The organism is Paraburkholderia sp. SOS3 (assembly GCF_001922345.1).
GTDB lineage: Bacteria > Pseudomonadota > Gammaproteobacteria > Burkholderiales > Burkholderiaceae > Paraburkholderia.
Map to the genome: position 1 here is coordinate 2,754,948 of NZ_CP018812.1, position 57,140 is coordinate 2,812,087.

The following is a 57,140-nucleotide window of genomic DNA, read 5'->3' on the forward strand; positions in this document are numbered from 1 at the left end:
AACAACAATTCGAATTCGGCGCGCAGATCAGCAAGCACGGACTCGTGCCGATTCTCGAACCGGAAGTATCGATCAAGACGCCGGACAAGGCGGGCGCGGAAAAGGTACTGCTCGCCGAACTGCACAAGGGCCTCAATGCGCTGCCGGAAACGAGCCAGGTCATGCTGAAGCTCACGCTGCCGGAAGTGCCCGACTTCTATCGGCCGCTCGTCGATCATCCGCGCGTCGTGCGCGTCGTCGCACTATCGGGCGGCTATACGCTCGACGATGCGTGCGAGCGCCTCGCGTCGAACCACGGCGTAATCGCGAGCTTCTCGCGCGCGCTCATCAACGACCTGAAGAAATCGATGAGCGACAGCGAGTTCAACAAGACGCTCTCGAAGGCCATCGATCAGATTTACCAGGCGTCGGTCGTCAAGAACTGAGCCGCACGCATCGGTCGCGGCGCGCAACGAGGCGGGGCCGGCTCATATGCCGGCCTCGAGATCAGACCCGAAACCCGCCCCGCCTTTCTGGTACGGCGCTTCCTGCAAACCAAGCACGCCGCCCATCAGCACGAAATCCACGAGCGACTTCGACTGCATCTTTTTCATCGCCTGATTGCGATGGAATTTCGTCGTGTTTTCGCTGAGGTTCATTTCCTCGGCGATCTGCCGATTGCGCAAGCCGTTGACGACGCGCGCCATCACCTGCCGTTCGCGCGGCGTCAGCAACGCATAGCGGCGCCGCAATTCCGCAAAAGAACGGTCGGCTTCGCGGCGTTCCTCGTCACCGGCGATAGCGAGCGTCACTGCATCGAGCAGATCCTGGTCGCGAAACGGCTTGGCCAGGAAATCGGCGGCCCCGGCCTTCATCGCCTTGACCGACATCGCAATATCGCCGTGCGCGGTCATGAAGACAATCGGAATCCTCATTTGTTGTGCGGCGATCTGCTCCTGCACGACGAGTCCGCTTTGCCCGCGCAATCGCACGTCGAGAATCAGACAGGCGGGCACATCCAGCCTCTCGTAGGCGAAAAATTCCTGCGCGGTCGAAAAGACTTCGACGCGCATGCCAACCGACGTCAACAATGCGCGTACCGCTTCGCGCACCGAATCGTCGTCGTCGATCACATAGACCATTGCGCCTTCCGCGATCGTCGCGGCCGGCGCTGCGAGCTCACTTTTGATCATGCTTGCGCTTCATCACCCGAATGAGCGCAATTCAACAATCAATGCGCCCGCATTAATGCACTAACCACGCGCTTGAATGCGCGATAGAACGGTTAATCAAGTGCTTTAGCGGATCTTGTCACGTTTTTTAAATGAATGTCGCATCCGAATACCAGTCATTACTGTACGGAATGGGATCCGTTAATCGAGTGCCCTGGATGTATGAAGAATCGTGCATGGAGCGGACCGGGCTGCGCTGCTTCTGGTGTATGCAAGCGATGAGGAATCCGACGCAGTCGCGTAGTCCTGCGTGATGACTGCGGGAGCGGACGCGTCGGCAGATTGCTGCTCGTCGTGTGCGCCGCGTTGCGCGGCCGCACGCCGGGTAGCCGGCCGTTCGACGACGACCTGCCGGCAAAACCACCTGACCCATCCGACCATCGCAAGCAGCACGAGCCCTGCGCCGCCGAGCACCGGTTCGCGAAGCGCGACAATCGCAAGAAACGCGAACGCACGCGCGCCTGCGAATAGCGCAAAGCCCGCGATGGCGGCAGACAACGCATCGACAACGCCAAGCGCGCGCGCGAATTTTGCGGCGGATGGCGCGGCAGCGGGCTCGTGCATTTAACGTGCTCCTTATCACTAACGAGGGGTGGCAATCAAACCGCGGACGGCGCCTCATCGAGAAAACCGGTCACGGCCTGCAGTCGTCCGTTCGCATCGACCTGACCGAAATCGGAGCCTTTGATAATCGAAACCCCTTCAGGCGTCGACAATTCCCACGAAAATCTGAGGCGGTCCGCGAAACCGTCGACCGCGGTCGTACGGCGCAACCTGTGTTGCGGGAAGCGCTCATGCACAGCGCGAATCATCGCGTCGATGCCTTCGTGGCTCTGAGCGGACAGCAGCGGGTCGGCATACGTCGCGTCGCTTGCCCAGGTCGCGACGATCAGTTCCATGCGGCGCGACGCGTCGGTTTCATTCCACGTGTCGAAATAGCGGTCGATCAAAGCGGTATGCGCACTCATTGCAAACTCCTTCAGAGAGGTTGATCGGTTGATCCAGAGCCTGGCTTGCGAAGTCAAACATTCGCTGCAAGCTCTGACTGAAGGTTCTGCGATACGCAGCCGCAAGTCGATTACGTGCGAGGTAATAGGTTCGCAACGCATCTTTCCGAACCCCACGCACTACGTAAGAACAGCAGATCGAAGCAGATCAAAACGGCCTACGAAAGACAAAACACGCGCGGCCCCCGGTGTATTCCGTGGAAAGCTCGCGGCGGCAGCGGCTTCGCCTTCGCATTCCGTTACCCTGGAGGTAATGGATTTCGTGCGTGCATTGGCTATCATCGCCGCCATGGACACGCACATCCTTTCCCCGAGCGAGCGCGCGACACCGCCGACAAGCAGGACAGTCGGCGAGCTGTTGCGCGAATGGCGCCAGCGGCGCCGCATGAGCCAGCTGCTGCTGGCGTCGGAGGCGGACGTCTCGACGCGTCACTTGAGCTTTGTCGAATCGGGGCGGGCCACGCCGAGCCGCGAAATGATCATGCATCTCGCCGAACGGCTCGACGTGCCGCTGCGCGCGCGCAATGCGCTGCTCGTCGCGGCCGGCTATGCGCCGCTCTTTCGCGAGCGGCCGCTATCCGATCCGCAACTGGGCGCTGCACGCGAAGCGGTCGAGCGGGTATTGAAGGGACACGAGCCCTATCCGGCCGTCGCTGTCGACCGGCACTGGACCATCGTCGCCGCAAACCGCGCGCTGGGGCCGCTCGTCGCGGCCGCTTCGCCCGCGCTGCTCGCGCCTCCGGTCAACGCGTTGCGCCTCTCGCTCCATCCGGACGGCATCGCGTCTTCGATCGTCAACTGGCACGCGTGGCGCGCGCACCTGCTCGCACGGCTGCAGCGCCAGGTCGAAGTGAGCGGCGACGCGACGCTCGCCGCCTTGCACGAAGAACTGGCCGGCTATGCGATCCCGTCCGGCGCAAGGGATGCACGGCCCGAAGAGGCTGCGCCGCTCGACCCGATCGCGGTGCCGTTGCGACTCGACACGCCGCACGGCGTGCTGTCGCTTTTTAGCACGACGACCGTGTTCGGCACGCCAGTCGACGTCACCTTGTCGGAACTCGCCATCGAAGCGTTCTTCCCGGCCGACCAGCAGACGGCCGACACGTTGCGCGCGCTGGCCGCCGCTCAGGCAGCCGGCACGGACAACGAGGCCGCTTGAGAGCCCGCGGATAGCCGCACGCCCCCACGGAAAGGCGGAATTTTTACTAGCGTTCAGAGAAAATCCGCCCCTCGCCGAGGCACCGCCGCTGTGGAGCGCGGTTCAAGTTACAAATGACACGAATACCGGGATCGATTGTTACATCCAATTCGCATATACGTTACACATTCTCATTTCGCATCCACGACGCGAATACCGCAGTTTTTACCGCGAACATCAATCCCTTGCTTTTCCCTTTCTCAAAAGAATTCGCCGCCCCAGCGGTCCCGAACACCTGCCGCGCGGTTTCGGCACTTTTTCCCAGACCCTTGCCTGGTAAGGCTTTCGGCGTGTTTGGCCATGATGGTTGCTCATTCATCCATGAGTATTACGCCTTTGTGAAAAACTTACCGGAACTGCGTCGAGTTTTCGCGACATATTTTTGAGAAAAGGATTGCTTTCTGCAAAACGTGTTCATACAATTCGGTCCGTGCTGTTACTAAATGTAACGACCTGTATCAAAGAGTCGCCAGTTGTTTCAGAGCGACCTCGAGCACCGGAGCAAACGTTTCCGGCGACTCAAAGACCATAACGGCATGGCAATGCCGACGAACAATCGGGGCTTCGGGAACGAAAAAATGGACCGTAGCAGCGAGACGCTGGAATCTATCCGCGAAATTAACCTGTCGTACATCATGCTCGCGCAACGCATGTTGCGCGAGGACAAGCCAGTCGGGATGTTCCGGCTGGGTCTGTCGTCGGAATTGGCCGATTTGCTGGCCGGTCTGTCGCTCGCGCAGATCGTCAAGCTGGCCTCTTCCGACCAGCTTTTATGCTTTTTCCGCTTCAACGATCACACGATGCTGTCGGCGTTGACGCAAACGTCGAAGCACGCGGAAGTCGCTTCGACGCATACGGCGATTCTGCTTGCCGGCCAGCCCGCAGAGCAGTTTGCCTGAACGAGAGGCCACCATGCTCAAGCGAAGCTTGACCGAAGACGCACAAGAAGTGTTTCGCGCCATCGCGCTGATCGAACTCGGCGCGCGCATGCAGGTGCTGGAAAGCGAACTGACGCTTTCCCGCGATCGCATGATCCGTCTGTACCGCGAAGTGAAAGGTGCATCGCCGCCAAAAGGCATGTTGCCGTTCTCAGCCGACTGGTACATGACCTGGCTCGCGAATATCCACGCGTCGCTGTTCTATAACACGTACCTGTTTCTGAAGAACGAGGCGCGCTGCTCGCACCTCGACGCGCTGACGAAGGGTTACCGCCTCTATCTCGAGCATTGCAAGCACGCGAATTCGGAGCCGGTGCTCGATCTGACGCGCGCATGGACGCTCGTGCGCTTTTTCGACGCGGACATCCTGCAACTCACGCGCTGCTGCCGCTGCACGGGCAAGTTCGTCGCGCACAAGCACGACCTGCAGAACAACGTGGTATGCGGCGCATGCCAGCCGCCGTCGCGCGCGGGCAAGACGAAGAAAGCCGCTGCCGCAAGACTCGAAACGCAAGCGCAGGTTGAATCGCTGCCGCGCGTGGTGCCTCAGGTCGCCGAGCCCGTCTTCGAAGTCGGGCAGGTTGCCGAAGTCTGCGGCGCCGCCGCAGCCGGTATCGAAGAATTCGAATCCGCTACGGCACTCGCCGCGGCCTGATCCGCCCGCCCGCCTTGCTGCCGTGACCGGTGCGCCATTGTTGGCGCGCCGGTTTTCAGCCCAGCCATCCCACCGTCTGCACGACGAGCCACGCATTCGCGGCACTGATCACCGCGAAGAGCGCCCACGCGAGCATGCGCGTCGGCAGCCGGTTCGCGAACTCGCCCATCAGCGCGCGGTCGTCCGTCATGCGGATCAGCGGATACAGCGCAAATGGCAATTGCAGGCTCAGCACGACCTGGCTTGCGACGAGCAGTTGGCCGACCGCGCCGTTACCGAGCAGCTGGATGCCGATCAGTGCGGGAATCAACGCGAGCGTGCGCGTGATCAGCCGGCGCTGCCAGCACGGGATATTGAGGTCGAGAAAGCCTTCCATGATGACCTGGCCCGCAACCGTACCTGTGAATGTCGAGCTTTGGCCGGACGCGAATAGCGTCACTGCGAACAGAATAGCTGCGAGACTCGTCCCGACGATCGGCGCGAGCAGCTTGTAGGCGTCTTCGATTTCGGTTACCTGATTGTGGCCGGTCGAATGAAACGCCGCGGCGGCGAGAATCAGGATCGCCGCGTTGATCAGCAGCGCGAGCAGCAGCGAGATGATCGTATCGATGCGCGACATGGCGATCGCCGAGCCGATGCCCTTCGAATTGCGCTTCACCGCACGCGTCTGCACGACCGACGAATGCAGATACAGGTTGTGCGGCATGACCGTTGCACCGAGGATGCCGATTGCGAGGTAGAGCGGTTCGCGGCTGTCGAGCGCCTGCCACGACGGCACGATGCCATGCGCGACGGCCGACCAGTCCGGCTTCACGAGCGCGAGTTCGATCACATAGCCGACGCCTATCGTCGCGATCAGTCCCAGCATGATCGCCTCGAGATCGCGGAAATTCTTGCCCTGCAAACCGAGCACGATCAGCGTATCGAGCGCGGTGAGCAGCACGCCGCCCGTCAATGAAATCTTGAACAGCAGATGAAATGCAAGCGCGCCGCCTAGCACTTCGGCGAGGTCGCACGCGATGATCGAGATTTCGGCGAGCAGCCACTGGATGCGCACGACGCCCGGCGAATAACGGGCGCGCGACAGTTGGGCGAGGTCCTTGCCTGTCGCGATGCCCAGGCGCATGCTCAGGCACTGCAGCACCATCGCCGCGAGGCTCGACAGTACGACGACGAAGAGCAGGTCATACCCGTAGCGCGAACCGGCCTCGATATCGGTCGCCCAGTTGCCGGGGTCCATATAGCCGATCGACACGAGCAGGCCGGGGCCCGCGAACTGCAAAATGCGCTTCCAGAACGGTGCGTTTGGATTGACCGCGACGGAACCCTGTACTTCCGCCGGGCAAAACGGCGCTGTCGCCGTAGTCGGTAGTTTGAACTGCAAGCCGGTGACCCTCGAGTTGATTGAAGCCGAGCTGCACCACGAGGCCGTGTGCCGTGCGCCGCCGACTCCCTCAAGTGTACAAAGAAACGTCCGGCAATGTCCCATCGAGCGCGTAGCGTCCGATATCGCGGACGCGGTAGTCGAGCGGGTCGTGCAGCGTGTGCACGCGCGCATTGCGCCAAAAACGGTCGAGCGCGAGCGGAGCACCGGACGCGCGTGCGCCGCACGCGTCGAACAGCGCCTCGCTCACATCGAGTGCGGCGCGATGCGCGAACACCTTCGCTTCCGAGGTGGCCAGCGCGACATGCGCACGCTGCTGCGCATCGAGCGCGAGGCCCCTGTTCCAGGCGTCGTCGAGCGCGCGGGCCGCGCGCTCGGCCATCGCCTCGGCGCCGATCGTCTTCAGGCGCATTTCGCCAAAGCGTTGCAATTGATACGGATCGTCGGCGGCACGCGCGACACCCGAGGTGATCCAGGGACGCGTGTACTGCGTGAAATAGCGGCGCGCTTCGTCGAGCGCCCCTTGGGCGATGCCGACGAACAGATTGGTCAGCACCAGTTGCGAAACCAGTGTGCGCAGCGTTGCGCGCGGCACGTCCGAACGTTGCATCACTTCATGGGGTTCGAGCCGGACATGGTCGAACGAGACCGTGCCGCTGTCGGTTTGCCGCTGGCCGATCGGGTCCCAGTCGTCGTGGACCGTGATGCCCTCGCGCGTGGTCGGCACGACACCGTATACCGATTTGCCGGCCGCGGCGTCGTGAGCGGAGACGGTCATCATCTGCGAGCCGCGCGTGCCGGAGCAGAAACCCTTCGCGCCGTTCAGGCGATAGCCGCCGCCGGCCGTTGCGGTCGCAACGAGTCGCGTATCGAGCGGGTTCACTGCATTGCCCCACCACCAGCGCTCCCGGACCGTGTCGCCAAGGTAACGCGCGCGCTGCTCGTCGTTGCCCCAGACGTCGACGCTGACGATCTGCAGACACTGAAACCCGAGCAGATGTGCAAGCGCGCTGTCGACGGTCGCGATCGCGCGAATTGTCTGGTAGACGTCAAACCAGTTCGCGCCCCCGCCACCGCCGAATTTGCCGCCGAATTCGTGCGGCACGGCAAGCGTCAGCAGACCGGCATCGGCGATCCATTGCTTTTCGCGCGCCGCATGACCGCCGGCGCGGTCGCGTTCGGCAGCCGTTTCATGCAATGCGGCAAGCAGGGAGGTCAGGTCTTGCGCCGGCGCGTGAGCGCGCGGTTGCGCTTCGCGTTCGGCCGGCTGGCGCGCGTCGTTCATGCGTTCTCCGTCGACAATCGTGCCGGGGTCGACACAGGTGCCGACAAGTCTACGGGATCGCATCGGAACGCGCATACACCGTGGCGCGACGGCCGCTGCCGTATCCGTACACCGCCTCGCAACGATCGGCGACCGGTAGCATCGGATTGCATGCAGCCCATCGACCGGCCTCGAACGCGCCCAACCGCCCCGGGTGGTTCCGGAGCCGAATCGCCCAACCGCAGTCCCTAGCGAAAGGAAATGCGACATGATCCGATTTCAGTTCTTTGGCCGCGCGTGGTCCGAGCCTTCGATACCTCATGAAACAGCGGGCCCATATTCGACGCCGTCGGTCCTGTCGCGGGCCGGATCCGCACCGAGCGTCCTGCAGAATTCGACGCCGCGGCACGCGGGCGCCGAATCGCCGCGGCTCTCTCACGAAGACCTCTTCGCGCAGCGCCAGGGCAGCCGTGCCGACGCACCGGGCGCCGGGCATGCGGGTACCGAAAACCGCAGTGACAGTCCCGCGCCTCATGCACCGGTCGAATACGGACACCCGGGCGAACGGCATGCGTGGCTGACGCAGCAAATAGCGAACTGGCAGGCTGATATCGACCGAGCCTCGTCGCCTGACTTCGGGCGGCAGAATCCGCACCTCGATCCATCGTTCGTGCAGGAGTGGCGCCGATCCCAGATCCGTCAGGCCAGTCGGACTCTCGAGGATCTCGCGCACGCGCCGGGTGCCACCGGAAATTCGTCGCAGCCGTATGCACCTGACCGGTGAACAGAACACCGCGGCCCGCGCGCACATCGCATGTCAAGCGTGCCGTGGCAGAAAAAGGCCATCGGCGTTATCCGTGGAGCCCAGTGGACAACGCCGATCGTGCTACTGCTTCGCGAGCTGCTGCCCGTCGTTGCGCGAGCCGACGGTCGTGCCGTCCTGCGCTTTCATGTCGCCCCATCCGCCGCCGAGCGCGCGAATCAGGTTGACCGTCGCGACCGCCTGGACACCGGTGAGCTGGCTCGCCTGCAACTGCGTCTGCAGCACCTGACGCTCCGCGTCGATCACGTCGAGGTAGGCGATCTGCCCTTCCTTATACTGCGTGGCCGACAGATGCGCCGAACGCTGCGACGCACTGACCGCGTCGTTCTCCTGCTCGATCTGATCGTCGAGCAGACGCAGGTCGGACAGGTTGTCTTCGACTTCGCGGAACGCCTGCAGCACCTGCTGACGATACTGCGCGACGTCTTCGTCGTATTTCGCCCGCGCCTGATCGACACCGGCGCGGCGCCGGCCGCCGTCGAACAGCGGCAGCGTCAGCGCGGTACCGGCGAACGGCCCGAGAATGAACGCGCGGCTCGACCAGTGGAACAGGTCGGCCAGCGTGCCTGCCTCGAACCCTCCGGCCGCCGTGATGTCGAGCCTCGGGAAATACGCGGACTTCGCAAGGCCGACGCGTGCATTCGCCGCGGCCATCGCACGCTCCGCCGCCGCGATGTCCGGACGGCGCTCGAGCAATGCGGACGGCAAGCCCGCCGGCACGCGCGCCGTGACCGGCACGAGCGGCGACGCGGCGAACGAGAAGTCGGCCGGCGCCTTGCCAAGCAGAATCGCAAGGCTGTGCTCGGACGCCGCGCGCTGCCGCGCCACGCCAACCGCATCGGCACGCGCGGTAGCAAGCTCGTTTTTCGCACGCGCGAGGTCGAGTTCGCTGATCTCGCCTTCGTCGAAGCGCTGCTGCACGAGCTTCAGGGAATCCTCGCGCAACTTCACCGTCTGCCGGAACAGGTCGACCTGCGTATCGAACTCGCGCAGCTGGAAGTAGTTCTGCGCGACGTCGGCCTGCAACGCGAGCTGCACCGAACGGAACAGCGCTTCGCTCTGCTGCGCGTCGGCCTGCGTTGCATGGACGTTCGAACTGATGCGGCCGAACAGATCCACTTCGTACGAAGCGGTCGCCTGGGCGCGCCACAGCGTCTGCGTCGGCACGTTCGCATTCGGCGGCAGGAACTGCGACGCCGGCGACAGACGCTGACGCGTCGGGCCGAAGCCCGCATCGATGGTCGGGAACCAGTCGGAACGCGCGTTCTGCACGAGCGCGCGCGATTGCTGCACGCGCGCGGCCGCGGCCTTCAGGTCCTGGTTTGCCGCGGCTGCCTGCTGCTCGAGGTCGTCGAGCACCGGGTCGCCGAAGATCGTCCACCATTCGCCGCGGTGCGCGGCGTCGGCCGGTTCCGCGGTTTTCCACGTACCCATGTCCTTCGCGTCGGTTGCCGGCGCTTCCTTGAACGCGGCCGGCGTCGGCGCGTCGGGCCGCTTATAGGTCGGCTCGACCGAGCACGCCGCCAGCAATACCAGCAGCAACGCGCTCGCTGCCGCGCGGCCGAAGCCGCGCATCGTTTGGTCTTTTTTCATGTTTCCGTCCTCAGTGCGCACCTTTACGCATCGGTTGTTTGCGCAACCCTATGCGGCGCATCTTTCTGTGCAACGTGAATCTTGCCGCCCGCCATCAGGCGCAGCACGACGTAGAACACCGGCGTCAGCATCAGGCCGAACAGCGTCACGCCGAGCATCCCGAAGAACACGGCGATACCCATCGCATGCCGCATCTCCGAACCCGCACCCGACGACAGAACGAGCGGCACGACACCCATGATGAACGCGATCGACGTCATCAGAATCGGGCGCAGACGCAGACGGCTTGCTTCGATGGCCGCGGCGATCGGCGAGCGCCCGTCGTGTTCGAGTTCGCGTGCGAACTCGACGATCAGGATCGCGTTCTTCGACGCTAGACCCACGAGCACCATCAGGCCGATCTGCGTGAAGATATTGTTGTCGCCGTCGGTGAGCCACACGCCCGTCAATGCGGACAACATGCTCATCGGCACGATCAGGATCACCGCGAGCGGCAGCGTCAGGCTCTCGTACAGCGCGGCCAGCACGAGGAACACGAGCAGCACGCTGATCGGGAACACCCAGAGACCCGCATTGCCCGCGAGAATCTGCTGATACGTGAGGTCGGTCCATTCGAGCTTCACGCCGCGCGGCAACACCTCGGCCGCAACGCGTTCGGCCGCCGCCTGCGCCTCGCCCGACGAATAGCCGGGCGCCGGCCCGCCGTTGATATCCGCTGCCGTGTAACCGTTGTAGCGGACCACCATCTCCGGACCGAAGGTCGGCGTCACCTTCACGAGCGACGACAGCGGCACCATGTCGCCGTTCGCATTGCGTGTTTTCAGCTGGCCGATGTCTTCCGCCGTCGCGCGGAACGGCGCGTCGGCCTGTACACGTACCTGATAAACGCGGCCGAAACGGTTGAAGTCGTTTACATACAGCGAACCCAGATAAATCTGCATGGTGTTGAACACGTCCGTCACCGCCACACCGAGCTGCTTCGCTTTCACGCGGTCCAGATCGACGTTCAGCTGAGGCACGTTGATCTGGTAGCTCGAGAACGTCGGGCCGAGTTCCGGCGTCTGCCGGGCTTTCTTGACGAAGGCCTCGGCCGCATCGTTCAGTGCCGCGTAGCCGACCGAACCGTGATCTTCGAGCTGCATCTTGAAGCCGCCGAGCGTGCCGAGACCGAGCACCGGCGGCGGCGGAAACACCGCGACGAACGAGCCTTTGATGCTGCTGTATTGCGCGTTCAGCGCACCGGCGATCGCACCGGCGGACAGCGCCCTGCCCTTGCGTTCATCGAACGGCTTGAGCGTAACGAATACGATGCCCGCGCTCGAGCTGTTCGTAAAACCGTTCACCGAGAGACCCGGGAACGCCACGGCGCTCTCGACGCCCGGCTGCTTCAGCGCGATCGCGCTCATATCGCGGATCACGTTTTCGGTGCGGTCGAGCGACGCGCCGTTCGGCAGCTGCGCGAACGCAATCAGATACTCCTTGTCCTGCGCAGGCACGAAACCGCCCGGCACCGCGCGATAGACAACAGCCGTCAAAGCAAGCAGCACCGCGTACACGACAAGCATCATGCCCTTGTGCCGCAGCACGCCCGTCACGCCCTTGCCGTATGCTTCCGAGCCGCGATGGAACACCTTGTTGAAGCGCCGGAAGAAGCCGCCAAGCACGCGATTCATGCCACGCGTAAGCCAGTCTTCCTTCTCGCCGTGGCCGCGCAGCAGCATGGCCGACAGCGCCGGCGACAGCGTCAGCGAGTTGAACGCCGAAATCACGGTCGAGATCGCGATGGTCATCGCGAACTGCTTGTAGAACTGGCCGGTCAGGCCCGTCATGAATGCGAGTGGCACGAACACGGCAACGAGCGTGAGCGCGATGGCGATAATCGGCCCGCTCACCTCCTGCATTGCCTTATAGGTCGCCTCGCGCGCAGTCAGCCCCCTTTCGATGTTGCGCTCGACGTTCTCCACCACCACGATCGCATCGTCGACGACGATACCGATCGCGAGCACCATCCCGAACAGCGACAGCGCATTGATCGAGAAGCCGAATGCGAGCAGCAGCGAGAACGTACCGACGATCGACACCGGCACGGCGATCAACGGAATGATCGACGCGCGCCACGTCTGCAGGAACACGATCACGACGATCACGACGAGCGCGATCGCTTCGAGCAGCGTATGAATCACTGCTTCGATACTCGAGCGCACGAACTGCGTCGGGTCGTAGACGATCTTGTACTGCACGCCCGTCGGCATATCGGCGGCGAGTTCCTTCATCGTCTTGCGCACTTCATCGGAAATCTGCAGCGAGTTCGCACCCGGCGACTGATTAATGGCGAGCGCCACGGCCGGCTTGTTGTCGAGCAACGAACGCAGGCCATATTCGGATGCGGCGAGTTCGATGCGCCCGATATCGTGCAGGTACGTGACCGCGCCGTCGGGCGCCGTCTTCACGACGATATCGCCGAATTCCTCCTCGGTTTTCAGGCGTCCGCGCGCATTCACGAGCAGTTGCAATTGCGTGCCCGGCATCGAGGGCGACGCGCCGATCACGCCGGCCGCGACCTGGATGTTCTGCTCGCGAATCGCGTTGACCACTTCGGTCGCCGTCAGATTGCGCTCGGCCACCTTGGTCGGATCGAGCCACACGCGCATCGCGTAGTCGCCCGCGCCCCACAGCTGCACTTCGCCGACGCCGCGAATCCGTTGCAGCCGGTCGCGCACGTTGAGCAACGCGTAGTTGCGCAGATACGTCATGTCGTAGCGGTCGTTCGGCGAGATCAGGTGCACGACCATCGTCAGCGTCGGCGAGCTTTTGATCGTCGTCACGCCAAGGCGCTGCACGTCTTCCGGCAGACGCGGCAACGCCTGGTTCACGCGGTTCTGCACGAGCTGCGTCGCGAGATCGGGGTTCGTGCCGAGCGCGAACGTCACGGTGAGCGTGAGATTGCCGTCGCTATTCGCCTGCGACTGCATGTACAGCATGTTCTCGACGCCGTTGATCTGCTCCTCGAGCGGCGAAGCCACCGCTTCGGCGATCACCTTCGGGTTCGCGCCCGGGTACTGCGCCTTCACGACCACCGACGGCGGCACGACTTCCGGGTACTCCGAGATCGGCAACTGAAACAGCGCGATGACGCCGGCCAGCAGAATCAGGACCGATAGCACGCCCGCGAAAATGGGCCGATCGATAAAAAACTTGGATATGTTCATATGAGGCTCTGTACGTTGAGGCACGCGCGCATCGATGCGATGCGCGGCGCGAGCATCACGAATTCTTCTGTGCGTTCGTGCGTGCGGGCTTGCCTTCTGCAACCGACGAATCGTTCTTCGGCTCGCCGTCGCCGCCTGTCATCGGCACCATGTGCGCCTTGATCTGCTCGCCGGGGCGCACGCGCTGCGTGCCGTTCACGACGATCCGCTCGCCGTTCAGCAAACCGCCGGTAATCACGCGCAAGTTGCCTTGCAGGTGGCCGATCTGCACTTCGCGATAGGCAACCTTGTTGCTCTTGTCGACGACGAGCACGAACTTCTTGTCCTGGTCGGTGCCGATCGCAGCATCGTCGATCAGCAACGCCGCGTGCGGCGCGCTGCCGCTCACCTTCACGCGTGCATAGAGGCCCGGGACGAGCGTGCCATCCGCGTTATCGAAGCGTGCGCGCACGCGGATCGTGCCCGACGACGTATCGAGCCGGTTATCGACCGAATCGATAACGCCCGAACGCGAGTAGCCCGTTTCGTTCGCGAGACCGAGTTCGACCGGCACCTTGCCGCTGTTCTTCACCCGGCTGATGTACTGCAGATACGTCTGCTCGTCCGCATCGAAAGAAGCGTAGATGGGCGAGACGGACACGAGCGTGGTCAGCACCGGCGCCCCCGCACCCGCGCTCACCACGTTGCCGAGCGTGATTTCGGCGCGCGACACGCGGCCCGATACGGGCGCCGTGACTTTCGTATAGCCGAGGTTGATCTGCGCGGCTTCGAGCGCGGCTTGCGCGCCCTTCACGTTGGCGTCGGCCGAACGCGCGGCGTTCTGCTTCTCGTCGTAGTCGCGCTTTGCGATCGCGTTGTCGCCGATCAGGCGCTGCGCGCGTTCCCAATCCGTCTGCGCATACTGGCGCTGCGCCTGCGCGGCGGCCAGTTGCGCGGCCGCGCGATCGACTTCGGCCTGATACGGACGCGGATCGATCACGAACAGCGTGTCGCCCTTCTTCACGAGCGCGCCGTCCTTGAAGTTCACGGCGACGATCGTGCCCGGCACCTGTGGACGGATCTCGACCTTGTCGATCGCCTCGAGACGCCCCGAATACGATTGCCAGTCGGTGATCGTCTTCTGCACGACTGCAGCGACGTCGACTTCGGTCAGCGGCGCGGCCTGCGCCGGCGACTCGGAGCGCGCATCGACGCGCATCGCGCCGAGCGTGCCGATCCCGGCAATCACGATAACGGCCACGGCGGCAATGGCCAGCCGGGTGCGGGAAAGAGGAAGCAATGACATGACGGACTCCGTTTAAATGGCTTTGAAGTTGGTTTGTTTGTTTATCGGAGGGCGCGCAAACAGACACGCGCGACCGGCGCACTGCGGCGGTGCGCCGGCTTGTTTCAGATGCCGCTCACACGCAGGTCACGCGCTGCCGCGCGTATTGCGAGCAGCAAAACGACAGCGGAAAAAGCTCACTGCTTCCTGCAGCGCGGCCGGATGATCGACGAGCGCCGCGTGCGACAGATTCGGAAAGCGAATCACCTGCGTCAGCACGCCGGCGGCAATCAGATTGCCCGCGTACTTCTCCGCTTCGAGATGCAATACGTCGTTGCCGGCGGTCGCGATCAGCGTGTCGGGCAGATTCGCGAGCCGCACCGCTTCGAGCGGCGCCGCATACGGATGCATGCGCTGCGCCGCTTTCGGCAGATACGCGCGGTAGCACGCCGCGCATTCGCTTGCGGTGATGTCCGAACCGAGACGCGCCTCGTCGCCCAGACGCGTGAGGCTCGGATCCAGCATCGGTCCGAACAGCGCCTGCGCTTCGATACGCACGTCGCCGCGATCGCGTGTCATGAACGCGAGACAGTTGGCGAGCTGGCCGCCTGCGTCGTACCCCGCGACGCCGATCCGTTTCGTGTCTGCACCAAAAGCGCGCGCGCGCGTCTTGACCCACAGCGCCGCGCGGTGCGCGTCCTCCGGTGCGGCCGGAAACGGGAACTGCGGCGCCAGCGAATAACCGACCGATACGACGAGCGCCGGCAGTTTCTCGGCGAAAAAGCGCGACGCGAAATCCGCATCGTCGATCGATCCGCGCACGAAGCCGCCGCCATGGAAATACAGCAGGATCGGCAAGCTGGCTTTGCCCGTTTGCCGGTAAAGCCGCAGCGTGATGTCCTGTGCGTACCCCTCGATGCGCACGTCGCTGACATCGAGCGAGGTGTGACCGCCTGCCAGGCCGCTACCCGGAGGAATCAGCGAGTGACGCGAGTTAAATGCATCCATATCGAACGGCGACAATGCGCGAAATTAAGCGAACGGAGCGAATTGTGCGTTCTGCAAACTTCCAAATAAATGCCTATAATCCGGCAACACAATTCGGTGCGCCTGAACAATAGGTCTGTGTTGTTCAACGTGAGGCATGCGAGCGTGGCAACTGCGCGGCACCTGCGCGACATCTTTCCAGCAGGTAGCATTCGCCTCGCGGCTTCGTCTGCTCCCGCCGCGCGCACCGCTTGCACTCAATCTTCCGGAGGTTGCAATGGACCGGCTCCAGGCCATGCAAGTGTTCACCCGGGTCGTCGATACGAACAGCTTCACGCGAGCGGCGGAAACGCTCGACCTGCCGCGCGCGTCGGTGACGACCATCATCCAGAACCTCGAAGCGTTTCTCGGCACGCGTCTGTTGCATCGGACCACGCGCCGCCTGTCGCTAACTCCCGATGGCGCCGCGTACTACGAACGGTGCGTGCGCATCCTCGCCGATGTCGAGGAAACCGAAGCGAGTTTCCAGACCGGCAACAAGAAGCCGCACGGCAAGCTGCGCATCGATATGCCGGGTTCGCTCGGCAGGCTGCTCGTCATACCGAAGCTCTGCGAATTCCACAAGCTCTATCCGGATATCGACTTGCAGCTCGGCTTGACTGACCGGCCGGTCGACCTTTTGCAGGAAGGCGTCGATTGCGTGGTGCGGGTCGGCGCGCTGCAGGATTCCTCACTGGTCGCGCGGCGCATCGGTCTGTTCGAAGGCGTCTCGTGCGCGGCGCCGTCGTATCTCGAGCGCGCGGGGACGCCGCGCACGCTCGAAGACCTCGAGCAGCACAAGGCCGTCAATTATTTTTCGAGCCGCACGGGCCGCACATTCGATTGGGAGTTTCTCGTCGGCGGCAAGGAAGTCCCTGTGAAGATGAAGGGCATTGTGTCGGTCAACGATGCGGATGCCTACGTAACCTGCGGGCTCGAAGGCTTCGGGCTGATCCAGCCGCCGCTTTTCATGGTGCTGCCGCATCTGCGCTCGGGTCAGCTCGTCGAAGTGCTGCCCGATTTCAAGCCGCTGCCGATGCCGATCTCGGTCGTCTATCCGCACAGCAAGCATCTGTCGTCGAAAGTGCGCGTATTCGTCGACTGGGTGGCCGAGCTGTTCGACAGCTGTCCGCTCCTGAGCGGACGCGGCAGCCTCGACAAGCCGTGTACCGCACGAACGATCGAACAGCGCGAAGAGGAGCCGATACTCGACACGCCTGTTGTTACGGAATGGGTGGCATAGGGTTCATGCAAAACCCGGCAATACCCGCTTAACGCCCATGTCATTCTGTTCTGATTAAAGCGCGGCACTTGCCGCGCTTTTTTGATTGTTCCGCATTCGCGACAATTCATTTCGCAAAAGGCGGATTTATCGCACGCGCCTGTGCGCCTAATCTTCACCCTGTCGCAGCGCTATACCTTGGCGCCGCAAACGAATCACAGGAGTGAATCATGAAGCGCAGCCTTTTCGCAGTTCTCGCTCTCACGGTATTGGCCAGCACGTCGGCGTTCGCACAAGGCGGCGGCGGAATCGGCCGTGCCGGCACCTATCAGCAGCAATGGTGGTCGAACGGCAGCACCGTGACGCGCGCGCAGGTAAAGGCGGAAATCGCCGCGTCGCACGGCTATGCGATTCAGAACGCCGACGCGGGCAACGGTGCTCGCGTCGCCGATCAGAACGGCAACGGCGCGAATCGCGTGAGCGATCAGTAATCAGCCAATCCCTTGCGCCGCGTAGGGTGAAGCGAGCTTCGGTCTCGCGACGTTACACGCCGGCAAAGCGGATCTGTCGATAAGTGAATTGTTGAAAAGGAGCCAAACATGAGCCCGTCCGAACTCGACGATTGGTCGACGAACATTCCGGTGTGGACGCCGTATCGTTCCAATTGAAGCAACACAGTGTTCCGGCGCCGGTGTTTTGACAGGCTAACCGGCACGAAGATGACAGAGGGCGTGTCGATGCATTACTGCTTCGGCACGCCCTCGCGCCATTCGCTCCACTGTGTGACGATTGATTGCACGAGCGGATTGCCCGCGCGATAGAGGTTAGCGAGCGCGATATCTCCCCCGCCCTGCCCGTTCGTGTTCAGCAGATTATCGAGGCTCGAGACGCCGTTTGGCGGCCGATCGAAATCCGCACCGGTGCGCAATACGGCAACGCGCTGCAAATCGACGCGCCCCGCGCTCGCCGCGCGCTTGAGCGCTTCATAGGTCGCGTTATCTTCCTGCTGCGTCGTGCAGTAATTGCCCTTGCCGTCGGTGAGGATTCGGGTCCATTGGCGGGCACGTTCGCCCAACGCATTGCCGGACCACCACGTATCGCCGGACAGCGTATCGCACTGAACGACGCCCGGCGGCTGGTTCGCGGGCGCATAGTCGTACTTCGCGCGCGTGGCCTGCGCCTGCGAGGCGTCCGCGAGTTCGACGCCGCGCGATAGCGCAAGCGCCGCGTCGGTCAACCGATGGTTCAGCTCAAATACTTCGGTCCGATATTCGAGCGGCGGCTTGTCGGTCTGGTTTTTTGCGAAAATGCCGAGATAGCCGGTGGTCCAGTTCGGCGGCGCTTCGCGGCTATCGACTTCCCATTGAATATCGAAGTCGACGAGATAATTCGCCCATGCTGCGGAGCCGAGCGTGCCGCGCGCCGGGTCGATACCGGCCACACCTGCAATCAGGAAGTAAGTGTGCCGCAAGTCGAAGCGTGGAGAAAACGTCAGCGCCATCATCGATGCAGCAGCGTTCGCGTGACCCATGCCCGTCGTCATCACGCAGACGTCCGTTTCGTTGCAGCGGACGACCGGATAGTCGGACGACAGCCCCGGCACGCGAATCTCCCGCCACGGACCCAGTTTGTCGAGCCAGACCTTTCCTTCAGGGCCGAACATCGACACGATCATTACCTTCGGTGCGCGAACCTGCGCGGCCGCGCGCCGATGCGCCGCCGCATGCGGCCGGGTTTGCGTCTGCGCCTGGGTTTGCGTGTCTGCGCCAGCCGGCAGTGAGGCGGCACACGCCACTGCGGCAAATGCAATTGAAGCGACGCGGCGTGCAGTATCGATCGGGCGGCGGCGGATTTTCATCGAGCATCGTTCCTTTTATTTTTTTGCAACCGGATGTTGAAGCGCAAACAAGTATAGTGGCGCGTTCAACGTGTGCTCATTAAACTTGCGCGCCTGTCGCCACATTGCGAAGCGTCACATCCGGCGCATCAGGTTCGCGGCACATCCGGCTCGAAGAATACCCAGCGCACCTGCGGAAACTTATGCTGCAACTCCGCTTCGATCACATTAATCGCGTCGACCATCGCGCGTCCGCTGTCGTAGTCGATCATTTCCGCCTGAACCGCCACCACCACGTGCCGTCCCCATTGCAGCGTGATCAGATTGATGATGCTGCGAATCTCGCCGCGCGCGCGCAGATGCGCCTCGATCGCACGACGCACTTCGGGGCTCGCCGATTCGCCGATGATCATCGACTTCACTTCGCGCGCCACGAGCCACGCGATTATCATCAGCAGCAAGCCGACGCCGATCGAACCGAGCGCATCGAAGATCGGATTGCCGGTCAGCATAGTAAGCAGCACCGCAACGAAGGCGATCGCAAGACCCGCGAGTGCCGCAATGTCTTCGCCTGCGACCACGAGCAGTTCGGACTCGCGCGTTTCGCGAAACCAGCGCCACAGCGATTTATCCGGATTGGTCTTGCGGATTTCGCGCATTGCGCCTGTCAGCGACAGCGCCTCGAGCACGACCGACACACCCAATACCGTCAGCGCGACATACGCGTACGAGAGCGGCTCGTGCACGAGCACGCGGTGCACGCCCTCATAAACCGAAAACGCCCCTCCGACAAAGAACAGCAGCAACGCGACGATCAGCGAATAGAAGTAAATCGCGCGGCCTGCTCCTAGCGGATGCAGCGGGCTCGCGGGCCGGCGCGCCTGGCGCAGGCCGAACAGCAGCAATACCTGATTGCCGCAGTCGGCGCTCGAGTGAATCGCTTCGGCGAACATCGCGCCTGAGCCCGTGAAGGCCGCGGCCGCGAATTTGCAAATGGCGATGCCGATATTCGCGGCAAGCGCGTAAAAGATGGCTTTCGGCGATTCTTCCGTCATCGTCGGTATAAGAGATGTTATTGGACGTGTATGTCAAACGATATCAGCCAACTTCAATCGACTTCAAACAACCACTTCAAACGACCACTTCAAACGACTTCAATACCCGCCGCGCCACCCGTCATTTCGCCGATTACCGCGGCGCGCGCGAAGCCGTCGTCGCGGAAAATCGCGAGCACATCGTCGACCGTATCGGAAGCGCATGCAACGAGAAGGCCGCCCGACGTCTGCGGATCGGTCAGGAGCGTGCGCGCCGTCTCGGGCAAACTGCCGGCCAGTTGCACCTGCTCGCCGTACGACGCCCAGTTGCGGCCCGACGCGCCCGTGAACACACCGGCTGCGGCGAACGCGTCGACGCCGTCGAGCCATGGCAGGTCCGCGTAACGCACGCGTGCACCGAGCCCTGCGCCGCGCGCCATTTCGAGTGCGTGGCCGAGCAGGCCGAATCCCGTGACGTCCGTCAGCGCATGCACGCCCGGCAGCGCAGCAAGCGCGGTGCCCGGCCGGTTCAGCTTCGTGGTCGACTCGATCATCTGCGCGTAACCCGCGTCGCCGAGCTGGTTCTTCTTCAATGCCGCCGACAGCACGCCGACGCCGAGCGGTTTGCCGAGCACGAGCACGTCGCCGGCCTGCGCGGCCGCATTGCGTTTGACGCGCTGCGGGTGCACGACGCCAAGCGCGGCGAGTCCGTAGATCGGCTCGACCGAATCGATCGAATGGCCGCCCGCGACTGGAATACCGGCTTGCGCGCATATGTCTTCGCCACCGCGCAACACCGCGGCGATCACGTCGTGCGGCAGCACGTTGATCGGCATGCCGACAAGCGCGAGCGCAAGAATCGGCTTGCCGCCCATTGCGTAGACGTCCGACAGCGCGTTGGTCGCCGCGATACGGCCGAAGTCGTACGGATCGTCGACGATCGGCATAAAGAAATCGGTGGTCGCAATAATCGCCTGCTCGTCGTTGAGGCGATAAACGGCGGCATCGTCGGCGGTCTCGGTGCCGACGAGCAGATCGGGGAATGTCGGCAGCGGCATGCTGCGCCTGAGCAGATTCGACAGGACTGCCGGCGCGATCTTGCAGCCGCAGCCGCCGCCGTGCGACAGGCTCGTCAGACGAGGGACAGTAAGGTTAGGCGTAGCGGTTTCGGTCATGACGGGACGCAATGCGGTAGAGAAAACAACCGATATTATCGGCTGTCTGGTGGAAATTCGCGTCGACGACGACGCTCGACGGCATTCAGTGCCGCTCGAGCGCCGCCATCTCGCGTACCACGACGAGCAGCATCGACAGGCTTGCACCGCCCGCCGCGCGCAGATCGTTGAGCAACTGCGCGTAGCGCGCAAGCGCGGTTTCGCGCCGTGCACGCCACGCGTCGACAAGCGTGCCGGGATCGGTCATCTCCGATGCGTCCGCTGCCTGCGCCAGCGCACTCGTCGCCAGCTGGCGCTTCAACCGCGCCAGTTCGGCGAGCGCCGCGGCGCGCGCCATCACGTCCCAATGCGTCGGCGTCGGCAGCGCGGCGGCACGCTCGCCGATCCAGCGATAGTTCAGGTGCGTACCGAGCGCGAAATACACGCCCGCGACCTGTTCGAGACTGCGGCCGCTCGTCGCCGCGACTTCGGCGATGTCGAGCAGCGCCGCCGGAATTTCGCCGCTCGCCACACGCACGGCGAGATCGCTGTCCACGCCCGCATCGACGAGCACGCGCTGCCGCTCCGAAATGGCTTCGATATCGGCGGCCGGCAGCAGCGCCGGCAATTGCGGCGCGAGCCGTTGCGCCGCGTCGCGGCAGCGCGCGATCAGCGCCGCCGCGCCGCCATCGCGGAGTTCTCCCGTCTGCAGATGACGCAGGAACCACAGCGAGGCGCTTTCGAGCAGCCGCGTGATTTCGACGAACATGCGCGCCTGCACGTCGTCGGGCACGCGATTGTCGAGCGCGTCGATTCTGCGCCACACGTCGTCGAGATCGAAAACGCTGCGCGCCATCAGGCAGGCGCGCACGATATCGCCCGGTTGCGCGTCAGTTTCTTCCATCATGCGGTGCACGAACGCACAGCCGACGCGATTGACCAGCCCGTTCGTCAGATACGTCGCCAGAATCTCGCGACGCAGCGGGTGGCGATGCATCGGCTCGTCGAAGCGCTCGCGCAGCGGCTGCGGAAAGTACTCGGCGAGCATGCCGGCCACGAGCGCGTCTTCGGGCACATCGGATTCGAGCAGCGCATCGTAGAGCCACATCTTGCTGTACGCGAGCAGCACCGCGCGCTCCGGCGACGTGAGGCCCTGCTTCGCCGTATGCCGCTCGTTGATCTGGTCGTCGGTCGGCAGGAATTCGATCGCGCGGTTCAAACGGCCGATGCGTTCGAGATAGCGCATCAAACGCGTCTCCCCCTCGAGCATGTCCGCCGCGTAGCGGCCCGCGATCGACAGCGCCTGCGTCTGATAGTAATTGTCCTGCAACACGAGCAAACCGACTTCCTCGGTCATTTCCGCAAGCAATGCGTTGCGCTGCTTGCCGGTCATCTCGCCGTCCGCCACCACGAGACCGAGCAGGATCTTGATGTTCACTTCGTGATCCGAACAGTCGACGCCCGCTGAATTGTCGATTGCATCGGTATTCACGCGTCCGCCGCGTTGCGCGAACTCGATGCGGCCGTATTGCGTGAGCCCGAGATTGCCGCCTTCGGCCACCACCTTGCAGCGCAACTCGTTGCCATTTACACGCACCGCGTCGTTGGTGCGGTCGCCGACCTGAGCATGCGTTTCGTGGCTCGCTTTCACATAGGTGCCGATGCCGCCGTTGTAGAGCAGGTCGACGGGCGCCTGCAGAATCGCACGAATCAGTTCGTTCGGCGTCAGCGCGGTTGCGCTAATGCCGAGCACGCTTTGCATCGCAGCCGATATCGGCACCGTTTTAGCCGCGCGCGGAAACACACCGCCGCCCGCCGAGATCAGCGAGGGATCGTAGTCGGCCCAGCTCGAACGTTCGAGGCCGAACAGACGCTGCCGTTCGGCGAGGCTCGCCGCCGTATCGGGGTTTGGATCGAGAAACACATGACGATGATCGAACGCCGCGACGAGCCTGATATGCGGCGATAGCAGCATGCCGTTGCCGAACACGTCGCCCGACATATCGCCGATGCCGACCACGGTGAAATCGGTCGCCTGCGTATCGACGCCCATCTCTCGAAAGTGCCGCTTGACCGACTCCCACGCACCGCGCGCGGTGATCGCCATTTTCTTGTGGTCGTAGCCGACCGAGCCGCCCGATGCGAACGCATCGTCGAGCCAGAAGCCGTATTGCTGCGAGATCGCATTCGCGTAGTCGGAAAACGTCGCGGTGCCCTTGTCCGCGGCGACGACGAGATACGGATCGTCGGGATCGTGCCGCACGACGTCGGGCGGCGGCACGATCTCCGTACCCGAACGGTTATCGGTCAGATCGAGCAGGCCGCGCAAAAACGTCTGGTAGCACGCGACGCCTTCGCGCAGCCACGCTTCCCGATCACTCAGCGGCGGCGGATTCTTGACGACGAAGCCGCCCTTCGAGCCGACCGGCACGATCACGACGTTCTTCACCATCTGCGCTTTCATGAGCCCAAGCACCTCGGTGCGGAAATCCTCGCGGCGATCGGACCAGCGCAATCCGCCGCGCGCGACGCGCCCGCCGCGCAGATGCACGCCTTCCACCCGCGGCGAGTAAACCCAGATTTCGAACATCGGCTTCGGTTCGGGCAAACCGGGCACCCTGGCCGGATCGAATTTGAACGACAGATACGGCATCGGCTTGCCATGCGTGTCGCGATGGAAATAATTCGTGCGCACCGACGCGTTGATCACACCGAGGAACTGCCGCAGGATGCGGTCTTCGTCGAGATTGGGCACCTGGTCGAGCGCGCCTTCGATCACCTTCAGCAGCCGCTCGATGCGCGCCTCGCGGCCCGTGCCCGGCGACGGATCGAAGCGCGCGATAAACAGTTCCACGAGCACCCGCGCGATTGCCGGGTTGCCCGTCAATGCGCGCACGATATAAGCGTCGCTGAAGGTCGAACCGACCTGCCGCAAATACTTCGCATACGCACGCAGGATCGTGACTTCGCGCGCGGCCAGATGCGCGCTCAGCACGAGTCTGTTCAGATCGTCGCTTTCGATCGTGCCGCACCAGACCTGTTCGAATGCATCTTCGAACAGGTCTTTGACGCGCTCGATATCGAATTCGGTTTCGTCGGCAAGCTCGAGGCCGAAGTCGTGAATCCACGCGGGCTGCGCGTGCGGCGCTTCGATCAGATACGGGCGCTCCTCGTCGACGCGCACGCCCAGATGCTCGAGCATCGGCAGGCTGCGCGATAGCGCAATCGGTTCGCCCACGCGATACACCTTGAAACGGAAGGCACGCGGCGCCGATTCGATCGGCCGGTACAGGTTCATCGCAAGATGGCCGGTGGCCTGCACGCGTTCGATCAGTTCGATGTCGCGCACCGCCGTGCGCGCGGCGTAGTCGTCGCGATAGCCGGCCGGAAACGATTCGGCATAGTGCTGCAGCAGACGATTGCCCTGCTCTTCGCCGAACGTATCGAGCAGCGCATCGGCAAGATCGTCCTGCCAGCGGCGCGAGACCTGCACGAGCCGCGTTTCGAGCTCGCGCGTGTCGACATCGTGCATTGCGCCCGGCTCCGCGCGCACGACGAAATGAATCCTCGCAAGCGTCGACTCCGACAACAGCGGCGTGAACTCGACCGCTTTACCGTTGAACACCTCGAGCAGCAGTTTCGCAATGCGCCGGCGCAGATCGGTCGTGTACTTTTCGCGCGGCACGAACACGAGGCACGACACGAAGCGGTCGAAGCGGTCGCGCCGCACGAAAATGCGCGTGCGCTGATGTTCCTGCAAACGCAGGACTCCCATCGCAATGTCGTAAAGATCCTTTTCGTCCGCCTGGAACAGTTCGTCGCGCGGATAGGTTTCGAGCACCGTCACGAGCGATTTGCCGAGGTGGCCCTTCGGAAGAAAGCCCGCGCGCCGCACGATATTCGCTATTTTGCGCCGCACGATCGGGATGTCGGTGGCCGAACCGATGTAAGCGGTCGACGTGTAAAGCCCGATAAACCGCCGCTCGCCGGCGATCTTCCCGTCGCGCCCGACGAGCTTCACGCCGACATAGTCGAGATAACCGGGCCGGTGAACCGTCGCGCGCGAATTAGCTTTCGTCAGAAAGATCGGCAACGCGCCGCTGATGATTTCCGCGGCCGCGGGCGGCAACGGCGTGACGTCGGCCGTGGGTTCGTCGCGCAAGGCATCGCGCAGAATGCCGAGGCCGGTGCCCGGTACCGCACGCAGTCCGAAACCGCCGCCGTGCGAGACGAGTTCGTAGTCGCGCTGACCGAGAAACGTGAAGTGATCGGCGACCATCCATTCGAGAAATGCGCGCGCTTCGACGCCGTCCACGCTGGTTTCGCGTGCGGCGAGATCCTTGATCGTGCCGCGTGCGATGTCGGCGATGTTCTGCCAGTCTTCGACCGCCGCGCGCACGTCGCCGAGCACGCGCGCAATCGAGGCGCGCAATGCTTCGAGTTTCACCGCATCGCCGCAACGGTCCACCTCGAAATGAATAAACGACGCGAGTTGCGACTTCCCGTCGTCGGGCACCGAGCCGCCGACGGCGACGCGCTCGATATTGCCGTCCTTGCCGCGCCAGATCCGGAACACCGGGTGCACGACCGAGTGCAGCGAAAGCCCGAGGCCGTTGACAGCCATCGATACCGAATCGACGAGAAACGGCATGTCGTCATTGACGATCTCGAGCACCGTATGATCGGAATGCCAGCCGTGCTGTTCGAGAATCGGGTTGTACACGCGCAACCGTTCGCTGCCGGGCACGAAACGCTGCGCGGTTTGCCAATGCGCCATCGCGGCGCCATACAGGTCGGGAATATTGCGGCTTTGCAGTTCGTCGGCGTCGACGAAATCGTAGTAGTGCCGCAGGAAAGGTTCGACTATCGCAAAGGCCGGTTCGGGCAACCGGCCCCGCGCGAATTCGACGACATCGTTGAGCAGGTGCGCGATGGCTTCTTCGTTTTTCGCTTGCATGACGTCCTCCACGGCGGGTGGCGATCCACTGCATCGGCGATACATCGGCATTATGCACCCTGCCCGCGCCACCTCCGTGCGCGTCGCTGTGCCGCGAACAGCATGGCGAATCAGGCGAATTGGGGGCAATCGAGCCGTGCGCTCGAGCAGCGAACCAACCGGCAAATCAGGAGTGAGCGTCAGGTCGCGCCGGGCGGCTTGTCGAAGCCGTCGACGCGCCGCGCGACGGCACCGCGATGGGGGCCGCGTATGACACGGGCTTTGCTTCAGACGCAGCCAGTTGCGGCGACGCCGCTCGCGGAAATTCGGTTTGCCGAGGCGTCGCTGGTGCGGGCTTCGCGCGCGATGCCGGTGCTTGCGGCAGTGCCTCGGGCGATGCCTCCGATGCGCGCGCGTTTCGCAAATCGATCGCGGTTGCGATAGGCGGTCGTGCATCCGCTCGACGCACCGCAGGCGGCAAAATCAGTTGCACCGGCAACGCTGGCGTCACTGCCGCCGTCGCGTCCGCTGCATTCACATGCATCGACATGAACGGCCGCGCATGCACCAAAGGCCCGATCGTCTGGTGGACTTCGCAGGAAGGAAGCAATGGCGTGCGCCGCTCGCGATGCACGGGCACTGCCACGGGCGCTGCATATGAAACATGCCGGACTTGCGCCGCAGGCATGACCGGTTCGACATCCGCTTGCGCCGTACGAGCCGGCACCGCAACCGGCGCCGCATAGGAAACGGGCGGCTTGCGTACCGGCAGCGGAGCATCCGGCAGCGACGCCTGCCCCGCAGCGCGCTGCAATGCCGAGTCGCATGGCGGTGTCGGTACTTGCGGCACGGTTGCGTCGACTTCCACCGGCACGACAACGCGTTCATTACGCGCTTCATCGACCCGCGCCGCGTTCTCGAGCGGGGCCGGCCGCGCCGGCGTCGCGGCATCGGTATCGGCATCCGCGAGCGACATGGCGTTGCCGCGCGGCTTCCCCCAATCCGGTTCGTTCGCCTGCCCGTGGGCGAAGAACGTCGCTGCTGACGGTGTACTCATGGTCGCGACCGTGTCGGTATGCACTGGAACCGCAGTTGGCGCGGCGTACGAAACCGCTACGCTTTGCGCACTCGCCGCGTCGGTCATGCATTGTGCATCCGATTCTGCCGCATCGACAATCGGCAAATTTGCGAACCCACTCAGGCTTTCTTCAGGCGGCGGCGCGAGCGGCGCGTCGGCTGTGCCTGCGGATTCCGCGGTCGTCTCTTCGACCGCTTCCATGTGTTGCGCGTACGCGACCGCGAACGGCGCAACGCTCGTGCAAACGACCGTTGCAATTCGTGCAAGCTTGCAGGTCTGCGTCTTCATGATCGCCCCGGAAGGCACCAGGTCGGGCGTGGGCGCCACGACGAAATCAAGGCCCGTCGCGATGGATGCCGGTATAAAGCAGCGCGCCGGGCGTCGCGGCTATGCGCTGATATTTTCCGGCTTGCCTATCCGTTGCCTCTCGAGCCCTTTCGCCCGCAACACGACTGCGCTAGCGCAGAACGTCATGAATCTGCTCGACGATCCATGCCGGGTCATCGTGGGCAATGTCGTGGCCCGCCGTTGCGTGCTGACGATGCGGCGCACGCCATGCGGCCGCGACGCTCGCGGAGCACACGGCGCTGACGAGACCGTCCGCGGCCGAGGAAAGAAGCAGCGTGCGGCACGCGGGCGGCTGCGCCGCTGCGCGAAATGTCGACGCCGCCACGAGCTGGCGCAATGCGTTGATGCGGCTCACCGGCGCGCTGCTTCGAATCGCTGCCCACGCCTCGATATCGGCGGCGAGCGTGAGCCGGTTATTGCATGTCATCGCATGAATCGCGCTTTCGGCAGCACCCGCGTCGCGCCAATGCGCAGCGACGCGCATCAATGCCGGCCACGCTCGCGGGCGCAGCCGCTCGTGCGGCCGGTTGAACGGCCGCATGCTCGTGTTGACCAGCACGAGCGCTTCGATTTCATGCGGATGCCGCTGCGCCCAGTCCGTTGCGACCATTCCGCCGAGCGACATGGCGAGCACGCGATACGGGCCCGGCACGCCACGCTCGAATGCCACTTGCCGCACGAAGCCCACCATCTCCGCGACGCTGCGATACGAGCGCAACCGCGCGAATTCGCCGTTGCCGGGAAGATCGATCGGCAGCACGCGCGCGCCGCCGGCCACGTCGGCGAGGCGCCGCGGCAAGGTGCCCCAGTGCCGCGTTTCGCGCGTGAGCCCACGCAGCAGAATCCATGCGCTCATATGCGCCGTGGCCCGTACCAGAGGTCGAACGCATGTTGCAGCAGTTGCTGGCGCACGACGCCCTGCGGCAGCCAGCGCTGCGACGAATAGGCGGCGCGCGTCAGGAAATCGAGCAGATTCGCGTGACGCCGCAGCACCCGCTCCGTGCGATGCGCCTTGACCGGGTTGAACATGCCCTGCCTTGAAAAGATCTGCCGGGGGTTCTTCTTGATCCATAGCCACGAGCCGAGTTCGAGCGTCATCGGCAGAAAGATGCTCGACGGCGGGCGGCGATCGTAGGCGTAGTCCCACAGATCGCCGTGCAACAGATATTGATGGCTTTGCGGTTCGAACATATAGCCGTGGTGAGGATGCGCGCGCTCGAACATCGTCTTCAACGCGTACATCTCGGCGAGATGCGGCATCGCGCGGCGCGTGCGCGCATACGGAAACCAGATGCTGTCGCGCCACCCGTAGCCTGAATGGCAATCGAGCGCAAAGCTCAGCGGCCGCGGCGCGAGTTCATGCTCCACCACTTGCAGCAAGGCGAGTGCTTCGGCTTCCATCGGCGCGCCGCGCCGGCCGCGATACCACGGCAGCCAGGCACCGAGGCGCTGTCCGCCGGCGAGCCACGGCACGTGCTCGTCGGCATCCTGCGGGCCGTTGCGCATCAGGTCGACGCCGTTCGGATTCGCGCGCGTCGCGGCCCACATGCCGCCGGGGTTCACAATCGGCACGAAGATCAGCCGCACCGATTGCAACTGGCGCACGAGCAGTTCGTCCCATTCGAGCCGGCCAATCAGCGAACGCATGTAATCGAGCACGAGTTGCGAACCGATCCGTTCGAGCCCATGAATGCCGCCGAAAAACCCGATTGCGGGCGCAAGCGGATCCGTCGAGCCGATGCTCGCCGTCAAAACGCGAAATGTTCTGCCCCGCACCCGTGTCTCGCAGACGCTGCGAATCTCGAAGATCGCGCTGTTCGCTTCGAGTATGGCCTTCAGTTCTTCGTACTCCGCGAACGAATCGGGCAAAAAGCTGAGAACCTGTTGCATGGCGGCGCCGGTGGAAGGCTACGTTATTGGGGACGGCTCATGCATTGACCCCTTCAAATATAGCCTGTCCGACGCGCCATTAAATGACAGTGGCGCGACGCACGCACAGCGAACAAACAACAGTCACATAACTGACACATTACATGCGCGCGCCCGCATCCGGGCCGAAGTGCGCGACGAATTTACGCGCCGACACATATAGTCGTCTAGACGTTGGGACACCTTCACTCAACCGTCATAGTCGCTTCCTAGAATGTGGCCGAACGTTCCGGCAAACACCGGCGTCTTCGACAGGATATCTATGGAAGCCATCCGCATCGAACGTTTGAGCAAGACGTTCAACAACGGCCGCAAAGCGCTCGACGAAATCGATCTGCGTGTCGAGCCCGGTGAAATGGTGGCGCTGATCGGCGCTTCCGGTTCGGGCAAATCGACGTTGCTGCGGCATATTGCCGGCTTCACGGCCTCCGATGAGCAACCGTCGGAGATCCAGATTCTCGGCCGGCCGATTCAGCGCAACGGCCGCATCGTGCGCGAAGTGCGGCGCATCCGTCGCGACATCGGCTTCGTGTTCCAGCAGTTCAATCTCGTCAATCGCATTTCGGTCGAAACGAATGTGCTGGTCGGTGCGCTCGCGCGTCTGCCGTTGTGGCGGCGTTTGACGGGCGCCTTTCCGCACCACGAACGCGAGCTTGCGCTTGCGGCATTGCGCGAAGTCGGCATCGGCGACCATCTGCGCGAACGCGCGGGCAATCTTTCCGGCGGCCAGCAGCAGCGCGCGGCCATCGCGCGCGCACTCGTGCAGCAGGCGCGCATCATCCTCGCCGACGAACCGATCGCATCGCTCGACCCCGAATCGTCGCGCCGCGTGATGGACATGCTGCGCAAGCTCAATTCCGAACGTCAGCTGACCGTGCTCGTATCGCTGCATCAGGTGGATATCGCGATGCAGTACTGCCCGCGCACGGTTGCGCTGCGGCGCGGCAAGATCGTCTACGACGGCCCGTCGGCCAGTCTCACGCCGGCGCTGTTGCAACAGCTGTATGGCGACGACGCGCGCGAACTGCTCGATGAACATGCCGGCGACGACGCATCGCATGCGTCGCTGTCGTACCCGTTTGCGCTGGATCCGGCGCATTCCGCGTGATGCCGCGAAATGCGCATCGTACGATTATTCCAGGCTGTCTGAATCGACCAACCAACCGGGATTCCGAACCCATGAAATTCTTGCGCTCACTGATCGTCGGCGTAGCTGCATTCGCCTGCGTCGCCGCTCACGCCGAAGACCCGAAAGACCTCAGTTTCGGCATCATCTCGACGGATGCGTCGAGCACGCTGCGTCAACGCTGGCAGCCGCTCATCGACGATCTGAACAAGCAGACGGGTCTGCACGTTAAAGCGTTCTTCGCGACCGATTACGCGGGCATCATCGAAGGAATGCGCTTCAACAAGGTCCAGATCGGCTACTTCGGTAACGCGTCGGCCATGGAGGCGGTCGACCGCGCGAACGGCGAAGTTTTTGCGAAGACCGTCATGGCCGATGGATCGAGCGGCTACAAATCGCTGCTGATCACGAACGTCAACAGCCGCTTCAAGTCGATCGACGACGTGTTCAAGAATACGAAGGACGTGAACCTCGGCTGGGGCGATCCGAATTCGACGTCGGGCACGCTGATTCCGGGCTACGACCTGTTCGCGAAACGCGGAGTGACGGTAAACAGCGCGTCGTTCAAGACCGTGCTGCCGTCGAGCCACGAAGCGAACCTGCTGGCCGTGGTCAACGACAAGATCGACGTCGCGACGAACAACACGATGGAGCTCGACCGCCTGAAGACGCAGCATCCGGACAAGTTCGCGCAGGTGCGCGTGCTGTGGACCTCGCCGCTGATTCCGAGCGACCCGCTCGTGTGGCGCAAGGACCTGCCGCAAGATACGAAGGACAAGCTGCGCAAGTTCTTCGTCAACTACGCGAAGACCGATCCGCACGAGAAAGAGGTCATGAAGAACCTGACGATCTTCAGCGGCTTCGTTGCGTCGTCCGATGCGCAGCTGCTGCCGATCCGTCAGGTTGCGCTGTTCCAGCAGAAGCAGAAGCTCGAGGGCGACAAGAACCTTTCCGATGCGGACCGCAAGACTCAGGTGGCCGCAATCGATGCGAAGCTGGCCGCACTCAATAGCGAGGCACCGAAGCAATAATGAACACCGCCGACCTGACCTCCGCTCGCGGCGCGCGGCAGAAAGCGGCGGCCGCGGCAACCCACGCCGCGGCCGCCGGCAAGCGCAGCTGGGGCTCGACATTGAGCTGGATTGCGCTGATCGCGGTGCTCGGCGCGTCGTGGCACGCCGCGGACATGCGCCCGCTCGATCTGTTCGCCGATGCGGGCAACATGGGACAGTTCGCCAAGGACTTCTTCCCGCCCAACTTCGACGACTGGCACATCTACGTGCACGAAATGCTCGTCACGCTCGCGGTTGCCGTGTGGGGCACCGCGCTGTCGATCGTCTGCGCGATCCCGTGCGGGCTCATGTCGGCGCACAACATGGCGCCGGTATGGGTCGTGCAGCCGATGCGGCGCGTGATGGACGCGTGCCGTGCGATCAACGAGATGGTGTTTGCGATGCTGTTCATCGTCGCGGTCGGTCTCGGTCCGTTCGCGGGTGTGCTCGCATTGTGGGTGCATACGACCGGCGTGCTTGCGAAGCTCTTTGCGGAGGCCGTCGAAGCAATCGACCCGCGTCCCGCCGAAGGCGTGCGTGCGACGGGCGCGACGGGTCTCGACGAAATCATCTATGGCGTGCTGCCGCAGGTGTTGCCGCTGTGGATCTCGTACGCGCTGTACCGGTTCGAGTCGAATGTGCGCTCCGCGATGGTGGTCGGGATGGTCGGTGCAGGCGGGATCGGCGTCGTGCTGTACGAGTCGATCCGCTCGTTCGATTATGCGCAGACGTCGGCGGTGCTGATCATGGTCGTGGTGGTGGTGACGGCGATCGATCTGATTTCCGCGAAGTTGCGGGAGCGGGTGATTTAAACGCGTCGTGCGGAAGTCGCGCCGCGCATTTGCACCGCTTGGCATCGTGGTGCCCGACACTCGCGCTTCACGGGCCCGCGCGCCGGCCGACCTCGTCGGCATGATACGAAGACCTCACGAGCGGACCCGCCACCACTTCCCTGAAGCCGAACCGCAGGCCTTCGTCGCGCCACGCGTCGAATGTTTGCGGCGGCACGTACCGCCGCACGGGCATATGAAACTTCGAAGGCGCGAGATACTGGCCGATCGTCAGTACGTCGACGCGATGCGCGCGAATGTCGCGCATCGTATCGAGTAACGCTGCATCGGTTTCGCCGAGGCCCGCCATCAGTCCGGACTTCGTCAGCATGTCCGGCTGCGCCGCTTTCACGCGCGCGAGCAGTTCAAGCGAGCCTTGATAGCTTGCGCCCGCGCGCGCGGCCCGATACAACGACGGCACCGTCTCCACATTGTGATTGAAGACGTCGGGCCACGCGGCCGATAGCGCGTCGAGCGCGCGCTCGACACGGCCGCGAAAATCGGGCGTCAGCAGTTCGATGCGAATGTCCGGCACGCGCTCGCGCAGCAACGCCACGCAGCGCGCAAAATGCGCGGCGCCGCCGTCGCGCAGATCGTCGCGGTCGACCGAGGTGATCACGACATAACGCAAGCCCAGCGCGGCCACCGCATCGGCAAGCCGGGCCGGTTCTGCTTCGTCGAGCGCAGGGGGGCGGCCATGCGCGACGTCGCAGAACGCGCAGCGGCGGGTGCACACGCCGCCCATGATCATGAATGTCGCGCTCCGTTGTGCGAAGCATTCGCCGATGTTCGGGCACATGGCCTCCTCGCAGACCGAATGCAGGCGGTGCGCCCGCAGAATCGCCGCCATGCCGGCCACGGTTTCGCTCATCATCGGCCGCGCATGCAGCCACGGCGGCTTCGGCAGCACGTCCGTGCGTACAGGCGGCACGACCTTCACCGGAATACGCGCGAGCTTGTCGCGGCTGCGCAGGCCGTGCTGCCCGAGCGCCGTCGCGCCCGATCCCGAGGCCGGCGCCGGATGCGCGCCTTCTTTTCGCGGCACGGCCCGCATCGTCACGCTCCTCCGAAGAAGTCGTTCAGCAGCCGATTCACTTCGGACGCCGCTTCCATATGCACCATATGGCCCTTGCCTTCGATCACATGCACACGGATCTCGCCGGGCAGCCCTTGCGCGTGCCGCACGGGGATGATCTGGTCCTGCGCGCCCCAGATCACCATCGCGCGCGGCGCAAGTGCACCAACGCGATCGCGGTAGATCTTCTGCTGCACGCCATCGACGAACGCGAGCGCGGCGATTTTCTGCAGTGCCTCGTTGACGCCTTCGAGCCGCTTGTACTTGACGATGTCTTCGATCATTTGCCGCGTGACGAGCGCCGGGTCCGCAAACAGCTGCAGCATATGCGGCTTCAACGTATTGCGGCTGCTGCCCGCCACGAAGCCTTCGATATACGCGCGATTGATCTCCTCGCCGAGCCCCGCGCCGCTGATCAGCGTCAACGACGCGACACGCGTGGGCGCATGTGCGGCGACCGTCATCGCCACGAGACTGCCCATCGAATGCCCAACCAGATGCGCGCGCTCGATGCCGCGGTCCTCGAGAAACGCGAGCACCGCATCGGCCAGTTCCTCGACGCTGCCCGTGTCGACGGCCTTGCCCGATTCGCCGTGCCCCGGCAGGTCGAGTGCCCACACCTCACGGTGAGCGGCGAGGTCCGCATGGTTGAACATCCATGCGTTGAGATCGCCGCCGAACCCATGGATCAGCACCGCGGGCGTGCCGCCGCCGTTGCCGACCTTCAGAAACCGCACGGTGCGGCCGCCGATCTGCGCTTTTTCCGGCTGCGGCCCCGAATCGGCTTGCGCCGCGGCCGCCGGCACGAAATCGCGCTGAAACGCGGCGACCGCTTCGTCGATTTCAGCATCGGGCGTTTCGACATCGGCGACGACGCCAAGCAGCGCACCGACCGGCAAAGTATCGCCCTCCTGCGCGATCTGCCGGCGCAGCGTGCCGTCGAATGCACACTCGACGCCCGACGATATCTTGTCGGTCTCGACGTCGAGCAGCTCGTCGCCGCGGCTCACCTTGTCGCCCACCGATTTCAGCCAGCCGTTGACCTGGCCCTGCTCCATCGACAAGCCCCACTTGGGCATCGTTACCATATGAATCGGCATTCCTCGTCACCTCTCTCAGTGCGTCGTCTTCGTCACCGCCGCGGTGATCTGATCGGGCGACGGAATGTACAGGTCTTCCAGCACGCTTGCGAACGGCGCCGGCGTGTGCGGGGCGGTGACCAGCCCGACCGGCGCCTTCAGCGAGTGAAACGCCTTCTGCGCGACGAGCGCGGCAATGTCGGTCGCCATCGAGCAGCGCGGATTCGCCTCATCCACCACGACCACGCGGCCGGTTCGCTCCACGCTTTCGAGGATCGTCTCTTCGTCGAGCGGCGACGTCGTGCGCAGATCGATGATGTCGACGTGGATGCCGTCTTTCGCGAGTCGGTCGGCTGCTTCCGTCGCGAAGTGCACCATGCGGCCATACGTGACGATCGTCGCGTCGTCGCCTTCGCGCACGACGTTCGCCTCGCCGAACGGGATCGTGTACAGCTCTTCGGGCACGTCGCCCTCGCGGCCATACAGCAGCTTATGCTCGCAGAAAATGACCGGGTCGTTATCGCGGATCGCCTGGATCATCAGGCCCTTCGCATCGTACGGCGTCGACGGACACACGACTTTGAGGCCGGGCACATGCGTAAACAGCGACGTGAGCATCTGCGAGTGTTGCGCCGCCGCGCGCAGGCCCGCGCCCTGCATCGTGCGGATCACCACGGGCGTCACCGCTTTGCCGCCGAACATATAGCGGAATTTTGCGGCCTGATTGAAGATCTGATCGAAGCAGACGCCCATGAAGTCGATAAACATCAGCTCCGCGACCGGCCGCATGCCGCACGCAGCCGCGCCGACCGCCGCGCCGATAAAGCCCCCTTCCGACAGCGGCGTATCGAGTACGCGCCCCGGATACTTGTGATAAAGCCCCTTCGTGACACCGAGCACACCACCCCATGCGTCGTGCTCGCCGGGCGCGCCTTCGCCGCCCGCGTTGTCTTCGCCCATCACGATGACGCTTTCGTCGCGCGCCATCTCCTGACTCAACGCTTCGTTGATTGCCTGTGAATAGCTGATCTTGCGTGCCATGTCCGTCTCCTTGAATGGATATTCGCGTATGCGCGGTTCGCTTCGGCCACCCTGTTAGTTAGGGATACGACACGTAGACATCGGTCAGCAGGTCTTCGGCGCCGGGCAGCGGTGCCGCCTTCGCTTCCGTCACCGCCGCGTCGATCAGCTGTTTCACAGTCGCATCGACGTCGCGCAGTTCGGCGGCGCTCAGCATCTCGGCGCGCACGACGCGTTCTTCGAAACGCTTCAGGCAGTCCTTTTCGTCGCGCAGTTTCTGCACTTCACCGGGCGCGCGATACGTTTGCGCATCGCCCTCGAAGTGGCCGAAGTAGCGCGACAGCTTCATTTCGACGAGCGTCGGTCCGCCGCCGCCGCGCGCCCGTTCGATCGCTTCACCGACCGCTTCGTGCACCGCGAAGAAGTCGAAACCGTCGACAATCACGCCTGGCATGCCGAACCCGCTCGCGCGGTCCGCTATGTTGTCTGACGCAACGGCCCACGACGACGACGTCGATTCCGCGTAACCGTTGTTCTCCGCGATAAAGATCGCGGGCAGCCGCCAGATCGACGCGAGGTTCATCGATTCGAAAATCACACCCTGATTCGATGCGCCGTCGCCGAAGAAACAGACGCCGACCCCGCCGGTCTTCCTGTACCTGGCCGCGAGCGCCGCGCCGCAGACGAGCGGCCCGCCCGCACCGACGATGCCGTTTGCGCCGAGCATGCCCCGGGACAGATCGGCGATATGCATCGAACCGCCCTTGCCGCGGCATACGCCTGTCGTACGGCCGTAGATTTCCGCCATCATCCCGCGCACGTCGACACCCTTTGCGATGCAGTGGCCGTGGCCGCGGTGCGTGGTGGCGACATAGTCGGCGTCGTTCAGATGCAGCATCGTGCCGACCGCGGACGCCTCCTCGCCCGCATACAAGTGAACGAAGCCAGGGATCTCGCCGGTGGCGAACTCGATATGCAGCCGCTCCTCGAATTCGCGAATCGTGCGCATCATCCGATACGCATCCAGCAGCTTTTGCTTGCTCAACTGATTCGAAACAGACATGGTGTGTCTCCTTTCCGTCTGATCATCCAGCGATGTAATGGCGCTGCGCGGCCATCTCGCGCATCGATTGCCGCGACGCCGAATAGCGCAGCGTGCGGCCTACGTCGACCGTCAACGGCCCGGCCCAATCCAGCGCGATCTCATAGCGGTCGTCGCGCTCCAGTTCGATTTCGCGTTCGCCGTCGAATGCGAGCGTGCCGCGACCCGCGTCGACCGGCAGCCATTCGCCGACCTCGAGCCGGTCGCAGGTGCGCATCGTCACCTGCCCGACGCGCCCCGGCGCGAGCGGCGCGAAGACCGGCACACCCGCGCCGCCGTCGTGCGCGAACGTCAGATGCAGGCCGTGCGAGGCGCTGCGTTCGACCGGCGCCCACGCGCCGCCGATCGACGACAGGCCGATGCCGTCGGGCGGCGCGAACGTCAGATAGAGCGCGTCGATATCGGCCGGGTCCGAGACTGCGCGTGCGCCGATGAAACGCTGCCGGCTCACGCACACATCGACGAGCGCGATCTCTTCGCGGCCGCGGTTCGGCCCGGCGACGCAGCGCACGACGAGCCGCTTGTTGCGCGTGAGCGCAACCTCGGGCGGCACGATGCCTGCTGCGACGAGCGCGCCCGCGAGGCCCGCGACGGTCGCTTCGCGCATCTCGGGAAATGCGTTGTTGGTGCCCGTCGAAAGCGTGAGCAAAGGGACGCTGCCGCAATGCGCGGCGACCGCGCGATGCGTGCCGTCGCCGCCTAACACCGCGATCAGACCGACACCGGCGCGCACCATGAAGTCGACGCCCGCATGCGTGTCCGCGACGCTGTCGGTAATCGGCAGATCGAGGAATTCGACGTCGGGCCAATGCTCGGGATAGCCGAGCGCCGCATGCGTATCCAGTGCGCGGCACAGCAGCGCCGCCACGCCGGTCTTGTCGCGCAGCGTCAGCACCCGGCCGTCGCCGAGCATGCCGAGACCCGCGAGCAGGCGCACGACCATGTTCGCCTTCTCCGCCGTCGGAAACACCGATGCATGGGTCGTCAGCCGGCGGATGTCGCGCCCGGACGCGGGGTTTGCGACGACGCCGACGATGATGGGCGATGCCAAGGTCTGTCTCCATTGTTTCGCTGCATCTGCTTCGATGCGCTTTTATCCGCATGCGACGCTCGAGGGTGCGTCGTGCGTTCTGTGCGTTTTGACCGAGCGCATTACTGCAATGCCCATGCCAAAAAATTTCCGCCATGGCCGAAGCGCAAGGGAGCCGCGCGCATCAAGGCTCGCGACATCCCGGCGAACCTTGATGCGCAGTCTGGAAACGCGATATGACGCGATGCAGGAGGCGCGATGTGTCTCACGTCTTTGCGCGTACCAGGTATTCCGAAGAAATCGGTGAACGCGGCAGCGCGTCGAATGACACGCGTTTTCAGGGCTTTTCTGTGCAAACGCCGCTGTCTCACGCCGCCTGAGACAAACGTCTCAACCGTCTCGCGTGCTGCATTGCAGTGTGATTGCGCGTCCCGGATGTGCTACAAGAAAGTCCCACCCTCCGTGCGCCGTCCGGGCGCTGTCCGACGGGAGCCGACCATGCCCTACGTCTCTCAAACGCAGCACATCGATCGTGTCCGCGGCGCCATCGAAGGACGCCTGCCCGTGCCGGCCGCGCCCGATGCGCAACGGCTCGTATCGTCGTGGCAGCGTTCGTATGAACAGTACCGGCTCGATCCGGGCTCGGTTGTCGGACCGCGTGTGCTTACGTCTGCGGAATTGCGCGAGGTGCAAGGCAAGGAAGAGGCATTTTTGCGCGCGTCCGGGCAATGCCTGACACGTCTTCATGAAATGATTCGCGTCGCCGACTATTGCGTGCTGCTGACCGATGCGCACGGCGTGACGATCGACTACCGGCTCGAGCGCGAGCGACGCAGCGACTTCAAGCACGCGGGACTCTATATCGGTTCGTGCTGGTCCGAACGCGAAGAAGGCACATGTGCCGTTGCCAATGTACTGACCGACCTTGCGCCGATCACGGTGCACAAGATCGATCACTTCCGCGCAGCGTTCACGACGCTGACCTGCAGCGCATCGCCGATTTTCGCGCCGACGGGCGAGCTGATCGGCGTGCTCGATGCATCGGCCGTGCAGTCACCCGATAACCGCGACAGCCAGCGACTCGTGTTTCAGCTCGTGCGGCAAAGCGCGACGTTGATCGAAGACGGCTACTTCCTCAATCAGACCACGCAGCATTGGGTGCTGTTCGGCCATCAAAGCCGCAACTTCGTCGAGGCGCAGCCCGAGGTGCTGATCGCGTTCGACGAATGCGGCAATATCGTTGCGTCGAACCGCAAGGCACAGGAATGCATCGCGGGCCTCAGCGGTCCGCGTCATATCGACGAGATCTTCGATACGTCGGCGATTCACCTGCACGACGTCGCCCGCGGCGATACGATCGTGCCGCTGCGTTTGCGTGCGAGCGGCACGCTGCTGCACGCGCGGATTCGCGAGCCGCTCAAGCGTGTATCGCGCGGCGCGCGCACGATAGGGGGCTCCACTGCGGCTGTGGCCACGTCCTTGTCGAGCGGCTCGCGCGATGCCGTTCGCCGCGTTGCCGCCGATGTGCCGCGCGATGTCGGTGCACTTGGCCGCTTTCTGCGCAGCCGTGACGCGCGTATTGCACGCAATGCAGAGGTCGCATTGCGCATCGCCGGCAAACGGTTGCCCATCCTCATACTCGGCGAAACCGGTGTCGGCAAGGAAGTGTTCGCGCATGCGCTGCACGACTCGGGTGCGCGGCGCGCGCGACCTTTCGTCGCCGTCAATTGCGGCGCGATTCCCGAATCGCTGATCGAGAGCGAACTGTTCGGTTACGCGCCGGGCGCGTTCACCGGCGCGCGCAGCCGCGGCGCACGCGGCAAGATCGCGCACGCGCATACGGGCACGCTGTTTCTCGACGAAATCGGCGATATGCCGCTCAGCCTGCAAACGCGTCTTCTGCGCGTGCTTGCGGAAGGCGAAGTGATGCCGCTCGGCGGCGATACGCCGGTGCGCGTCGATATCGACGTGATTTGCGCAACGCATCGCGATTTAAAGCAAATGGTCGCCGATGGCGCGTTCCGCGAAGATCTCTATTACCGGCTAAGCGGCGCGACGCTGCACATGCCGCCGTTGCGGGAGCGCGAGGACATCCTCGAGGTTGTGCATGAAGTGTTCGATGAAGAAGCACAAGGCGCCGGCCACGCGCTCATGCTCGATGCGCAGCTCGCCGAGCGGCTCTGCGGATTCGGCTGGCCCGGCAATATCCGGCAGTTGCGCAACGTGTTGCGCTATGCGTGCGCGGTGTGCGATGCGACACGCGTCGATTTTCGGCATCTGTCACCGGACATTGCGGCACTGCTTGCACCCCGCCATGCCGAGGCCGGAAGTCCTGCTTTTGCAGCGCAGCCGTCGCCCGCCCATGCCGGCGACGAACGGGCTCGCATTGTCGACGCGCTGACGCGGCATCAGTGGCACCCGAACGCGGCGGCGCAAGCGCTCGGCATCTCGCGCGCAACGCTGTACCGCCGCATTGCGAAGCTGGGCATAGTCGGGCCTCATCGCGGTTAGCCTGCGGCTCGCGGGCCGTTCGCCGGCGGTTACTGTTCGGCCAGCTTGCCGCGGCTTCGGTTGCGGCCGAAGCGACGGCCGCCCACATGCCCGGCATCGGCCGTTTCGCCGCTCGCGAGGTCCGCGTAACGCCCATGGCGAGCCGAGTGCGACATCAGCTTTTCAGGAATGCTCGTCGCGAGAAGATAAGTCGTCCATGCGCCGAACGCGACGACCGCAAGCGCTAAAAGAAGGATCTGCATAACGTCTCCACAATGCTGCCGCGCGATTGCGCGGATGTTCAGCCTCGACATTACACAAGCTGTATCGCCGCGGGATGCACACTTTGCCGCATTGGCTCGAATTACAGTTTTGTTGGCACAAAACGCACGTATAACGGCGGCGCTAGCCGGCGTTGAGCGTCGCGATACGTTGCGCGAGACGCCTCAGCCGCACGCGCAATTCAGGCGGTTCGAGCACTTGGACGTGCCCCGCGAAGCCGAGCAACTGCTCGGCCGCGAAGTCGAGCTGTTCGATGGGCAGCGTGACTTCCTGCCAGCCGTCATGGTCCGGCGGCCCGCTTTGCGCCTGTTCGACTGCCGCCGCGCCGAGCCGGTCGAGCCGCAGCATCCCCTCCTGTGTAAGACGCAGGCGCGCGACGTTTTTCAACAGACTCTTTTCGAATGCCGCGACCGAGCCGGCCCATTCGCTGCGCAGATCGAACGCTTCGGGCCGCTCGAAGGTCTCGTCGAGCACGCGCAGATGCGTGATGTTCGCGACCTTGTAGATGCGCAGTTGTGTGCGCGCCCGTGCGACCAGATACCAGTCGCCGGCCTTGTGCACGAGGCCGAGCGGATCGCGAATCCGCTCGCGCTCGTGCTGTGCTGCAGGTTCGCTCTTGCCGGGGCGCGGCGACGCCCAGCTCAGGTAATGCATTGCGACGCGCTTCTGCTCCCAGACAGCGCCCGCGAGCAGCGTCAGATGCGGCACCTGCGCGGGCCGCCGATGCCATCCGACCGGGTCGATATGGAGCCGCGAGCCGATGCGCGATGCGTCGGGCGCCGCATCGGGCAGCGCAGTGACGAGTTTCAACTGCGCGGCACGCAATTGTTCGGACAGGCCAAGGTCGGTTGCCGCGCCGGCAAGGCCGGCAATCGACAGCGTCTCGGCCTCCGCCTTCGTGATGCCGGTCAGCCGCGCGCGATAGCCGTCGAGCAGCGCGAAGCCGCCGCCCGGACCGCGGTCCGCATAAACAGGCACGCCCGCTGCGCTCAGTTGATCGATATCGCGGTAGACCGTGCGCACCGATACGTCGAATTCCTCAGCGAGTGCTTGCGCGGTCACACGGCCTTTGACCTGCAGCAATAGCAGCATCGACACGAGCCGGCTTGGGCGCAATTGCGTTCTCCGAAAAATTCATGACATCGGTTGTCAGCTATTGGCGAGTATAACTGCCGGTATGCGCGATTGATCAGGAGTGGCGATATGTCGGTGACTTACGTGATTCGTTTTCAGGTCGTTCCGGAAAAGCTCGATCGTTTTATGAGCCTGCTCGACGGCGTGCTCGATGCCATGCGCGCCGAGCCCAATTTTCATCAGGCGATCCTGCATCGCGATCCCGATTGCCCTCACCGGCTCATGCTCTACGAGACGTGGGAAAGCCACGAAGACGTGCTGGAAGAACAATTGAATCGTCCCTACCGTCAGGCGTATCACGAAGCGCTGCCCGAGCTGCTTGCGAGGCCGCGCGAAGTGACGATCTGGGAAGCACTGCGCGTCGATCGCAATCGGCCGCGCAGCGAATTCGGGGTCTTGCAGGCATGAATGCGGCGCCAGTTCGGCAGGCCGGATCAGATCAGGGCATGGGCGCGTCGGGCGCGTCGGGCGCTTCCGGCGCTTCCGGCGCTTCCGGCGCTTCCGGCGCATCGGCCTCTTCACGCGCTTCTGCTTCGGGGCGCCTCAGCGTCATGCAAGGCGCTGCCCTCTACGTCGGCGCGGTACTAGGCACCGGCGTCATCGCGCTGCCGGCGCTCGCCGCGGACGTCGCCGGCCCCGCATCGCTGATCGCGTGGGCGGCGCTCGTGATGCTGTCGGTGCCGCTTGCCGCGACATTCGCCGCGCTGGGCGCGCGCTATCCGGACGCAGGCGGCGTATCGACCTACGTGCGCAACGCGTTCGGGCCGCGCGCGGCGGCGATCATCGGCTGGTGCTTCTACTTCGCGGTGCCGGCCGGCTCGCCCGCCGCGGCGATGTTCGGCGGCGCCTACGTGGCCGCGGCGCTCGGCGGCGGGCACGTTGCGATGATCGGCACCGCGGCGGCGCTGATGCTGATCGTCACCGTCGCCAATGCGTTCGGCGTCACCGTGTCCGGACGTTTGCAGCTCGCGCTCGCGGTCGTGCTCGTTGCGCTGCTGCTGGCGGCGATCGTGGCTTCGGCGCCGCATGCGCGCGCCGCGAACCTGCAGCCATTCGCGCCGCACGGCTGGCTCGCGATTGGCCCCGCGGCGGCGCTGCTCGTCTGGAGCTTCGCGGGCTGGGAAGCGATCACCCACCTCGCGGCCGAGTTTCGCCACCCGGCGCGCGATCTTCCGCTCGCGACCGGCATCGCGGTATGTGTCGTCGGCGTGCTGTACATGGGTGTCGCCACCGCGAGCGTGCTCGTGCTCGGGGCCGCCGCCGGCAAGTCGGGTGCGCCGCTTGCCGAACTGCTCGCGACGGGCCTGGGCGGCAAGGTGCAGGTGCTCGCGGCGGCCGCCGCGCTGCTGCTCACGCTCGGCACGATGAACGCCTATTTCGCCGGCGCCGCCAAGCTCGGCGCCGCGCTCGGGCGCGACGGCGCGCTGCCGGCGTGGTTCGCCGCGGGCAGTCGCGCGGGCGACGTGCCGCGCCGCAGCCTGCTTGTGGTTGCCGTGCTCGCCCTGATTGCGCTGTGCGCGTCCGTAATAGCCGGCGTCGGGCCACGGCCGCTCGTCCTGCTGACGACCGGTTCGTTCGTCACGGTCTATGCGCTCGGCACCGCCGCTGCGTTGCGCCTGCTGCCGAAGCGCAGCTGGGCGCGCCGCTGCGCGTGCGTCGCGCTCGTTGCCGTCGCGGCATTGTTTGCAGCGACTGGCTGGTACCTGTTATGGCCGCTCGCGATTACCGGCTGTGCGCTGCTTTATCTGCACGTACGCGAACGCGTCGACGCCAATCTCGCACGAGTCTCACGAAGCGACATATCGCAGTCCGTGAAAATTCGATGACTGTTGACTTAACGCTTCAGCAACAAATTTTATTGACAAGCCGCGCCTCGCCAGACACACTCGCTGACATGCTTACGCTGATCTCCACCGCCATTGTCAATTGGAACCCGATTCGAGCCGCCATTCACGGCGGGCTATCGGGAGCGTTTGCGTATTAGCAGTCTGGAATAACAAAACATCCCCAAGGCCCCGCCGGCAACGGAAGGGGCCTTTTGTTTTGTGCGCGGCTTTCCGTTCTGTTCTCCGGCTCAATCGTCGATGGAGCACAACATGAACCAGGCAAGCCCGCAGTTCACCGATCCCGTATCGGATGTCTCACCGCCCGAAGTGGCCTGCGCGTGCGCGGAGAAGCTGCCAAGGGTCGTCATGCACTTCGAAGTGCAGCCAGGCGCAACGCTATCCTGGCGAGTCGAAGCGCACTGCGAACTGAATGTGAGCAGTGAGCGCGTGTGGTTGACGCGCGCTTCATCGCCGTACGACTACTGGCTGCAACCAGGCTATTCGATTCAATTGCGGCGCGGCGAACGCGTATGGGTCAGCACCGATGGCAAGCTTGCCGCGCGCCTTTCGCTGATCACGTATCCGCGTAAACGTCGTGGCGTGCTTTACCGTTGGCTCGAGCGCCTGTCGTTATTGGAGCCGGACGTCTATGCGCCGAATTCGCGGTGAGTTCGATCGCACCGCATTGACGATGCCGAAGATAGCGAAGACAAAACGAGTGTCATGCTGCTGCCGCGCGATATTGCGCGGCAGCTCTCAGCGCGTGATGGATCGCCGATCGCGCGTGCGGCAAATCGCGCGTTGCGGCCGGGAATTACTGTACCGCGGGCGATGTGCCGCTCGGCGTGATCTTCACCGCGGCTGCCGAAACAAATACGGCGTGCACGGTGTCGCCCACCTTCAGAGTTTTCAAATCGACGTCGGGACCGACGTCGAGCGTTTGCGTCTGATACGCGCCGCGCAACGTGACCGTGCGCTTCTTGCGATCGATCTTCTGCACGGTGGCGAGCACCTCGATCTGCTTCGCCGTTTGATAGCCGCCCGAAGCCGGCTGATAGACCTGGGTGTCGACGCGTTTGCGAATACCCTTGTCGGCACCCTTCACTTTTTCCGCGGTCACGAGCAACGCGTTCTTGTATTCGGCGTCGACGTTATCGCCGACTTTGAGCTTGTCGAAACCCGGCACTTCGTCGCTGACAAGAATCATTGCGGTGCGCCCATTCGGGCCTTGCAGCGTGACCGTGCGCGACGCTGCGTCGATACCGACGATCTTCGCCTGGATATGCACCGGCTGCACCGCACTGACGACACTTTGTGCGGAATTCGCGAGCGTGTCCCCTGCGTACGCCGGCTGCACCATATGGGCGAGTGCGAGCAAGGCGGCTGCTCCGATTGCTTTCTTCATTCGGGTTCTCCTTCAAGAGCGTTTTCAGTCACTGGCTAATACGGGCTTCTTATAACCCTATGCCGTATTAAAAACAGTTCGTCATCCAGACGAAAACGCATCATAACCCAGCCGAAAGCCAATAGATCCCGCGATTTTTCACATTGTGTAAAAGTTTGAATGCCTTTTGAATCGTGCAGCGAAGACTTCGCTCAACCGGCATTCAGGCAGCGGATAAAGCATTGCAAACCATGATGCTTTTCCCGCTGCGCGATGCTGTGTCACACGCGTTCAAGCGCAATGGCGATGCCTTGCCCAACGCCGATGCACATCGTGCACAGTGCAAAACGACCCTGCGTGCGCTGCAACTGGTACATCGCCGTGGTCACGAGACGCGCGCCGCTCATACCTAGCGGATGACCGAGCGCAATCGCACCACCGTTCGGATTGACGCGCGGATCGTTATCGGCCACGCCGAGCATGCGCAGCACGGCGAGACCTTGCGATGCGAACGCTTCATTGAGTTCGATGACATCGAACTGATCGAGCGTCATGCCAAGGCGCGCAAGCAATTTCTGCGTAGCGGGCGCAGGCCCGATGCCCATCACGCGCGGCGCGACGCCGGAGGTCGCCACGCCGAGCACGCGCGCGCGCGGCGTCAAACCGGAACGTTTTGCCATCGCTTCGTTTGCCAGCAATAGTGCGGCAGCGCCGTCGTTGACGCCCGATGCATTGCCGGCCGTTACCGTGCCGTCGGCGCGTACTATGGCCTTGAGCTTCGCCAACGCCTCGAGACTCGTTTCGCGCGGATGTTCGTCATGCGAAACGATAACCGGATCGCCCTTTTTCTGCGGAACCGTCACCGCGACGATTTCCTGTGCGAGCGTGCCGTCGCGCTGCGCACGGGATGCATTCTGCTGGCTGCGCAGCGCGAACGCATCCTGATCAGCCCGGCTCACGTCGAATTCCTGCGCGACGTTCTCGCCCGTCTCGGGCATCGAGTCGACGCCATACATCTGCTTCATCAGCGGGTTGATAAAGCGCCAGCCGATCGTCGTATCGAAGATGTCGGCCTGGCGCGCGAATGCGGTGGTCGCCTTGCCCATCACGAACGGCGCGCGGCTCATGCTTTCGACGCCGCCCGCGATCATCATCCCCGCTTCGCCCGCCTTGATGGCGCGCGCGGCAATGCCGAGCGCATCCATGCCCGAGCCGCATAGCCGGTTGATCGTCGCGCCCGGCACGCCTTGCGGCAGGCCCGCAAGCAACAGCGACATGCGCGCGACGTTACGGTTGTCTTCGCCGGCCTGATTCGCGCAGCCGTAGATCACGTCGTCGACGGCGTTCCAGTCGACATCCTTGTTGCGCTCGATCAGCGCCTTCAATGGCACGGCGCCGAGGTCGTCCGCGCGAACCGACGACAGGGAACCCGCGTAGCGGCCGATCGGGGTGCGGATCGCGTCACAGAGGAAAGCTTCGGTCATCTTCATGTCTCCAACGTTGCTTCGGCGGTACATGCCGGGAAAGACCATTTGTTCTATATACGAACTTATGGTCTAATATCGAACAATTTTACACGCGATGATAGGCGTGCGCGGAAAAGCCTGTCAACGGCTGTGCGCGCCGCGTGGTCCGCCGCTTCGCCACCCGTCGCCCGCAAATATGGCTATCGATAAAGACCCTCGAGCGTCGCAACCCGCCCCCGCCCTGCACGCTGATGCGCCCGACAAGCCCGGCGATTCCTACGTGCAATCGTTCGCGCGCGGCCTCGCGGTGATTCGCGCCTTCAACGCCGAGCGCCCTGCGCAAACACTGACCGATGTCGCTGCCGCAACGGGTCTCACGCGCGCCGGCGCGCGCCGCATTCTGCTCACGCTGCAAACGCTCGGTTACGTCGAAGCCGATGGGCGCCTGTTCCGGCTCACGCCGCGCATTCTCGATCTCGGCTTCGCCTATCTGACGTCGATGCCGTTCTGGAACGTCGCCGAACCTGTCATGGAGCAGTTGTCGGCCGAGGTGCACGAAAGCTGCTCGGCGGCCGTGCTCGACCGCACGGAAATCGTCTATGTGCTGCGCGTGCCGACGCACAAGATCATGACCATCAATCTGTCGATCGGCAGCCGTCTGCCCGCATGGTGCACCTCGATGGGACGCGTGCTGCTCTCGTCGCTCGACGATGCGGCGCTCGACGCGATACTCGACGCATCGAAACTGCACGCGCATACGCCGCGCACCGTCACGGACAAAAACGAACTGAAACAGATCATCGCGCAGGTGCGTCGCCAGGGGTGGGCGATCAACGATCAGGAACTCGAGGAAGGGCTGATTTCGATTTCGGCGCCGATCCGCAACCGGCAAGGCCGCATCATCGCGGCGATGAACATCAGCGGCAACGCGCAGCGCAATTCCGCGAAACAGATGATGAAGACGTTTCTCGAGCCGCTGCAGAAAGCCGCGCAGAACGTCTCCGATAGGGTTGCGCTGCGCGGATAGATAGCGAGCGTTCGGACGTGCGGGTCAGGTAGCGTTAGCGGCTCAGATATCGTTCGACGAGCCGCGCCCAGTACGCCGCGCCGATCGGCAAGTTGCGGTCGTTGAAGTCGTAATGCGGGTTGTGCACCATGCAGCCGTCTTCGCCGACGCCATTGCCGAGCCGCAAGAACGTGCCCGGCCGCTGCTGCAGCATGAACGAAAAGTCTTCGCTGCCCATCAGCATGTCCGTATGCGCGACGACGTTGTCGTGGCCGACCAGTTCGCGCGCGACTTCGATCGCGAACTCCGTTTCCGCATCCGAATTGACGACGACCGGATAGCCTTCGATGTATTCGACGTTGGCCTTGCCGCCATAACTCGCGGCCTGACCTTCGGCCAGTTCCGTAATGCGCTTTTTCAGCAGCGCGCGTACTTCGGCGCTGAACGAGCGCACGCTCAGCTCGAGCTTCGCGGTGGCCGGAATCACATTGTTGACGGTGCCCGCATGCATCGAGCCGACCGTCACCACCGCGGGCTGCGCGGGGTCGACATTGCGCGCGACGACGGTCTGCAAGGCCATCACGATGCTCGCGGCAATCACGATCGGATCGACTGCGAGGTGCGGCCGCGCCGCATGGCCGCCCACGCCTTCGACGGTGATCACCGCCTTGTCGCCCGCGGACATGAACGGCCCCTTGCGGAACAGGAACTTGCCTGGCTCGGCGCCCGGATGGTTGTGCATGCCGAACACCGCGTCGCATGGGAAGCGTTCGAACAGGCCGTCCTCGATCATCTTTTTCGCGCCGCTGTCGATACCGCTTTCCTCGGCCGGCTGAAAGTACAGATGCACGGTACCCGAGAAACGGCGCGTCGCCGCGAGATGTTGCGCGGCGCCGAGCAACATTGTCGTGTGGCCGTCGTGGCCGCATGCGTGCATCTTGCCGTGCGTGCCGCTCGCGTAAGGCAGGCCTGTCTGCTCGATGATCGGCAGCGCATCCATGTCGGCTCGAATGCCGATGCTGCGGGCGCCCGTGCCTGCTTTCAGCGTGCCGACCACGCCCGTGCGGCCGACCCCGCGCGTGACCTGCCAGCCCCATGCTTCGAGCTTGCTTGCGACCAGCGCGGCAGTCTCGACTTCTTCGTAGGCCAGTTCGGGATGGTGGTGAATCTGATGGCGGATGTCGCGCAACGCTGCAGCAGCGGGTTCGAGATCGGCTATTTCGGCAAAACGTGCTGCGTCGCTCATCGGCGGTCCCCATGCATTCGGCGCCGCGTCGCACGCGGCGAATAGCCCCGCACTATAGCAGCACGGTTGTGCCGCCGTAGATGATCGCGCGATCGCGATTCCGATTCAGATGACGCCGCGCAGAACCCGCACGAACGCGTGCCCCGCCACATCGAGCGCACCGGAATTATCAATGCGTGTCACGCGCGCGCCGTCTGGCAACGAAAACGGCGCCAGGCGCGCGAGGCGCGCCGCGATCTGCTCGGCCGTTTCCCTCGCGCGCGCACCGAGCCGCGCCGCGAGAATATGCGGCTCGGCCTCGACGTGCACGATTTCCGCATGCGGGTAGCGTTCGAGTGCACGCGCGAGATGTTGCCGCGAGCCGTTGACGACGACCGTGCACCCGCGCGCAAGCCATGCATCGAGTTCGATACCGATGCCATAGCGCAGCGCATGGCTCGACCATTCGAGTGCGAACAGACCGAGTGCGGAACGCGCTTCGAATTCTTCGGGCGTAAGCGCGACATGATTTTCGTTGCTGCCCGCGCTGCGCGTGATGTAACGGTGCGCAAACACAACCGGCGCACCGGCGACATGATCGCGCGCGAAATGCAGCAGCGAATCCTTGCCGGCGCCCGACGGGCCCATCACATAGATCAAACGGCCTTCCATGCCTTACTTCACCTCCGCGTTACCCGATGCGCCGGTCGCATCGAATGCGAGTCGCTGCCAGAGCACGAACGGCTCGCCCGGCGCGGGCTCTACAAAAAGCGCGATGCCGTCGACCGGCAGCGCACCAAGCTGCTGCACCTGCGCAAGCCACCATTGGACGATTGCCGCACGGTCGCGCGCGTCTTCGAGCGAATTCGACAACGTCATATGAAAGCGGAATTCGTCGAACACGTATGGGTATCCCCATTCGACGAGCAGCGCGCGTTGCCGTTCAGTGAGCGGCGCGGCAAGACGCCGTTCGAGGTCCGCCGCCGACGGTGCGGCACGCAGCTTCGTAAACGCGCGCAGCGCGTCCGACGCCAGTTCGCGCATGCGCGAATCGGCCTCCTCGCCCACGGGCCTCAAGGCGACGAAGCGGCCGAGCGTCGCGGCTTCGACAGGCAAGGCGAAGCGCGTTTGCGTGCGCGCCCAGCGCAGCGCCACATCGACGACGTCGTGCGGCTGCACGCCGTCGGCTAGCCGGAACGGTGCAACGAGCGTGCCATGCCAGCCGTAGCGGCGCGGCTCGTTCGTCAGACGCGCAAGCGTTCGCGACAGCGCGGGAAAATCGGCGCGCGGTTCGTGCACAGTGCCGCTTTCCGCGTCGCGTCCGAGCCATTCGGAACCCGCGCTCCACCAGCCGGACGCCCGCGGCGGCGCATAGTAGACCGCACAGCGCGTGGCCGCGCTCCAGTGCAAGGTTGCGTCGCCAGCCGGCGCTGCCGCTGCCGCCGCCACGTGTTCGCCGTCCCGATCGGCTCGCGCGGCGCTCATACGTCGTTCTCCACGAGCAGTTGCACGCGGTCCGCCGCGAAGTGCGTGAAGCCGTATTTGATCGGCGTGCCTTCGACATCGACGTCGACGTTCTCGACCCACAGCACCGGCTGCTGGCGATTGATATTGAGGCGGCGCGCCACGTCCGCGTCGGGCAGCACGCTGCCGATGCGGCTCCATTTACGCAGATAGTCGTTCACGCCATATTCGGCGAGCGCCCTGGTCATGCCGCCCGTGCGCTCGAGCGCGTCGGGCAGATCCGTGAAACGCGCGGCCGGATACCAGCTGCGCGCGAAGGTAAGCGGCACGCCGTTCGCTTCGTGCAGCATTTCCATCCGGTAGACCGTGACGCCCGCGCGCAGACCCAATGCCTTCGCGACGTTCGGCTCGGCCTTCACACGCGATGCGGACAGCAGCACGCCGAGCGACTGCTGCTGCCGCAGGTTTTCGGTGAAGCGCGTGCGCCGGCCGATCGTGTAATCGATCGCGCCCGGTTGAACGAAGGTGCCACGCCCCTGTTCGACACTGACGAGACCGAGCGCGGCAAGCCCCAGCATCGCGCGGCGGATCGTGTGACGGTTGACGTCGAAGCGTCTCGCGAGTTCGGCTTCGCTCGGCAAGCGCCCTTCTTCGCCGAAGCCGCTCGCGGCGATTTCCGCCGCGAGAATCTGCTCGATCTGCCGCCATACGGCGACACCGCCGCCGCGTTCGAGCAGCGTTCCGGGAGTCGCATCGTCGTTCGATGTCATGGTGGTGTCATTCCCCTCGGTTCAAATATAACGCTCGATTGTAGTGCGCAACCCGTGATGAAAATATGAATCTGCGCACCGCACCGTGTCACTGCGGGATTTTACCTACAAACGTCTAGACGTTTAGATGAATAGATGCTCAAATATCCGGACATCGAAACCACGGAACTCCCGATGAGCGATCCTTCCGCCCCCGTTTCTTCCGCCCCGCCTTCGTCGTCCGCGCGTCGCGCATGGATGGCGGTACTGGCGCGCACGCCGCGCGCGGAGCTCGAAGCGGCGCTGCAGCGCGCCATGAACGGCGCGCCGCTACCCGCTTACGACTGGCTGCGCCCGCCCGAAACCGGCCTTGCGATGGTGCGCGGCCGTGTCGGCGGCAGCGGCGACGCTTTCAATCTCGGCGAAGCGACGGTCACGCGTGCCACGCTGCGTTTACGCGAACCGGCGGCCGGCGAACCGGGGGCCGGACATCCGGCGGCCGATGCGCCGGTCGGCGTCGCGTGCCATCTGGGCCGTGACCGCCGGCGCGCCGAACTCGCGGCGCTTGCCGATGCATTACTGCAACTGCCGCAGCAGCACCCGCATCTGCATGCGCAACTGATCGAACCGCTCGCCGCGCGCCTCGAGGCCGCGCGCGAAGCGCGCCGGCAAGATACGGCCGGCACGCGCGTCGAATTCTTCACGATGGTCCGAGGCGACTGATGAATACATCGAATAATCCAGCACAGGACGCGCTGTCCACGTCGCCGGCCAGCTCATCAGCCACCTCGTTGGCGTCCTCACTGGCCACCTCATTGGCGACCTTAACTCCCGGCTTCGCCGATCCCGTGCACGACACGCAGGCCGTGTTTCGCACGCTGCTCGATGTGCTGTCACGCCCGGGCACGATCGGCACCGTGCGCGACGTGCTGCCGGCGCTGAACGCAAACGCAACGAACCCGCAGCAACCCGCCGCCGACCGTGCCGCGTTCGCCGCGCTGCTCACGCTCTGCGATTTCTCCACGCCCGTGTGGCTCGCGCAAGCCGATGCGCCGCTCGCCTCCGCGCTGCGCTTTCATACCGGCGCACCGCTCGTCGATACCCCGCAGCACGCCGCCTTCGCGTATGTGCACGACGCGGCCGCCATGCCCGCGCTCGAGCGGTTCGCGCTCGGCGATCCGGAATCGCCCGAGACATCGGCCACACTGCTCATTCGCGTTGCGTCGCTGACGAGCGGCACCCCGCTCACGTTGCGCGGCCCGGGCATCGAATCGACACGCAGCATCGCGCCCGGCGGGCTGCCCGAGCGTTTCTGGCTCGAACGCGCGGAACTGGCGCCGCTCTTTCCGTGCGGCATCGACTGCTACTTTGTCTGCGGCGACACGCTGATGGGTCTGCCGCGCACAACCCAAGTGGAGCTCAACTAATGTACGTTGCCGTCAAGGGTGGAGAGCGCGCCATCGAAGCATCGTGGCGCCTGCTCGACAAGGAGCGTCGAGGCGATACGCAGTTCGCCGAACTCAGCGTCGCGCAGATTCGCGAACAGTTGCGGCTTGCCGTCGCGCGCGTCATGACCGAAGGTTCGGTGTACGACGAAGAGCTCGGCGCGCTCGCGATCAAGCAGGCGGCCGGCGATCTCGTCGAAGCGATCTTCCTGCTGCGCGCTTATCGGACCACGCTGCCGCGCTTCGGCTATACGGAACCGCTGCGCACCGAAGCGATTCATGCGGCGCGCCGCATTTCGGCCACGTTCAAGGATGTGCCGGGCGGCCAGCTGCTCGGACCGACGTACGACTACACGCAGCGCCTGCTCGATTTCGCGCTGCTTGCAGAGAGCGATGCCGGCGTTGGCGCGAGCGCCGATGCAACAGCGGCTTCAGCAGCGCATCTTGCTGCGCATGTGGCAAAGGAATCGATGCCGCGCGTCGTCGCGCTGCTCGACAAGGAAGGCCTGATCGAACAGGAAACGCCGACGCCTGACGCGCCCGAACCGGGCGACCTGTCGCGCGAACCGCTCGCCTTTCCGGCCAGCCGCGCTACGCGCCTGCAAAACCTCGCGCGCGGCGACGAGGGCTTTCTGCTCGCAATGGGCTATGCGACGCAGCGTGGATACGCGCATTCGCATCCGTTCGCCGGCGAAATCCGCTTCGGCACGGTCGCAGTCGAAATGGTGCTCGACGAACTCGGCGAAGCGGTCGAGATCGGCGAGATCGACGTGACCGAATGCCAGATGATCAACCAGTTCGCGGGCAGCGCGGAAGCGCCGCCGTCGTTCACGCAAGGCTACGGCCTCGCGTTCGGCCACTCTGAGCGCAAGGCGATGGCGATGGCGCTCGTCGACCGCGCGCTGCGCGCCGAAGAACTCGGCGAAACACTGCGTTCGCCGACGCAGGACGTCGAATTCATGCTGTCGCATAGCGACAACGTCGAGGCATCGGGTTTCGTGCAACACCTGAAGCTGCCTCACTACGTCGACTTCCAGTCGGAGCTCGAACTCGTGCGACGGTTGCGCGCGCAACATGCAGGCGCGCAACAGCACGACGCCGACGATGCCAACGGCGATCAGCAGACTACGCAACAGACTCCGGAGCAGAGCCCGCAGAAGCGCGCTTCGCAGCGCGCTCAACAGGAAGAAGTCGCATGAATCCGTCCGATACATCCATCGCATCACCCGGCCCCGACAGCGCGGCCGAGGGCTACAACTTCGCGTATCTCGACGAACAGACAAAGCGCATGATCCGCCGCGCGCTGCTCAAAGCGGTCGCGGTGCCAGGCTACCAGGTGCCGTTCGCGGCGCGCGAGATGCCGCTGCCATTCGGCTGGGGCACAGGCGGAATTCAGGTTACCGCGTCGATCATCGGCCGCGACGATACGCTCAAGGTCATCGATCAGGGCTCCGATGAAACGACCAACGCGGTCAACATCCGGCGCTTTTTCGCGCGCACGGCGGGCGTCAAAACGACCCGCCGCACGACCGAAGCGACGATCGTGCAGACGCGTCACCGCATTCCCGAAACGCCGCTTACCGATAAACAGATCCTCGTCTACCAGGTGCCGAACCCCGAGCCGCTGTTCCGGCTCGAGCCGCGCGTCGCCGAAAGCAGAAAGCTCCACGCGCTGGCGGACTACGGCCTGATCAGCGTAAAGCTATACGAAGACATCGTGCATCACGGCAGCATCGCGACGACTTACGACTACCCGGTGATCGTCAACCATCGCTATCTGACGTCGCCCTCGCCGATCCCGAAGTACGACAATCCGAAGATGCATATGAACGCCGCATTGCAGCTGTTCGGTGCCGGCCGCGAGCGGCGCATTCATGCGATCCCGCCGTATACGCACGTGCGCAGCCTCGACTTCGACGATCATCCGTTCGAGGTCCAGCGCTGGGATCATGCGTGCGCGCTATGCGGCTCGACGGAAAGCTTCCTCGATGAAATGATCGTCGACGATACGGGCAAACGGATGTTCGTCTGCTCCGATAGCGATTACTGTCACGAGCGGCGCGAGGCGCAAGCGACGCAACAGACGCAGCAAACGAAACAAACGCAACAGCGGGCTCACACCGAAGGCGCGGGAGAACATGCATGACGCACACGCCGACCCCGCTCCTTTGCGCACGCGCGCTCACCAAACAGTTCGGTGGCCGCAACGGTTGCAAAAACGTCAGCTTCGATCTGTATCCTGGCGAAGTGCTGTGCATCGTCGGCGAGTCGGGCTCGGGCAAGACGACGCTCCTGAACACACTCGCGCTGCGCACCGAAGCCGACAGCGGTACGTTGCACTACGCGGCCGCGCACGGTGCAACGGTCGATCTGCGCGCGCTGTCCGAACCGCGCCGGCGTCTGCTGATGCGCACCGAATGGGGCTTTGTGCAGCAGAATCCGCGCGACGGGCTGCGCAGCGGCGTCTCCGCCGGCGCCAACATCGGCGAACCACTGATGGCCGTCGGCGCGCGTCATTACGGGCAGATCCGCGCGCTCGCCACACAATGGATGGAGCGCGTCGAACTCGACGCCACGCGTATCGACGAGTTTCCAGCCGCGTTTTCGGGCGGCATGCAGCAGCGTCTGCAAATCGCGCGGAACCTCGTCACGGGCCCGCGCCTCGTGTTCATGGACGAGCCCACCGCGGGCCTCGACGTCTCGGTGCAGGCGCGGCTGCTCGACCTGCTGCGCACGCTGACCGCGACGCTGCATCTGTCGGTGCTGATCGTCACGCACGATATCGGCGTCGCGCGGCTGCTCGCGCATCGGCTCATGGTGATGCAAGGCGGCGAAGTCGTCGAATCGGGCCTGACCGATCAGGTGCTCGACGATCCGCAGCATCCGTACACGCAAACGCTGGTTTCCTCGGTTCTGCCGGTTTGAGGTCTGCGATGTCATTGATCGAATCCAATGCTCCACGCGCAATCGGGCGTGCCTTCGTCGACAACCCCGCGCTGATGCTGCGCGCGGTCGGTGTCGCGAAAACGTTCACGCTGCACGGCCAGGGCGGCGTGCGAATCGACGCGCTCGATGGCGTGTCGCTCGATGTCGAACGCGGCGAATGCGTCGTGCTGGTCGGCCCGTCGGGGGCCGGCAAGAGCACGCTGTTGCGTTGCCTGTACGGCAACTATCTCGCGAGCGCCGGCACGATCGCGTTGCGCGACGACGCGCGCGCCCGCGATCGCACCGACGACCGCCCTATGGCTCCCGCGCTTGATCCCGCGCTTGATTCTGCGGTCGATCCCGCAGCCGATTCCGACAAGCAGCACATCGCAATCACCGGCGCGCAGGCGTACGACGTGCTGTATTTGCGTCGCAACGTGGTCGGCTACGTAAGCCAGTTTCTGCGCGTGATTCCGCGCGTGACGACCCTGGCGCTCGTGGCCGAGCCGCTCGTCTCGCGCGGCGTGGCCGAAGCCGAAGCGCGCGAACGCGCGGCCGCACTGCTGGCACGATTGAATGTGCCCGAACGGCTATGGTCGCTCGCACCGGCCACGTTCTCGGGCGGCGAACAGCAGCGCGTGAATATCGCGCGCGGCCTGATCGCCGAGCATCCGGTGCTGCTGCTCGACGAGCCGACCGCTTCGCTCGATGCGGAAAACCGCGACGTGGTCGCCGATCTCGTCATCGAAGCGCGCGAGCGCGGCGCGGCGATCGTCGGCATTTTCCACGATGAAGACACGCGCGCGAAAGTCGCGACGCGCCGGCTCGAATTGCGGCCACCGCTACGTCACACGACTGCAATACACTGACATCCAACACCCATACGGAGCTTTCCGATGTTGATCAGGAACGCCCGCGTCGTCACGCGGGATGAAGAATTCACTGGCGTCGTGTGGATCGAGAACGACGTGATCCGCGACATTTCGCGCGGCACGACGTCCGCGCGCGAGTCGGAGGACTGGGAAGGCGATTACCTGCTGCCCGGCCTGATCGAGCTGCATACCGACAATCTCGAGAAGCATCTGGCGCCGCGTCCCGGCGTCTACTGGAACACCGACGCCGCATTCGTGATTCACGATGCGCAGGTCGCCGCCGCCGGCATCACGACCGTATTCGACGCGCTCGCGATCGGCTCGCGCGCGCACAACGGGCCACGCGAGCGCGGCATCCAGACGCGCTGCGCGCAAGCGCTGCAGCGCTTCACCGAACGCAAACTGCTGCGCGCCGACCACTTCCTGCATTTGCGCTGCGAAGTCGCGACCGGCGACGTCGTCGAAGTGTTCGACGAGCTGTGCGGGCATCCGATGCTGCGGCTCGCGTCGGTGATGGATCACACGCCGGGGCAGCGCCAGTGGCACGACCGCGCCGCCTGGCGCAAATTCCAGGAGCGCCACGGCAAGCTGACCGACGAGGAAGCCGAGCGCACGCTGATGGAACTCGCCGAGGAACAGCAGCGCTTTGCCGATGCGCACCGTCTGGCGATCATCGAGCGCTGCAAGAAGCTGCAGGTGCCGGTCGCGAGCCACGACGATACGCTCGTCGAGCACGTCGAACAGGCTGCCGCCGAAGGCATCGTACTCGCCGAATTCCCGACCACGCGCATCGCGGCCGAAGCCTCGCACCGTCACGGCATCGCGACGATCATGGGCGCGCCGAACGTCGTGCGCGGCGGCTCGCACTCGGGCAACGTGTCGGCGCTCGAACTCGCGAAAGCGGGTCTGCTCGATATCCTGTCGTCGGACTACGTGCCGTCGAGCCTGTTGACTGCCGCGTTCGAACTCGTCGACAAGGCCGGCTGGACGCTGCCGCGCGCGATGGCCACCGTGTCGGCCGAACCGGCGCGCACGGCCGGCCTGCACGATCGCGGCTCGATCGCACCGGGCCTGCGCGCCGACTTCGTGCGCGTCACGATGATGGACGCGTTGCCGGTGCCGCGCGCCACCTGGCGCGCAGGCGTACGCGTCGTTTAAACGGCGCGCCACACCGCGAGCGAGTGCATACAGCACTCGCCACTCGGCACTGCCGCCGGCGATCGTCGTGCGGCAGTGCAGCGAACCTCCGGCCGCGCGCCGCTATCACAACAGGCGGCTTACGGGACCCACCGGCGTTACCGCATAACTGTCGTTTTCCTTTCGCCGGCGCCCGCCCGCAAATGCGCGTCAGAGCTTGATTTGCCGCGCCATCCGGGGTTCTACCAGGTCCCCAATATTTTTGGACTGGTAAGCTTGGCGCGCGCTGCTGGCGGCCCGCCGGCGGCCGA

At 64.2% G+C, this 57,140-nt stretch carries 51 protein-coding genes (1 of these 51 only partly in view); 22 read left to right on the forward strand and 29 right to left on the reverse strand.

Going from position 1 to position 57,140, the window contains the following annotated elements:
• Positions 1-425, forward strand: the end of a protein-coding gene (locus BTO02_RS32275) for a fructose bisphosphate aldolase (protein ID WP_075161600.1). 472 nt of this gene lie to the left of the window's left edge; 425 of the gene's 897 nt are visible here — the last part of the coding sequence; its start codon lies off the left edge, out of view; its stop codon occupies positions 423-425.
• Positions 426-467: 42 nt separating this feature from the next.
• Here the strand turns inward: BTO02_RS32275 and BTO02_RS32280 are convergent, their stop codons facing one another.
• The 3 genes from BTO02_RS32280 to BTO02_RS32290 form a co-directional block, all read right to left on the reverse strand.
• On the reverse strand, positions 468-1,172 hold the full coding sequence (locus tag BTO02_RS32280) for a response regulator transcription factor (RefSeq protein WP_075161021.1): 705 nt from the start codon (positions 1,170-1,172) through the stop codon (positions 468-470).
• 180 nt (positions 1,173-1,352) lie between these two features.
• Positions 1,353-1,775 carry a hypothetical protein gene (locus BTO02_RS35335; RefSeq protein WP_075161022.1) on the reverse strand — a complete coding sequence of 141 codons (423 nt, stop codon included), beginning with the start codon at positions 1,773-1,775 and terminating at the stop codon, positions 1,353-1,355.
• A 35-nt stretch (positions 1,776-1,810) separates the two neighbouring features.
• The gene (locus BTO02_RS32290; RefSeq protein WP_075161023.1) at positions 1,811-2,179 is read right to left on the reverse strand and encodes a nuclear transport factor 2 family protein; all 369 of its coding nucleotides are present in this window, start codon (positions 2,177-2,179) and stop codon (positions 1,811-1,813) included.
• A gap of 328 nt (positions 2,180-2,507) precedes the next feature.
• On the opposite strand from BTO02_RS32290, the gene BTO02_RS32295 reads away from it, so the two are divergent.
• From BTO02_RS32295 to flhC, 3 genes are all read left to right on the forward strand, one after another.
• The gene (locus BTO02_RS32295; RefSeq protein WP_442953471.1) at positions 2,508-3,377 is read left to right on the forward strand and encodes a helix-turn-helix domain-containing protein; all 870 of its coding nucleotides are present in this window, start codon (positions 2,508-2,510) and stop codon (positions 3,375-3,377) included.
• Between the two features lie 617 nt (positions 3,378-3,994).
• Positions 3,995-4,315, forward strand: a complete 321-nt coding sequence (flhD, locus tag BTO02_RS32300) for a flagellar transcriptional regulator FlhD (protein ID WP_075161601.1) — start codon at positions 3,995-3,997, stop codon at positions 4,313-4,315.
• Positions 4,316-4,328: 13 nt separating this feature from the next.
• Positions 4,329-5,009, forward strand: a complete 681-nt coding sequence (flhC, locus tag BTO02_RS32305; protein WP_232243607.1) for a flagellar transcriptional regulator FlhC — start codon at positions 4,329-4,331, stop codon at positions 5,007-5,009.
• Between the two features lie 55 nt (positions 5,010-5,064).
• On the opposite strand, the gene BTO02_RS32310 is transcribed toward flhC, so the two are convergent.
• Positions 5,065-6,393, reverse strand: a complete 1,329-nt coding sequence (locus BTO02_RS32310; protein WP_075161025.1) for an Nramp family divalent metal transporter — start codon at positions 6,391-6,393, stop codon at positions 5,065-5,067.
• A gap of 70 nt (positions 6,394-6,463) precedes the next feature.
• Positions 6,464-7,678, reverse strand: coding sequence for an acyl-CoA dehydrogenase family protein (locus BTO02_RS32315; protein ID WP_075161026.1), 1,215 nt, complete (start codon positions 7,676-7,678; stop codon positions 6,464-6,466).
• A gap of 247 nt (positions 7,679-7,925) precedes the next feature.
• Here BTO02_RS32315 and BTO02_RS32320 point away from each other — a divergent pair, with 247 nt between their 5' ends.
• A complete protein-coding gene (locus BTO02_RS32320) occupies positions 7,926-8,441 on the forward strand; it encodes a hypothetical protein (RefSeq protein ID WP_075161027.1) in 516 nt (171 codons plus the stop codon).
• Positions 8,442-8,543: 102 nt separating this feature from the next.
• Here BTO02_RS32320 and BTO02_RS32325 read toward each other — a convergent pair whose 3' ends face one another.
• The 4 genes from BTO02_RS32325 to BTO02_RS32340 form a co-directional block, all read right to left on the reverse strand.
• The gene (locus tag BTO02_RS32325) at positions 8,544-10,073 is read right to left on the reverse strand and encodes an efflux transporter outer membrane subunit (RefSeq protein ID WP_075161028.1); all 1,530 of its coding nucleotides are present in this window, start codon (positions 10,071-10,073) and stop codon (positions 8,544-8,546) included.
• A gap of 23 nt (positions 10,074-10,096) precedes the next feature.
• The gene (locus BTO02_RS32330; RefSeq protein WP_075161029.1) at positions 10,097-13,282 is read right to left on the reverse strand and encodes an efflux RND transporter permease subunit; all 3,186 of its coding nucleotides are present in this window, start codon (positions 13,280-13,282) and stop codon (positions 10,097-10,099) included.
• Positions 13,283-13,337: 55 nt separating this feature from the next.
• Positions 13,338-14,567 (reverse strand): efflux RND transporter periplasmic adaptor subunit, encoded by a 1,230-nt coding sequence (locus BTO02_RS32335; RefSeq protein WP_075161030.1) that lies wholly within the window; start codon positions 14,565-14,567, stop codon positions 13,338-13,340.
• Between the two features lie 126 nt (positions 14,568-14,693).
• Positions 14,694-15,554: an alpha/beta hydrolase gene (locus tag BTO02_RS32340; RefSeq protein WP_075161602.1), complete on the reverse strand. Its 861-nt coding sequence runs from the start codon at positions 15,552-15,554 to the stop codon at positions 14,694-14,696.
• 256 nt (positions 15,555-15,810) lie between these two features.
• On the opposite strand from BTO02_RS32340, the gene BTO02_RS32345 reads away from it, so the two are divergent.
• Both BTO02_RS32345 and BTO02_RS32350 read left to right on the forward strand, forming a co-directional pair.
• Complete coding sequence (locus tag BTO02_RS32345; protein WP_075161603.1) at positions 15,811-16,815, forward strand: LysR family transcriptional regulator; 1,005 nt, start codon at positions 15,811-15,813, stop codon at positions 16,813-16,815.
• Between the two features lie 209 nt (positions 16,816-17,024).
• Positions 17,025-17,285, forward strand: a complete 261-nt coding sequence (locus tag BTO02_RS32350; protein ID WP_075161031.1) for a DUF4148 domain-containing protein — start codon at positions 17,025-17,027, stop codon at positions 17,283-17,285.
• A 251-nt stretch (positions 17,286-17,536) separates the two neighbouring features.
• Here the strand turns inward: BTO02_RS32350 and BTO02_RS32355 are convergent, their stop codons facing one another.
• From BTO02_RS32355 to BTO02_RS32385, 7 genes are all read right to left on the reverse strand, one after another.
• Entirely contained in the window at positions 17,537-18,652 is a 1,116-nt protein-coding gene (locus BTO02_RS32355) for a purine-nucleoside phosphorylase (RefSeq protein WP_075161032.1), read from the reverse strand.
• 128 nt (positions 18,653-18,780) lie between these two features.
• On the reverse strand, positions 18,781-19,686 hold the full coding sequence (locus tag BTO02_RS32360; protein ID WP_075161033.1) for a cation diffusion facilitator family transporter: 906 nt from the start codon (positions 19,684-19,686) through the stop codon (positions 18,781-18,783).
• An 89-nt stretch (positions 19,687-19,775) separates the two neighbouring features.
• Entirely contained in the window at positions 19,776-20,840 is a 1,065-nt protein-coding gene (gene selD / locus BTO02_RS32365; protein WP_075161034.1) for a selenide, water dikinase SelD, read from the reverse strand.
• 85 nt (positions 20,841-20,925) lie between these two features.
• Positions 20,926-25,776 (reverse strand): NAD-glutamate dehydrogenase, encoded by a 4,851-nt coding sequence (locus BTO02_RS32370; protein ID WP_075161604.1) that lies wholly within the window; start codon positions 25,774-25,776, stop codon positions 20,926-20,928.
• 166 nt (positions 25,777-25,942) lie between these two features.
• A complete protein-coding gene (locus BTO02_RS32375) occupies positions 25,943-27,121 on the reverse strand; it encodes a hypothetical protein (protein ID WP_156884048.1) in 1,179 nt (392 codons plus the stop codon).
• 169 nt (positions 27,122-27,290) lie between these two features.
• A complete protein-coding gene (locus BTO02_RS32380) occupies positions 27,291-28,037 on the reverse strand; it encodes an alpha/beta fold hydrolase (RefSeq protein WP_075161036.1) in 747 nt (248 codons plus the stop codon).
• On the reverse strand, positions 28,034-29,071 hold the full coding sequence (locus tag BTO02_RS32385) for a M14 family zinc carboxypeptidase (RefSeq protein WP_075161037.1): 1,038 nt from the start codon (positions 29,069-29,071) through the stop codon (positions 28,034-28,036). The genes BTO02_RS32380 and BTO02_RS32385 overlap by 4 nt, the downstream gene beginning before the upstream one ends.
• Before the next feature lie 301 nt (positions 29,072-29,372).
• On the opposite strand from BTO02_RS32385, the gene phnC reads away from it, so the two are divergent.
• From phnC to phnE, 3 genes are all read left to right on the forward strand, one after another.
• A complete protein-coding gene (gene phnC, locus BTO02_RS32390) occupies positions 29,373-30,218 on the forward strand; it encodes a phosphonate ABC transporter ATP-binding protein (protein ID WP_075161038.1) in 846 nt (281 codons plus the stop codon).
• Positions 30,219-30,289: 71 nt separating this feature from the next.
• Positions 30,290-31,267, forward strand: coding sequence for a phosphonate ABC transporter substrate-binding protein (gene phnD / locus BTO02_RS32395; protein WP_075161039.1), 978 nt, complete (start codon positions 30,290-30,292; stop codon positions 31,265-31,267).
• A complete protein-coding gene (gene phnE, locus BTO02_RS32400) occupies positions 31,267-32,100 on the forward strand; it encodes a phosphonate ABC transporter, permease protein PhnE (protein ID WP_075161040.1) in 834 nt (277 codons plus the stop codon). The genes phnD and phnE overlap by 1 nt, the downstream gene beginning before the upstream one ends.
• Positions 32,101-32,167: 67 nt before the next feature.
• On the opposite strand, the gene lipA is transcribed toward phnE, so the two are convergent.
• From lipA to BTO02_RS32425, 5 genes are read right to left on the reverse strand one after another with little or no spacing between them, the layout of a single operon-like run.
• Positions 32,168-33,172, reverse strand: a complete 1,005-nt coding sequence (gene lipA / locus BTO02_RS32405) for a lipoyl synthase (protein WP_075161041.1) — start codon at positions 33,170-33,172, stop codon at positions 32,168-32,170.
• 2 nt (positions 33,173-33,174) lie between these two features.
• Entirely contained in the window at positions 33,175-34,293 is a 1,119-nt protein-coding gene (locus BTO02_RS32410) for an acetoin dehydrogenase dihydrolipoyllysine-residue acetyltransferase subunit (protein WP_075161042.1), read from the reverse strand.
• Between the two features lie 15 nt (positions 34,294-34,308).
• Positions 34,309-35,313 carry an alpha-ketoacid dehydrogenase subunit beta gene (locus tag BTO02_RS32415; RefSeq protein ID WP_075161043.1) on the reverse strand — a complete coding sequence of 335 codons (1,005 nt, stop codon included), beginning with the start codon at positions 35,311-35,313 and terminating at the stop codon, positions 34,309-34,311.
• A gap of 58 nt (positions 35,314-35,371) precedes the next feature.
• A complete protein-coding gene (locus BTO02_RS32420) occupies positions 35,372-36,355 on the reverse strand; it encodes a thiamine pyrophosphate-dependent dehydrogenase E1 component subunit alpha (protein WP_075161044.1) in 984 nt (327 codons plus the stop codon).
• A 22-nt stretch (positions 36,356-36,377) separates the two neighbouring features.
• Positions 36,378-37,445 (reverse strand): ATP-NAD kinase family protein, encoded by a 1,068-nt coding sequence (locus tag BTO02_RS32425; RefSeq protein ID WP_075161045.1) that lies wholly within the window; start codon positions 37,443-37,445, stop codon positions 36,378-36,380.
• 477 nt (positions 37,446-37,922) lie between these two features.
• Between BTO02_RS32425 and BTO02_RS32430 the strand changes: the two genes are divergently transcribed.
• On the forward strand, positions 37,923-39,935 hold the full coding sequence (locus BTO02_RS32430; RefSeq protein WP_075161046.1) for a sigma-54-dependent Fis family transcriptional regulator: 2,013 nt from the start codon (positions 37,923-37,925) through the stop codon (positions 39,933-39,935).
• A 29-nt stretch (positions 39,936-39,964) separates the two neighbouring features.
• On the opposite strand, the gene BTO02_RS32435 is transcribed toward BTO02_RS32430, so the two are convergent.
• The gene (locus tag BTO02_RS32435) at positions 39,965-40,177 is read right to left on the reverse strand and encodes a hypothetical protein (RefSeq protein ID WP_075161047.1); all 213 of its coding nucleotides are present in this window, start codon (positions 40,175-40,177) and stop codon (positions 39,965-39,967) included.
• A 142-nt stretch (positions 40,178-40,319) separates the two neighbouring features.
• Positions 40,320-41,312: a helix-turn-helix transcriptional regulator gene (locus BTO02_RS32440; RefSeq protein WP_156884049.1), complete on the reverse strand. Its 993-nt coding sequence runs from the start codon at positions 41,310-41,312 to the stop codon at positions 40,320-40,322.
• Positions 41,313-41,399: 87 nt separating this feature from the next.
• Between BTO02_RS32440 and BTO02_RS32445 the strand changes: the two genes are divergently transcribed.
• The 3 genes from BTO02_RS32445 (at position 41,400) to BTO02_RS32455 (ending at position 43,825) form a co-directional block, all read left to right on the forward strand.
• The gene (locus BTO02_RS32445; protein ID WP_075161049.1) at positions 41,400-41,738 is read left to right on the forward strand and encodes a putative quinol monooxygenase; all 339 of its coding nucleotides are present in this window, start codon (positions 41,400-41,402) and stop codon (positions 41,736-41,738) included.
• A 143-nt stretch (positions 41,739-41,881) separates the two neighbouring features.
• Positions 41,882-43,156 carry an APC family permease gene (locus tag BTO02_RS32450; protein WP_075161050.1) on the forward strand — a complete coding sequence of 425 codons (1,275 nt, stop codon included), beginning with the start codon at positions 41,882-41,884 and terminating at the stop codon, positions 43,154-43,156.
• A 270-nt stretch (positions 43,157-43,426) separates the two neighbouring features.
• Complete coding sequence (locus tag BTO02_RS32455; protein WP_075161605.1) at positions 43,427-43,825, forward strand: DUF2917 domain-containing protein; 399 nt, start codon at positions 43,427-43,429, stop codon at positions 43,823-43,825.
• 145 nt (positions 43,826-43,970) lie between these two features.
• Here BTO02_RS32455 and BTO02_RS32460 read toward each other — a convergent pair whose 3' ends face one another.
• Together BTO02_RS32460 and pcaF are read right to left on the reverse strand one after the other, a co-directional pair.
• Complete coding sequence (locus BTO02_RS32460) at positions 43,971-44,561, reverse strand: hypothetical protein (RefSeq protein ID WP_075161051.1); 591 nt, start codon at positions 44,559-44,561, stop codon at positions 43,971-43,973.
• A gap of 260 nt (positions 44,562-44,821) precedes the next feature.
• Positions 44,822-46,024: a 3-oxoadipyl-CoA thiolase gene (gene pcaF, locus BTO02_RS32465; protein ID WP_075161606.1), complete on the reverse strand. Its 1,203-nt coding sequence runs from the start codon at positions 46,022-46,024 to the stop codon at positions 44,822-44,824.
• A gap of 178 nt (positions 46,025-46,202) precedes the next feature.
• Here pcaF and BTO02_RS32470 point away from each other — a divergent pair, with 178 nt between their 5' ends.
• Positions 46,203-47,033, forward strand: coding sequence for an IclR family transcriptional regulator (locus tag BTO02_RS32470; RefSeq protein ID WP_083615491.1), 831 nt, complete (start codon positions 46,203-46,205; stop codon positions 47,031-47,033).
• A 34-nt stretch (positions 47,034-47,067) separates the two neighbouring features.
• On the opposite strand, the gene BTO02_RS32475 is transcribed toward BTO02_RS32470, so the two are convergent.
• From BTO02_RS32475 to phnF, 4 genes are all read right to left on the reverse strand, one after another.
• Complete coding sequence (locus tag BTO02_RS32475; protein WP_075161052.1) at positions 47,068-48,258, reverse strand: M20 aminoacylase family protein; 1,191 nt, start codon at positions 48,256-48,258, stop codon at positions 47,068-47,070.
• Between the two features lie 105 nt (positions 48,259-48,363).
• Entirely contained in the window at positions 48,364-48,909 is a 546-nt protein-coding gene (gene phnN / locus BTO02_RS32480) for a phosphonate metabolism protein/1,5-bisphosphokinase (PRPP-forming) PhnN (protein WP_075161053.1), read from the reverse strand.
• A gap of 3 nt (positions 48,910-48,912) precedes the next feature.
• Entirely contained in the window at positions 48,913-49,722 is an 810-nt protein-coding gene (locus tag BTO02_RS32485; RefSeq protein ID WP_075161054.1) for a DUF1045 domain-containing protein, read from the reverse strand.
• Positions 49,719-50,471: a phosphonate metabolism transcriptional regulator PhnF gene (gene phnF / locus BTO02_RS32490; RefSeq protein ID WP_075161055.1), complete on the reverse strand. Its 753-nt coding sequence runs from the start codon at positions 50,469-50,471 to the stop codon at positions 49,719-49,721. The genes BTO02_RS32485 and phnF overlap by 4 nt, the downstream gene beginning before the upstream one ends.
• A gap of 174 nt (positions 50,472-50,645) precedes the next feature.
• Between phnF and phnG the strand changes: the two genes are divergently transcribed.
• The 7 genes from phnG (at position 50,646) to BTO02_RS32525 (ending at position 56,850) form a co-directional block, all read left to right on the forward strand.
• Entirely contained in the window at positions 50,646-51,173 is a 528-nt protein-coding gene (gene phnG / locus BTO02_RS32495; RefSeq protein WP_075161608.1) for a phosphonate C-P lyase system protein PhnG, read from the forward strand.
• Positions 51,173-51,877 carry a phosphonate C-P lyase system protein PhnH gene (phnH, locus tag BTO02_RS32500; RefSeq protein ID WP_083615492.1) on the forward strand — a complete coding sequence of 235 codons (705 nt, stop codon included), beginning with the start codon at positions 51,173-51,175 and terminating at the stop codon, positions 51,875-51,877. Before phnG ends, phnH begins: the two co-directional genes overlap by 1 nt.
• Positions 51,877-53,094, forward strand: coding sequence for a carbon-phosphorus lyase complex subunit PhnI (locus BTO02_RS32505; protein WP_083615493.1), 1,218 nt, complete (start codon positions 51,877-51,879; stop codon positions 53,092-53,094). Before phnH ends, BTO02_RS32505 begins: the two co-directional genes overlap by 1 nt.
• A complete protein-coding gene (locus tag BTO02_RS32510) occupies positions 53,091-54,041 on the forward strand; it encodes an alpha-D-ribose 1-methylphosphonate 5-phosphate C-P-lyase PhnJ (protein WP_075161056.1) in 951 nt (316 codons plus the stop codon). The genes BTO02_RS32505 and BTO02_RS32510 overlap by 4 nt, the downstream gene beginning before the upstream one ends.
• Positions 54,038-54,820, forward strand: a complete 783-nt coding sequence (gene phnK, locus BTO02_RS32515) for a phosphonate C-P lyase system protein PhnK (protein ID WP_075161057.1) — start codon at positions 54,038-54,040, stop codon at positions 54,818-54,820. The genes BTO02_RS32510 and phnK overlap by 4 nt, the downstream gene beginning before the upstream one ends.
• A gap of 74 nt (positions 54,821-54,894) precedes the next feature.
• A complete protein-coding gene (locus BTO02_RS32520; RefSeq protein ID WP_442953517.1) occupies positions 54,895-55,689 on the forward strand; it encodes a phosphonate C-P lyase system protein PhnL in 795 nt (264 codons plus the stop codon).
• A 27-nt stretch (positions 55,690-55,716) separates the two neighbouring features.
• Positions 55,717-56,850 (forward strand): alpha-D-ribose 1-methylphosphonate 5-triphosphate diphosphatase, encoded by a 1,134-nt coding sequence (locus BTO02_RS32525; protein WP_075161059.1) that lies wholly within the window; start codon positions 55,717-55,719, stop codon positions 56,848-56,850.
• Positions 56,851-57,140: the final 290 nt, after the last annotated feature.

Bases quoted from the DNA above. Each gene is read 5' to 3' on its own strand.
- phnN (WP_075161053.1), bottom strand. From the start codon at position 48,909: ATGGAAGGCCGTTTGATCTATGTGATGGGCCCGTCGGGCGCCGGCAAG.
- BTO02_RS32485 (WP_075161054.1), bottom strand. From the start codon at position 49,722: ATGAGCGCCGCGCGAGCCGATCGGGACGGCGAACACGTGGCGGCGGCA.
- BTO02_RS35335 (WP_075161022.1), bottom strand. From the start codon at position 1,775: ATGCACGAGCCCGCTGCCGCGCCATCCGCCGCAAAATTCGCGCGCGCG.
- phnC (WP_075161038.1), top strand. From the start codon at position 29,373: ATGGAAGCCATCCGCATCGAACGTTTGAGCAAGACGTTCAACAACGGC.
- selD (WP_075161034.1), bottom strand. From the start codon at position 20,840: ATGACCGAAACCGCTACGCCTAACCTTACTGTCCCTCGTCTGACGAGC.
- BTO02_RS32385 (WP_075161037.1), bottom strand. From the start codon at position 29,071: ATGCAACAGGTTCTCAGCTTTTTGCCCGATTCGTTCGCGGAGTACGAA.
- BTO02_RS32470 (WP_083615491.1), top strand. From the start codon at position 46,203: ATGGCTATCGATAAAGACCCTCGAGCGTCGCAACCCGCCCCCGCCCTG.
- BTO02_RS32445 (WP_075161049.1), top strand. From the start codon at position 41,400: ATGTCGGTGACTTACGTGATTCGTTTTCAGGTCGTTCCGGAAAAGCTC.
- BTO02_RS32370 (WP_075161604.1), bottom strand. From the start codon at position 25,776: ATGCAAGCGAAAAACGAAGAAGCCATCGCGCACCTGCTCAACGATGTC.
- BTO02_RS32350 (WP_075161031.1), top strand. From the start codon at position 17,025: ATGAAGCGCAGCCTTTTCGCAGTTCTCGCTCTCACGGTATTGGCCAGC.
- BTO02_RS32355 (WP_075161032.1), bottom strand. From the start codon at position 18,652: ATGAAAATCCGCCGCCGCCCGATCGATACTGCACGCCGCGTCGCTTCA.
- phnF (WP_075161055.1), bottom strand. From the start codon at position 50,471: ATGACATCGAACGACGATGCGACTCCCGGAACGCTGCTCGAACGCGGC.
- BTO02_RS32320 (WP_075161027.1), top strand. From the start codon at position 7,926: ATGATCCGATTTCAGTTCTTTGGCCGCGCGTGGTCCGAGCCTTCGATA.
- BTO02_RS32510 (WP_075161056.1), top strand. From the start codon at position 53,091: ATGAATCCGTCCGATACATCCATCGCATCACCCGGCCCCGACAGCGCG.
- BTO02_RS32375 (WP_156884048.1), bottom strand. From the start codon at position 27,121: ATGAAGACGCAGACCTGCAAGCTTGCACGAATTGCAACGGTCGTTTGC.
- phnG (WP_075161608.1), top strand. From the start codon at position 50,646: ATGAGCGATCCTTCCGCCCCCGTTTCTTCCGCCCCGCCTTCGTCGTCC.
- phnH (WP_083615492.1), top strand. From the start codon at position 51,173: ATGAATACATCGAATAATCCAGCACAGGACGCGCTGTCCACGTCGCCG.
- BTO02_RS32360 (WP_075161033.1), bottom strand. From the start codon at position 19,686: ATGACGGAAGAATCGCCGAAAGCCATCTTTTACGCGCTTGCCGCGAAT.
- phnD (WP_075161039.1), top strand. From the start codon at position 30,290: ATGAAATTCTTGCGCTCACTGATCGTCGGCGTAGCTGCATTCGCCTGC.
- phnE (WP_075161040.1), top strand. From the start codon at position 31,267: ATGAACACCGCCGACCTGACCTCCGCTCGCGGCGCGCGGCAGAAAGCG.
- BTO02_RS32295 (WP_442953471.1), top strand. From the start codon at position 2,508: ATGGACACGCACATCCTTTCCCCGAGCGAGCGCGCGACACCGCCGACA.
- BTO02_RS32450 (WP_075161050.1), top strand. From the start codon at position 41,882: ATGCAAGGCGCTGCCCTCTACGTCGGCGCGGTACTAGGCACCGGCGTC.
- lipA (WP_075161041.1), bottom strand. From the start codon at position 33,172: ATGCGGGCCGTGCCGCGAAAAGAAGGCGCGCATCCGGCGCCGGCCTCG.
- BTO02_RS32325 (WP_075161028.1), bottom strand. From the start codon at position 10,073: ATGAAAAAAGACCAAACGATGCGCGGCTTCGGCCGCGCGGCAGCGAGC.
- BTO02_RS32290 (WP_075161023.1), bottom strand. From the start codon at position 2,179: ATGAGTGCGCATACCGCTTTGATCGACCGCTATTTCGACACGTGGAAT.
- BTO02_RS32330 (WP_075161029.1), bottom strand. From the start codon at position 13,282: ATGAACATATCCAAGTTTTTTATCGATCGGCCCATTTTCGCGGGCGTG.
- BTO02_RS32525 (WP_075161059.1), top strand. From the start codon at position 55,717: ATGTTGATCAGGAACGCCCGCGTCGTCACGCGGGATGAAGAATTCACT.
- BTO02_RS32435 (WP_075161047.1), bottom strand. From the start codon at position 40,177: ATGCAGATCCTTCTTTTAGCGCTTGCGGTCGTCGCGTTCGGCGCATGG.
- BTO02_RS32340 (WP_075161602.1), bottom strand. From the start codon at position 15,554: ATGGATGCATTTAACTCGCGTCACTCGCTGATTCCTCCGGGTAGCGGC.
- BTO02_RS32315 (WP_075161026.1), bottom strand. From the start codon at position 7,678: ATGAACGACGCGCGCCAGCCGGCCGAACGCGAAGCGCAACCGCGCGCT.
- BTO02_RS32415 (WP_075161043.1), bottom strand. From the start codon at position 35,313: ATGGCACGCAAGATCAGCTATTCACAGGCAATCAACGAAGCGTTGAGT.
- phnK (WP_075161057.1), top strand. From the start codon at position 54,038: ATGACGCACACGCCGACCCCGCTCCTTTGCGCACGCGCGCTCACCAAA.
- flhD (WP_075161601.1), top strand. From the start codon at position 3,995: ATGGACCGTAGCAGCGAGACGCTGGAATCTATCCGCGAAATTAACCTG.
- BTO02_RS32505 (WP_083615493.1), top strand. From the start codon at position 51,877: ATGTACGTTGCCGTCAAGGGTGGAGAGCGCGCCATCGAAGCATCGTGG.
- BTO02_RS32460 (WP_075161051.1), bottom strand. From the start codon at position 44,561: ATGAAGAAAGCAATCGGAGCAGCCGCCTTGCTCGCACTCGCCCATATG.
- pcaF (WP_075161606.1), bottom strand. From the start codon at position 46,024: ATGACCGAAGCTTTCCTCTGTGACGCGATCCGCACCCCGATCGGCCGC.
- BTO02_RS32430 (WP_075161046.1), top strand. From the start codon at position 37,923: ATGCCCTACGTCTCTCAAACGCAGCACATCGATCGTGTCCGCGGCGCC.
- BTO02_RS32520 (WP_442953517.1), top strand. From the start codon at position 54,895: ATGCTGCGCGCGGTCGGTGTCGCGAAAACGTTCACGCTGCACGGCCAG.
- BTO02_RS32335 (WP_075161030.1), bottom strand. From the start codon at position 14,567: ATGTCATTGCTTCCTCTTTCCCGCACCCGGCTGGCCATTGCCGCCGTG.
- BTO02_RS32475 (WP_075161052.1), bottom strand. From the start codon at position 48,258: ATGAGCGACGCAGCACGTTTTGCCGAAATAGCCGATCTCGAACCCGCT.
- BTO02_RS32280 (WP_075161021.1), bottom strand. From the start codon at position 1,172: ATGATCAAAAGTGAGCTCGCAGCGCCGGCCGCGACGATCGCGGAAGGC.
- BTO02_RS32345 (WP_075161603.1), top strand. From the start codon at position 15,811: ATGGACCGGCTCCAGGCCATGCAAGTGTTCACCCGGGTCGTCGATACG.
- BTO02_RS32420 (WP_075161044.1), bottom strand. From the start codon at position 36,355: ATGTCTGTTTCGAATCAGTTGAGCAAGCAAAAGCTGCTGGATGCGTAT.
- BTO02_RS32380 (WP_075161036.1), bottom strand. From the start codon at position 28,037: ATGAGCGCATGGATTCTGCTGCGTGGGCTCACGCGCGAAACGCGGCAC.
- flhC (WP_232243607.1), top strand. From the start codon at position 4,329: ATGCTCAAGCGAAGCTTGACCGAAGACGCACAAGAAGTGTTTCGCGCC.
- BTO02_RS32455 (WP_075161605.1), top strand. From the start codon at position 43,427: ATGAACCAGGCAAGCCCGCAGTTCACCGATCCCGTATCGGATGTCTCA.
- BTO02_RS32410 (WP_075161042.1), bottom strand. From the start codon at position 34,293: ATGCCGATTCATATGGTAACGATGCCCAAGTGGGGCTTGTCGATGGAG.